Genomic DNA, 57671 nt, shown 5'->3' with positions numbered 1-57671 from the left:
GTTGTGAAATGTTTATTATCCATGCGCGTAAAGCATGGTTATCTGGACTAAGCCCGAAAGAAAACCGTGAAATCCCCCCATTAGATTACCCACGTGTTTATCAATTGAAGCACGATTTCCCGCATTTAACGATGGCGATTAACGGCGGTATTAAAACGTTAGAAGAAGCAAAAGAACACCTTCAACATATAGATGGCGTGATGGTGGGTCGCGAAGCATATCAAAACCCGTCTATTTTAACAGCGGTTGATAACCAATTGTTTGGTGAGCACTTTCCTGTGACGAATGGTGTTGATGCCGTGCGGGCGATGTACCCTTACATCGAAAAAGAGTTAACGAAAGGCGCTTATTTAGGTCATATGACTCGCCATATGTTAGGGATTTTCCAAGGTATCCCAGGTGCACGTCAGTGGCGTCGTCATTTAAGTGAGAATGCCCATAAAAAAGGGGCTGACTTAGCAGTGGTGGAGCAAGCGCTGGAGTTTGTGACTCGCGTCGAATAGTTATCATGTGGGGAAAAAAGCGCCAATTGGCGCTTTTTGCATATTGGGTCGCTTATTATGGAATCAGTAAACTCGAGCCTTGGGTTTTTCTTGATTCAATTGTGGCGTGGGCTTTTTGCGCATCTTTTAGAGCGAAAATTTGTGATTGCGGGACATCCACATTCACTTTTCCACTTAAAATCATATCAAACAACGCATTACTGGCTTGATCTAGCTCTGCACGGTTAGTGACGTAGACACCTAGAGAAGGGCGTGTCACATATAACCCGCCTTTTTGGTTGAGAATGCCCAAATTTACACCCGTGACAGGACCTGATGCATTACCAAAACTCACCATCAATCCGCGGCGTTTCAGTGAATCTAAAGAAGCAAGCCATGTGGATTGCCCAACAGAGTCATAAGCCACACTGACTTTTTCACCCTGAGTGATCGCTTTAACGCGTGCAGCGATGTCTTCGGTTTGGTAGTTAATCACCTCCCATGCACCCGCGTCTTTTGCACGCAGTGCTTTATCCGCAGAGCCCACGGTACCAATCATTTTGGCACCCAGTGCTTTTGCCCATTGGCAGGCAATTAGGCCTACGCCACCTGCTGCGGCATGGAATAAAAAGACTTCATCGCGTTTTAGCTGATAAGTTTGATGGAATAAATAATAAACGGTCATACCTTTTAATGAGCTGGCTGCTGCTTGTTCAAAGGTAATGCCATCAGGGAGATGGGCAACTGCACTTTCAGGAACATTGTGAACTTCACTATAAGCACCCAGAGGACCTTGAGCATAAACAACACGGTCACCTGGTTTGAAGCCTGTAACATGAGACCCCGTTTTCACAACAACACCCGCTGCTTCTGTGCCTAGGCCACAAGGAAGCTTGGCGACAGGATATAAACCGCTGCGAACATAGGTGTCGATAAAATTAATGCCGATTGCGCGGTTTTCAATTTGAATTTCGTTATCTGCTGGATTTGCTGGGGAATAATCTACCAATTTAAGTACGTCAGCGCCGCCATGTTGCGCGAACTCAATACGTTTTGCCATGACAATCTCCAATAAGAACCATTTAGTTTTGTTTACAATATCAATCGTTTTACTATAACGCCATGTTTCAATCAGAAGAATTATTGGTTTGTGCTTTTTGTTGAAAACGTTAGCAGGCAATTCTCTTGCCTGAGGGTGTAAAGAAAGCCACAACAAAAATCAGATTGGCGTATACTAGAAGCTGTTCGTTAATTATAGACTTGGATGCAAATGTATGGCTAAAAAACCCTCATCGAATTTTAAAACAGATGCCCCTCGGGATCACCAAATGGAAGGTTTGAAACTTCCACCGCACTCTCTTGAGGCGGAGCAATCTGTTTTAGGCGGTTTGATGTTGGATAACGAACGTTGGGATACTGTCTCTGAACGGGTCACACACGCTGATTTTTTTAGCCGCCCTCACCGCACGATTTTCTCGCAAATGCAATTATTGCTAGAGCGGGGCAAGCCTATCGACTTAATTACCCTGTCCGAATCCTTAGAGCAAGAAGGTGAGCTTGATAGCGTAGGGGGCTTTGCCTACTTAGCTGAATTATCCAAAAATACGCCAAGTGCGGCGAACATTAATGCTTATGCAGACATCGTTCGCGAACGTGCTGTTGTGCGTGACATGATTTCTGTCGCTAATGAAATTGCAGATGCGGGTTACGACCCACAAGGGCGTAGCAGTGAAGATTTGTTGGATTTAGCGGAAAGCAAAGTTTTCCAAATCGCAGAATCCCGAGCGAACAAAGATGAAGGGCCAAAAGGCATTGAAGCTATTTTGTCCGAAACTGTCGAAAAAATTGAGCAGCTTTACCAGCAACCTCATGATGGGGTAACGGGGGTTTCTACAGGTTATCAAGACCTTGATAAGAAAACTGCGGGGTTACAAGGTTCAGATTTAATTATCGTGGCAGCGCGTCCATCGATGGGTAAAACTACCTTTGCGATGAACTTGTGTGAAAATGCGGCGATGACAGAAGAAAAGCCAGTGCTTATTTTCAGCTTGGAGATGCCAGGTAACCAGATCATGATGCGTATGTTAGCGTCATTGTCCCGCGTCGACCAAACGCGTATCCGTACCGGACAACTCGATGATGAAGATTGGGCGAGAATTTCCAGTACCATGGGTATTTTGATGGAAAAACGCAACATGTACATTGATGACTCTTCAGGTCTAACCCCTACCGAAGTGCGTTCCCGTGCGAGGCGTATTTACCGTGAACATGGTGGTTTAAGCCTGATCATGATTGACTACCTTCAGTTAATGCGTGTTCCTTCGCTTTCTGATAACCGTACTCTTGAAATTGCCGAGATTTCTCGCTCGCTAAAAGCCTTAGCGAAAGAGCTTAATGTGCCTGTGGTGGCATTATCACAGTTGAACCGTAGCCTTGAGCAACGTGCGGATAAACGCCCCGTTAACTCCGACTTACGTGAGTCGGGGTCTATTGAGCAGGATGCGGACTTAATCATGTTCATCTACCGCGACGAGGTTTACCACGATAACAGCGAGCTTAAAGGGGTTGCGGAGATTATTTTAGGTAAGCAGCGTAACGGGCCAATTGGTACGGTACGGTTGACGTTTAATGGGCAGTGGTCGCGCTTTGATAACTATGCGGGGCCTGCTTATAACGACGAAGATTAAATACTCGTCAATACTCGTCATATTTTGCGCTGTCGCGGTGTTGGCTGCACTCAGCTACGCGAGTCACATACTTGTGTATGCTCCCCGCGATATCTTCGCTTGCCGCCTAGCGACAACCCAAACTATTTAGAGTATTGGGATTGGTGTATTGGAATGACTCGTCATACTTTGCGCTGTCGCGGTGTTGGCTGCACTCAGCTACGCGAGTCACATACTCGTGTATGCTCCCCGCGATATCTTCGCTTGCCGCCTAGCGACAACCCAAACTATTTAGAGTATTAGAGTATTAGAGTATTAGAGTATTAGAGTATTAGAGTATTAGAGTATTAGAGTATTAGAGTATTAGAGTATTCAAACTATTTAGAGTATTGGAATTAGAATATTAAAATTAAATGATTCATAAAAATAATATCGGATGGAAATTGATATTTTTTAGCGTATAACAAATAGAGAATAGACTAAGCTGCCAATGTGCAGCTTAATTTTTAGACAAATTAGAGAGAAGCAAACGAGGGGATCATGAAAGCGGCAACCGCATTAATAAACCGCCGCGCTCTGCGACACAACTTGCAACGGGTGAAAGAGATTGCACCCAATAGCCAACTGATTGCAGTTGTTAAAGCAAACGCTTATGGCCATGGGTTAGTTGGAGTGGGAAGTGCAGTGGAAGCGCTGGTGGACGGCTTTGGCGTGGCAAGGTTGAATGAGGCATTGCTACTGCGCCAACATGGCGTTACAAAGCCCGTCGTCTTACTGGAAGGGTTTTTTGAGCAGTCTGACTTAGTATTGATGGCAGAGCACAAAATTGACACCGTTATTCACTGCATCGAACAGCTTGAAATGCTTGAAGCGGCTAAGTTACCACATTCCCTCAAAGTTTGGATGAAATTAGATACAGGGATGCATCGCCTTGGTGTATTACCAAAAGACGCTGAGGCTTTTTATCAACGCTTGCAACGTTGCCAACATGTTGAACTGCCTATTAATATTGTCAGCCATTTCTGTCAAGCTGATGCGCCGCACTTGCCAACAACTCAACGTCAAATCGATTGCTTCAAACAGTTTATTGCAGGCAAAGAAGGCGAAAAATCTATCGCGGCATCCGCAGGTATCCTATTATGGCCTGAAGCTCACTATGACTGGGTTCGTCCAGGAATTATGATGTATGGCGCTTCTCCTCAAGAAGGAAAAAGCGCGGCAGATTTCGGCTTGCAGCCAGTCATGACTTTAAAATCCACCTTAATTGCTGTGAGAGAACATTCAGCAGGCCAATGTGTTGGCTACGGTGAAACGTGGTGCAGTGATCAAGATACTCGCCTTGGGGTTGTTGCCATTGGTTATGGCGATGGCTACCCGCGTAACGTGCCGTCTGGGACGCCAGTATTAATTAATGGGCGAAAAGTGCCGATTATTGGTCGTATTTCGATGGATATGACTGTCGTGGATTTGGGGTTAAATGCCACCGATAAAGTTGGTGATGACGTGGTTTTGTGGGGGAATGGACTGCCAGTTGAAGAAATTGCCGCACAAACGGGTATTATCAACTATGAGTTGCTCACTAAATTGACCTCACGAGTTGCGATGGAATATGTAGACGAATAGTCAACAAAGGGTTATTTTCAAGTAACAACGTAATAACCACGCTGAATAACGCAATGCGCGCTGACATTATCAGTGCCAAATAATGATTAGGAGATGTCCTGTGTTTGAACATGTTGATGCTTATCCGGGCGACCCAATTCTGTCGTTAATGGATGAATTTAATAAAGACACTCGTGATAACAAAATTAATCTGAGTATTGGTCTTTACTACGATGGTGAAGGTAAAACGCCTGAACTGGCAACGGTGGGTACCGCTAAAGCGTCACTAAACAAGTTACCTGCAAGTGCTTCCTTGTATTTACCAATGGAAGGCTTAAAAGATTACCGTCTTGAACTGCAAAAATTGGTATTTGGTGAAGATTGCCCGCTGATTGCACAAGAGCGTATTGCAACAGTGCAAACCATTGGTGGCTCTGGTGCATTAAAAATCGGTGCTGATTTCCTACATCAATACTATCCTGATTCAGAAGTTTGGTGCAGTGACCCAACATGGGAAAATCATGCCTCTATTTTCTCTGGTGCGGGCACAAAAGTTCATTATTACCCATACTTTGATGAAAAAACCAAAGGCGTTAAATTCGATGAAATGCTTGCAACCTTTAAGAAATTGCCAGCAAATAGCATCATTTTAATGCACCCATGTTGCCATAATCCAACGGGTTCTGATTTAACACCGGCGCAGTGGGATGAAGTCACGAAAGTGGCGATTGAACACAAACTGATCCCATTCTTAGATATCGCTTATCAAGGTTTTGCTGAAGGTATCAACGAAGATGCTTACGCGATTAGAGCGATGGTTAAAGCGGGTTTGACCTTGTTTGTCAGCAACTCATTCTCTAAAATCTTTGGTATCTATGGCGAACGTGCGGGTGGATTATCGGTGATTTGTGAAAATACCGATGAGCGCGATCGTGTATTAGGTCAGCTTAAAGCTGGTGTGCGCCGTTTATATTCAAGCCCACCCTCTAATGGGGCAAAAATTGTGGCTGCGGTACTGACCAACAGCGCAGAAAAAGCAAAATGGTTAGCAGAAGTGGAAGAAATGCGTTTACGTATTTTAGACATGCGCACCGTGTTGGTGGATGAGCTGAAAAAAGCGTTACCAACCAAAAACTTCGACCATTTATTGAAACAGCGCGGGATGTTCAGTTATACCGGTTTCACTAAAGAACAAGTGGCTCGTCTAAAAGACGAGTTTGCGGTGTATTTAGTGGGTACGGGCCGAGTATGTATGGCAGGTGTTAACCGCCACAATGTAAAACGTATCGTTGAGGCATTTGCTGCTGTTAGCCAATAGTTAAAGCTAACTCAATGATAAGTAAATAGACGCAGGCTAATCCCTGCGTTTTTTATTACTCGGTTATATTTATGAAACAATTAAGTCTATCTTCTCCTGTTTTATTCCTTGAATTTTTTGTCCGAAAATTTTCCTTTTTTGGTAAAGGTTCTACCCGAGCTCAATTACCTGAAGATGCGTTTTTCTATATGGGAACTTCAAAGGCTAGCCGATATCGTTATTTTGAACGTGTCCACGAAGAATTCATTCAGCGGGATAAATGTTTGCAAGAGTGGGGCTTCAATGCCTATCAACCTGTGATTTCATCACAAATGAGTCAAGAGCAACAACAAATTTGGCAATCACCATCAACGCGTGCAATCATGAAATTGACAGGGGAATACTTCCATGAAAATGAATGGGTTAGAGCGAAGAGTGAAACTAAAGTCGCAAAATATTCAGGTGATTGTGACGCGCTGATGTTTGAAAATATTCAGTCATTAGCCCCATACTATTTTGATGTTCATAGCGTGTCGGAACTAGGGGATATTACCACTCACTTCCCACGAAAAACGGTTCCATTGATGATAAAAGCGGGGGAAAGCGTCTGTTTTCTTTGCCGACGAGAAGAGTATGAGTTTATAGGGTGGGGAGGGAAACAACCTAATTTGAACCTAGTGATGTGGGTAAAAAATTACGGTTTTCATAGCCAATTACCTATTTGCGAACAAACTATTATTGATGGTTATGATGGTGCTCACCTCATTGAGCAAGAATACAAAATTCGAGACTTTAGAAAGAGCCATTTGCGTTTCGAATTGGGCTAATGAATACCCTTGCCAATAACACAAGGGTATTCATAGAATATTAGTAGCCGCGTTCTAAAATCGTCTTTAAGAACCTTGAAGTGTGGGACTTCTCACATTCGGCCACCTCTTCTGGTGTACCCGCGATGAGAATTTCACCGCCGCCGCTACCCCCTTCAGGGCCTAAATCAACAATCCAGTCTGCTGTTTTAATCACATCAAGGTTATGTTCAATGACGACAATGGTATTGCCTTGATCACGTAACTGATGCAGAACGACTAAAAGTTGTTGAATATCAGCAAAGTGTAAGCCTGTCGTTGGTTCATCCAAAATATAAATAGTTTGCCCTGTACCGCGTTTGGAGAGTTCCTTAGCCAGCTTAACACGCTGTGCTTCACCGCCTGATAACGTGGTCGCTGATTGGCCAAGACGAATATAGGATAACCCTACATCCATCAAGGTTTGCAGCTTACGAGCAAGGGCAGGAACCGCATCAAAAAACTCACGGGACTCTTCGATAGTCATATCGAGAACCTCATGAATGCTCTTACCTTTGTATTTGATTTCCAAGGTTTCGCGGTTATAGCGCTTACCTTTACACTGGTCACATGGCACGTAGACATCAGGCAAGAAGTGCATCTCAACCTTGATAACGCCATCACCCTGACAGGCCTCACAGCGCCCGCCTTTCACGTTAAAACTAAAGCGGCCTGGGTTATAACCGCGGGTACGGGACTCTGGCACCCCTGCAAATAACTCACGAACAGGAGTAAACACACCAGTATAGGTCGCAGGGTTAGAGCGCGGTGTTCGCCCTATTGGGCTTTGGTCAATATCAATGACTTTATCGAAATGTTCCAAGCCCTCAACATCCAAATAAGGTGCTGGGGTAATGGTGGTTGCCCCATTGAGTTGGCGCTGGGCAATTGGGAATAATGTGTCGTTAATCAGTGTGGATTTACCTGAGCCAGATACGCCCGTAATACAGGTAAATAACCCGACTGGCACTTTTAAAGTCACATTTTTCAGGTTGTTACCTTTTGCGCCAAACACAGTGAGCATTTTGTCTTTATTGACAGGAACTCGCTGTTTCGGAATTTCAATTCGTCGTTCACCGCTTAAGAACTTACCTGTTAAGGAGTCAGGATTCGCAACAATATCTTCTAATGTACCTTGGGCGACAATTTGACCACCATGTACCCCCGCACCTGGGCCAATATCAATCACATGATCAGCGGCGCGAATAGCATCTTCATCGTGCTCTACGACGATCACGGTATTGCCTAAATCACGCAGGTGGATCAAGGTTTCTAACAGGCGATCGTTATCCCGTTGATGCAGGCCAATTGACGGTTCATCAAGCACATACATCACACCCACTAAACCTGCACCAATTTGGCTAGCAAGGCGAATACGCTGTGCTTCACCACCTGATAAGGTATCTGCAGAGCGTGACAAACTTAAGTAGTTTAAGCCAACGTTAACTAGGAATTTAAGGCGATCACCAATTTCTTTCAGTACTTTTTCAGCAATTTGCGCGCGCTGGCCACTCAGCTTTAAGTTTTGGAAAAACTCCATCGCATGGCCAATACTGTAATCTGCGATTTCAGGTAACGTGGTGTTTTCAACAAATACAAAGCGCGCTTCTTTACGTAAACGCGTTCCATTACAAGAAACACAAGGGCGGTTACTGATATATTTCGCCAGTTCTTCACGAACGGCGGTGGATTCGGTTTCTTTATAACGGCGCTCCATATTATTGAGAACACCTTCGAATGGATGGCGGCGAACGGTAATATCCCCGCGATCATTACGATATTTAAACTCAATGGTTTCTTTGCCTGAACCGTACAAAATGATTTTTTGCACTGCAGGGCTGAGTGAATCATAAGGGGCTTCAACATCAAACTTATAGTGCTCAGCCAATGACATTAGCATCTGGAAATAATAAAAGTTACGACGATCCCAGCCGCGAATAGCGCCGCCTGCTAAAGAAATTTCTGTGTTTTGTAACACGCGTTCAGGGTCAAAAAATTGCTGAACGCCTAAACCATCACAGCTTGGGCAAGCCCCAGCTGGGTTATTGAAGGAAAACAGACGCGGTTCTAATTCCACCATGCTATAGCCACAAACGGAACACGCGAAGTTTGCAGAGAAGACCAGCTCTTCTGCTTGTGGATCGTCCATATCGGCAACAACAGCGGTACCACCAGAAAGCTCTAGCGCGGTTTCAAATGACTCAGCTAAACGTTGCGCGATGTCATCGCGGATTTTAAAGCGATCAACCACGACTTCAATGGTGTGCTTTTTCTGTAATTCGAGTTTAGGGGGATCAGAAAGATCGCAAACTTCCCCGTCAATGCGTGCGCGGATATAACCTTGGCTCGCTAAGTTATCGAGTAATTTAACGTGTTCCCCTTTACGATCTTTGACGACGGGAGCAAGTAACATCATACGGCGATCCATTGGCTGCGCTAAAACATTATCAACCATCTGGCTGACGGTTTGCGCTGCTAATGGAATATCATGATCAGGGCAGCGAGGCTCACCAACCCGCGCAAACAATAACCGCAAATAGTCATGAATTTCAGTGATGGTTCCCACGGTAGAACGTGGGTTATGTGAAGTGGACTTTTGTTCAATCGAAATCGCAGGAGAGAGCCCTTCAATATGGTCTACATCAGGCTTTTCCATTAAGGACAGGAACTGGCGCGCGTAGGCAGAAAGTGACTCAACATACCGGCGCTGGCCCTCTGCATACAGGGTATCAAAGGCTAAAGAGGATTTTCCAGAGCCTGACAAACCCGTGATAACAATCAGTTTATCACGAGGAATAACGAGATTGATGTTCTTCAGATTATGCGTGCGTGCGCCGCGGACTTCGATATTATCCATTTACCACTTCCCGGATGATTTGATATTGAACAATCGCAAGCGATCATTATCACATATTTTTCCCTGAATGGATATACAGTAGTCGTTATATTTTCCTACTCGTCATATTTCAACCCACAGCGGTGTTGGCTGCGCTCAGCTACGCAGGTCACATACTTATGTATGCTCCCTGCGATATCTTTGCTTGCCGCCTAGCTGTGAATTGAACTATTTAGAGTAGGACGTTTTAATGATGAAATTGGAAAACAAAAGCCAGAATTTATCGAAAAGATAGATGCGGTGTGTATTATTTTGTGTCTATACTGGCAAAAGCACTATGAAATTTAACTAAAAGCTGGAAAGCGTTCCGCAAGTTTAATAGCGCAATTTCAATTGTTGGTGCAAATCAGTTCGGTCATTGGTAAACTTCAAGGCTAATCCAGAGATTAAAATTCAATGCATCAGGAGCAATAAATGGCCAGCAGAGGCGTAAATAAAGTAATTCTTATCGGTAACCTAGGGCAAGATCCTGAAATCCGTTATATGCCTAACGGCGGAGCTGTGGCAAACCTGACTCTGGCAACTTCTGAAAGCTGGCGCGATAAGCAAACTGGCGAGATGCGTGAAAAAACTGAATGGCATCGCGTGGTGATTTTCGGCAAATTAGCTGAAGTTGCAGGTGAATACTTGAAAAAAGGTTCACAAGTCTATATCGAAGGGTCTTTGCAAACGCGCAAATGGCAAGACCAAAGCGGTCAAGATCGCTACACGACGGAAGTGGTTGTGAATATTGGCGGTTCTATGCAAATGTTAGGTGGTCGTGGCGGTGATGCGCCATCACAAGGCCAAGGTGGTCAAGGTGGTTGGGGTCAACCTCAACAGCCACAAGCTGCACAACAATTCAGTGGTGGCGGTGCTGCATCTGCACGCTCACAAGCGCCAGCACCACAAAATAATGAGCCACCAATGGATTTCGATGACGATATTCCGTTTTAATTTGTTATTTTAATAACTATAAATATATAAAAGGCTTCCTCGTGAAGCCTTTATTCTTTTATATTTTAAATATAACTATCAAATAAAAATTTTTTATTAAGATAATAAAATAAAAAATGGTTATAAACCTTAAGGGATTATTAATTTTTTTATCAAAAATAAATAATAAAAAAGCTCCAGTAATTAACTTACTTGGAGCTTTGTATTGAAGGTGGAATAAAAAGGGTAAGTACAAATTTTATTTTCATATTGCGTATCAGGCTACTTTAGGTTCCAGTAGTAAAGGGTCATTCTGACTTTCACCGGAAATTCGGTAGACTGATGGCGACGTACCTAAATAAGCGCGGAATCGCTTTGCAAATGATTGCTGGGAATCAAATTGGTATTTTAATGCAATATCAATTACTTGTAGTTCTGTGGTGCAGAGGTCTTTTGCTGCTTCACAAATCCGCCTTCGACGAATATATTCACCTAAAGGTATCCCGACAACCTTACGAAACACTCTTTGTAAATGCCATTTTGTATATCCAGATTTTAGTGCAATGTCATCCAGTAATAGACGACTGGTTAAGTTCATTTCAATCCAAACTATTATTTCATTAACAACTGTAGATTGAAATTCTGTGTATTTCCCATTATAGGGAACAGGGATTTCTTTATACATAATGTTTTTCCTACGAGTTACTTTTTAATCATATCCTTCATTAAGTAAACAGCCAATAAATAAATACTAAACAAATAGGAATACAGGCTGTTAATTTGTTAAATGACATTAATAGCAAATTTTAATTAATCTCTAACCAGTAGTGTTTGCCTTAAGATAATATATTTATCAGGAATCGAGTAAAACGAGTGATAACTGAACCTCGATCCTACAATAAGCATTACAATCACCAGGATCGAGACAGTTCATAATGATCAGTGTGTTGGAATATATTTTTTAAGTCTCCAAAAGCTGAGCAAAATAGCGATGGAAATTATAATGGATAGTATATTCATCGCTTGCCAGCCAATGGTGAAAAAGAGAATGCCAGCCCCGAGGCTGCCAATGCCGCCAAAAAAGTAGATCAGAAAATCAGTTGTTCCTTGCACTTTTGCTCTTTCATGAACTTCATAGCTGTGGGGCAGTAAATTGGTGGTGCTGATTAAAAGTAAATTCCAAGCTACCCCAACAAAAATACCAGAGAGCAAATAGTGATAAAAACCATTACCTAGTAAATTCATCACAGCAGATAAAATCAATAAAATGATGCCACATAAAATAATGCGTTTTGCCCCTAAGTGCTGAATTAATGTTCCTGTGAAAAATGAGGGAGCAAACATACCCAATACGTGAAACTGAAACACGATTGCGATTGATGAAAATGGAAAATCATGTTGCTTCATCGAGAGTGGAATAGAGGCAAAAGTAAAGACGACAATCGCATAACCAATGGCACTCACAATCGCGATTAATTTCAGTATTGGCTGTGAATACAATGCCTTATAGCTTCGTTTAATTAAATTTTCATCGAGTGGTACTTTCACCATTTTTTTCAATGGCACAATGAGCAATAAAATAAATGCGATAACATAAATACCCGCTAACGTAGCAAAAGGGCCTGCAAACGGATATTTTGCAAAAAATCCTTGGGTCATAATAGCCAGTGTTGGGCCAATTAAGGCAGCGGCAATACCACCACTCATCACAAGGCCAATCGCTTTAGCGCGCAGTGAAATAGGGGCTTCTTCGATAGCAGCGAAGCGAAATTGTTGTGCAGTGCCAATCGCAATTCCAGTGAAAAATAAACCTAGGGAGAAATAGATTAAATTACTTTCTAAAACCCCAAGAATCGATAATCCAGCACCAATTAGCCCGCCAATGTTTCCGATAATAAACCCAATTCTTCTTGAATATTTTTGCATCAAAAAGGCAATAGGGATTGTTGCGAGTATCAAACCAACATACTGACTTAACAGGGGAATTGTGGCATGTTTTGGGTCAGTTGCTAAGTTTTCGCCAATCACAACAGCAACTGAAAGAACAATGGCATTCCCTGTTATAAATAATGCAAGTGTGGTGGCTAACCACCAAACAGACCTTGGCATAGAGACCTCTTTCTTATAAAAATCAAATAAAATCAATTTATTGAATATGAATTTTGTTCATATCGTCATATTCTTTGGCTCTATGTTACAACTTCAAGTTAACTTTAAGTCAAGTGATAGATTGGGGATGTTTTAATAGTTAATTCTGCTTTATTTTGATTTAAATTAAGATGATGGCTCTGATATGGCTGAATGTGATGAGGCTCGCATTTAGGAGGGATGAGAACTGAAAAACGAAAAAATGATTGTCAGAGTAACAAAATTATGTTTTCTTAAAGGGAGTTAAGAAAACAACAAAAAATTAAACAAACAGACTAAAACAGGAAAACCCCGTGAACATGACTTTTAATCACTCAAGCCTACTACTAACCGCGCCACGTGCTGCGGTGGTCGTGCGTGTGGTGGTGGTCGTGGGCTTAGCGCCGTAACGGGTACAAATCAACGCAGATTTAGAAACCCCGCCGGCGCAAACCGAGCGGGGTTTTTTATTCTCTCTCGCTCAAATCCGCAGGCTAGCAAAGGATAATTATGATGAGCGAATCGGGCAACACATCACCACAGAAAACGCGTTTTACGGGCGCAGAATTAATTGTACATTTACTGGAAAAACATGGTATTACCATTGTTTCTGGCATTCCAGGTGGGGCAGCTTTGCCTTTTTATGATGCATTAGGAAAAAGCAAAAAAATTCGCCATATTCTTGCTCGTCATGAGCAAGGGGCGGGTTTTATTGCTCAGGGTATCGCTCGAACAACAGGCAAAGCCGCTGTGTGTATTTCGTCGAGTGGCCCTGGCGCAACCAACTTAGTGACTGCTATTGCTGATGCAAAACTAGATTCTATTCCTCTGGTTTGTATTACGGCACAGGTGCCTTCTTCAATGATAGGGACAGATGCATTCCAAGAAGTTGATACTTATGGTATTTCTATTCCAGTTACCAAGCATAACTATTTAGTTCGCAGCATAAATGATTTGCCACAGGTGATTTGCGATGCTTTTCGTATCGCTGAATCAGGCCGTCCAGGGCCAGTTTGGATTGATATACCGAAAGACGTTCAAACCGCGACTATTGAGTTAACCGAGATACCTGACATTTTACCGAAAGATAAAGCGCCAAATTTTGATATGGAAAAAGTACTCCAAGCGGCGCAAATGATCAACGAAGCTAAACGTCCAGTGCTGTATTTTGGCGGTGGTGTTATCAGCTCAGCTTCAACAGAAACGGCGATTGCATTTGCAGAAAAGGCTGCTTTGCCCACAACCATGACCTTGATGGCATTGGGTACTGTGCCTATGCGACATCCTTTGTATTTGGGAATGTTAGGTATGCACGCCGCGGCAAGTACCAATATGGTGATGGAAGAATCAGATTTACTGATTGTTATTGGAGCACGCTTTGATGATAGAGCCATCGGAAAAGCTGAAAAATTTTGCCCTAATGCCAAAATTATTCACGTTGATATTGATAAAGCGGAAATCAGTAAAATTAAGCGTCCAGACATTGCTATCCATGCTGATGCAGGGCAAATTTTGGAATTATTGTTGCCATTGGTTGAGCGAAATACGCGAAATGAATGGATCAAACGAGTCGATGAGTTAAAAGCAAAATACCCATTAAACTTAAGCGATGCAGATAACCCATTAAACCACTATGGTTTGGTGTTAGCTGCGGCTCGTGCCGCGGGTGAAGAGGCCATTGTCACAACCGATGTTGGTCAGCACCAAATGTGGGCTGCACAAGTATATCCGTTGTCTCGCCCTCGCCAATGGTTAACTTCAGGCGGTTTAGGCACGATGGGCTTTGGTTTACCTGCTGCGATTGGTGCTGCTTTGGCTGAACCTGAAAAAACCATCGTATGTTTTTCTGGTGATGGTAGCCTGATGATGAATATTCAAGAATTAGCGACAGCAGCTGAGCATCAATTAAATATCAAAATCGTTTTAATGAATAACCAAGCGTTAGGTATGGTTCATCAGCAACAAGATTTATTTTTTGAAAACCGTATATTTGCTGCAGCTTATCCGTACCAAACTGACTTTATTAAGATAGCGGCAGGCTTTGGTTTACAAACCTGTGATTTGAATAATGAGGCAGACCCTGCAATGGCACTGGAAGCGGTTATGAATACCAAAGGCCCTTGTTTAATACATGCCCTGATCGATGTGAATCAGAAGGTATATCCAATGGTTCCGCCAGGTGCCGCTAATATTGATATGATTGGAGCGTAATTATGGTACTTGAACACCACCCAATTGCTTTAGAGTTAATTGTGCGTAACCACCCTGGCGTTATGTCTCATATTTGTGGCCTATTTGCTCGTAGAGCATTTAACGTAGATGGCATTCTTTGTATGCCAATTAAAGATAAAGACGAAAGCCGCATTTGGTTATTAGTCCAAAAAGACGAACGCTTATCGCAAATGATTAATCAAGTCGAAAAACTTGAAGATGTTAGGGAAGTACGTTTTAGCGATAATTTACAGCTGTTTGAAACAATGCAAAATTATTTGCAGTAATTCTTAAACTTGGTTTTTCAAATAAGCTCATACTTTGGTATGGGCATGTTTTTTAGCCAAATAACGTTGAATCGGGGTTTCTTAAAACGAACGAAAGTGATATAACATCAAAAGATAAATAAATAGTTTCTCAGTTTATGATGAAGAATAAAGGGAACAAAAACGATGCAAAACAATATCTATCTTTCGAATACCTATCAATATGAAGTAGAGACAATGTTAGTTAATACAGGCCATGATGAGGAGGGTGAGTGGATTGCACTTGAAGATAATATTTTTCATCCTCAAGGCGGCGGTCAACCTGCGGACACAGCCTGGGTTAATGAATTTAGTGTTCGGATAAAGAAACACTTGAATGGGTTAATTGTTGCTTATTTACCTGAATGCGCTTCTCTCAATGCTGAGGAAAGGGTTATAGCAAAAGTTGATAGTGAGAAACGCCGACGCTATGCTGCGCTTCATACTGCAGGGCATTTGTTAAATTGGGAATTACGTCGTTTTGGCTGGATGGCACAAAAAGGGCATCATTTCCCAGATGAATCAAGAGTAGAGTTTACTATGATGGAAAATCAAGTAACCCCTTTTGAAGAACTTGATGGCGCTGAAATTGAAGGCATTATCAATCAAAGTTTACAAAGTGCCCGTAAGGTTGATATTAAGCAAAATGGTGAAATGCGGATAAGCTATATCGACCAAACAGAAGATATGCCATGCGGAGGGACGCATGTCGCCTCGTTAGATAATATTTGCCATTTTTCAATTAAGTCGATGAAATTTAAAAAGGGAACGTTACGTATTAGCTATGATGCACAGCATGTTACAGTTTAAACGCCATCACTAAGATGTGAATATGTCATCACTACAGTTGCTTGAAGTTCACCATCCATACATAAGTAGGAATGTGGAAAATCGCCGCTAAATGCATAAAAATCCCCTGCTTCTAAGACAATATTTTGATCGTTGTTTAAGCGTAACATGAGCGAACCTGAATTAACCATAATATGTTCGTGGGTTCCCGTCATGTGAGCAGGGCTATTAATGATTGCGCCTCGTTTCATGGTTAGCTGCCAGATTTCCGAGATATTTCCCATGCTGATACGAAATTTAAATTGCTGAGAGTACTCGCTTTCATCGCTCGGTGTAGATTTTACAAAATAAGGGTAGGCTTCATGTTGACGCGTAAATAAATCGCTTAGCGGAAATCGCAGTGCTATAGCAATGGACTCCAATGTATCGATACGTGGGTTTGAATCCCCAGATTCTAATTTTGAGAGAGCCGCTTTAGATATGCCTGAAAGGCGAGAAAGTTCGTTAAGTGAAAGATTTCTCGCTTGTCTAAGTAAACGAATTTTTTGGCCAATTTTTATATTAATTTTTTTATCCATGTTGTGTCTTTCCTTGAATATTGGTCTATTGTGCTAATTCTACATCACTCAGCGAATCAAATCACATACTCTTGGTTATCCATACTATTTCAATGCGTTATTTAATTTTTTGATAGAGATTTGAATTTTTAAAAATGAAAAAAATAAAGCTATTTAATAAATCTGATAATAACTATAGTGAGGGCGTTAAAAACTTTCGGAGTTAAGCGCTATGCCGTTTGAATTATTCTCACCAGAAATGGCGATTTGTTTTACGACGTTGTTGTTTGCCTATATTGTTTTTGGAATGGCGGGCTTTGGGTCTGCACTGATTGCTACACCTGTACTCGCGTTGTATTTACCTCTGAATATGATCGTTCCCATTTTAGCATTAATTGATTTAACGGCTGCTGTATTAAATTTACTTAAAGATGGAAAAAATGCGGATTATCAGGAAATAAAATGGATTATTCCCCTAATGATAGTGGGAAGTTTAATTGGCGCAGCGATTTTATTAAAAACACGACCAGATATATTAGTTTTGTTATTAGGGCTGTTTGTTATTGGTTATGTGTTAAATGCTTTCTTATCAAAAAAAAACAAAAAACCGTTTTCAAAAGCGCTCGTTGTCCCTTTTAGTTTGATTGGCGGGGTTTTTAGCGCGTTATTTGGGAGCGGTGGTTTTATTTATGCAATGTATTTATCCAGTCGGATTGAAGATAAACAGCGTTTTCGTATCACCCAAATGACACTAATTGGTTTTAGTACGCTAACACGTGTGGTCATTTTTTTGGTTATGGGAGTGTACCTTAACCTTGATACTTTATTGATTGCATTAGCATTCTGTCCAGCAATGTTGCTTGGAACTTGGTTGGGTAGGCACATTACATTAAAAATCACCCGTGAAGCTTTTTTGAAAATTATTAATCTAGTGATTTTAGTTTCAGGCATAGCCTTGTTATATCGATATTTCTTTGTTCTTTAATTATAAATACCCGTTAAAACACAAATTTATTTTATAAAGATAAATAGCAGAATATAGGTGGCATGCTACAATCACCGCTGGCATTATTAGGTTTATTGATAATGCGGCGGTTTTTTATATTATTAATAATTAATTTTATGGAGTTAAAATCTAATTCTTTGATTAAGTATTTAGATTAATACCAAAATGAGCTCTGATAATCAGTGTTTACACAATTTTCGACATTCCCCTTCATTTGCTATTTTTACGATTACGACCAGTATTGCCGTTATTGGCATCGTCATTGGGTTAAGTATTCCAATGGTAGCTTTGAGATTAAATAACTATGGTGTGAATGAACTCACCATCGGTATTATTTCCGCTGCGCCAGCTTTAGGGATGTTTTTAATCGCGCCTGTTGTACAGCGTATTGTGCAATGGTCAGGCAAGCGCAAAGCGATGTTAATTGCCACCATTATTTCAGGTATTAGCTTATTACCGCTATTAAGTACGCTACCTCTTTGGTTATTATTTCCTTTACGATTGATAACAGGGCTTGCCAGTGGTGTCATGATTTGCTTAGGCGAAACGTGGATTAACGAATTATCGCCTGAAAACAAACGTGGACGGATCCTCGCGATTTATACCACGGTATTTACTGTGAGCCAGCTACTTGGGCCTTCTTTTATTGCTTATTATGGTGTAGAAGATAAATCCCCTTTGCTTATTTGTACCCTTATCCATTTGATTTCGGTTGTGTTATTTATATTAATGGATCAAAAAGTAGGTGATCGATTGTCCGCTACAGCAGAAAAATCAAATTTTTCTATTATCCAGTTTGTGAAAGTTGCGCCTGGAATTTGTGAGGGAATATTATTTTTCGCCTTTTTTGATGGCACGATTTTATCCATGTTCCCTATCTATGGGATGGGGATGGGACACACAGAAGCGGTGGCTGCACTGATGATTAGCGCGATTTTAGCGGGTGATGCAATCATGCAGCTACCTTTTGGCTGGCTTGCTGACCACATGAATCGGGAGAAACTCTATCGGATCTGTGGTGTTGTAACATTGGCAGCTAGTTTCTTATTACCATTTACCATTACTCAGCCTTATTTAATTTGGGTATTGTTGTTTGTATTGGGAGCAACTGCGGGGGCAATTTATACCATTGCGTTGGTGCAGATTGGCCAATATTTTAAAGGGAATGAGCTGATTATTGCGAATGCGGCAGCAGCGATGTTGTGGGGGATTGGTAACTTATCTGGGCCTCTGCTCGCAGGAGTCGCGACATCAATTTCACCATCAGGCTTACCTATTTTATTGATTTTGTCTGCGGCTATTTTTTTGTGGTTTACCCGAGCGAAATACAGTGCGCAAGTTACTGAGCAAGCGACATATTAATTTTAGCGGGTGAATTAGCACCCGCTTCACTTTATTCTGTGACTTTATAAACGACTAAATTCTCACGGTATTCATCTGGTCGATGGTTGTGCCAAAAAAGTACCATACCTTGTGGGGCAGGCTTCACTTCTTTTGATAATACGATTAACCAGCGGCAGTGCTCTGGTTTTTGGAACTTATCCTGTCGTTGGTGTAGAACTTTTGTGTAGTAATACAACATTGGCGCTTCTGATTCTCCAATATTATCAGAGGCCATACAATCATCAGCTGTATATTGGCCTACTAAATGCTGTTTTAAATCGACAAAAACCCCTTCAAAACCTTTTGTGTAATCAACCCAACCCAAAAATAAGGTTAAGATCACTCCCCAAACAGTACAGAGCCCGAGTACCCAGTTTTTCATCATTTGAAAAGCGGGGGAAAGGTTTGGAATGATTCGGTTACGCAAGAACCAAACCAGTGTAATCAATACCCCGCAGATGAAAGTGATAGTGGAAAAGGGCATTTGATAACTCATGGGGAGCCAACGGCTAAATAATGTTAAGTATTCTTGATGGTGGCCCGTTAATACGATGAAATAGCTGACCCATAGAAATGCGACTAAGAATGACCAAAACACAGCAGAGAAACGTGAAATCCCATTGAGCACTTTTTCAGGAATAGCCAAAAGTGCAGGTGTACCAATAATCGCCATTGGTGCGATAAAAGGAAGAAGGTATAGTGCACGGCCAGAGGCAGAAATTTGCAAAAAGACTATGCCTAAGAGCGGGAATAATGTGAGTAAATAGGTGTTAGAAGTCATTAAGCGTTTGATTGGGTGGCGTAAGAAATAAGCGACTGCCAACAAACCCGATGGTAGAGCAAACAATGAAACGGCTGCAGGGATACGTGTTAAATTTGCTTTTGCACCGAGTTTTTCAACAGAAAAGCCAAAAAAGCGACCGATGTTATTTTCCCAAAACCAAACCATAAATAAATCAGGGTGTTGCTGGTAAAGCATGATTGGCCAAGGGAGGATAGCAATAAGCGCCGCTAATCCAGCCGCAAAACTATAGCACCAAAATTGTTTTGTACGGCATTGAGTTAAAAATACAGGGGCTAATAGCAGACAAATCCACAGGACTCCAGGAATAAAGACACCTTTTGAGAGCATCGTTACCACTGTTCCCACGCAGAGCCAAACCGCTGACATTCCCATTTTTTGTTGTTGGATCAACCCTAATAGCCCATAAAGCCCGATTGTTGCACCTGCTACCAGGGCGACATCAGTAAACATATCATGGCTATGGCGGAGGATCCCTGGCGCGCAAGCATACAGTGCAAATGCAATCCAAATACGGATATCAGTAAAGTCCTTTGCAGTAAAAAAGCGGCGAGCTAAGAACACAAAAAATGAAAAGTTAATGACTGAAAAAAATAAGCTGGCAGTTCGTGCCGCATCATAGAGTGGCATAAACCCTGAAAATAAGTGGGAGGTTAGGGTTGCAACCCAATAATAAAGCGGGGGTTTTTCCATAAAAGGCTCACCCGCATTGGTTGGAACTAACCATTTCCCTGTTTCATACATGGTTTGAATAATACCAAAGCTGTAGTTTTCATCTTGTTTCCATGGACTATGACTATAGATACCAGGGAGTAAATATAGGGCAAGGAAACTGATAAAAAGTAGTAAAACACCCCGTTGTAATGTGATGGATGGTGTATTTTTATTTGGCATATTTATTTAAGACTTTAGTTCACGGTGATAAAAATAAAATAATAACTACGGTTAATAGTTTTTTGGCTCATATATAAAAATAATATTTACTCATTGACGGATATTTATATTTTTTGAAAATATTATTCACTAACACATATTTAAACTATTTTACCATGAAATAATAATGAGTTAGCTAACCGTTTTGTAAGCAAATATTCAGTGATTATATCAAAAAAAATAATCTCGCTATATAAACAAAGTCTATATGAAATTGAATTAGCTATTTTTACCTAATGTTATCTTTAATAAATGGTGAAGAATAATAAATATTATTAATAAAGCCGTATTTATCATCGGGTATTTTATTCTATTTTTCGAGGTGGAAAATGAGTTTGATGCAGAGAAAAAACTAAAAACACTTGATCATTTGCCCGTTTTCGAACGATAATTGCTCTCCTCACAATACGCCCTATTCTTATTTTTAAGCCAAACGATTGCGCCATTGTTTTGATTGGGATTTTTCCTCTCGGTCAATAAGGTTTTTAGAAATACGTAATCGTTTACGTCAGCGGGAGTGTGATGAGCCAGTAAGATGGGCATATAAACTTATTGGCTTTTAGCGTGTTCGTTTACCATTAACAGCAGAGGTACACCATGTCAGGCCAACAGGCTTCATCCAACTGCAAATTGGATTCATTTTTTAAGATCACCGCTCGCGGCTCTTCCGTTCGCCGTGAAATCATTGCAGGGCTAACCACATTCTTAGCGATGGTTTATTCTGTTATTGTGGTGCCTGGTATGTTGGGGCAGGCTGGTTTCCCGCCTACTGCAGTGTTCATTGCTACCTGTTTAGTGGCGGGTTTCGGTTCATTATTAATGGGGCTATGGGCGAATTTGCCGATGGCAATAGGTTGTGCCATTTCACTTACCGCATTTACCGCTTTCAGCTTAGTTTTAGGCCAGCAAATTAGTATCCCTGTTGCGTTAGGCGCCGTATTTCTAATGGGGTGCTTGTTTACCATTATTTCTGTAACAGGCATTCGTAGTTGGATTTTACGTAATATGCCAATGGGCATTGCACATGGTACAGGGATTGGTATCGGCCTGTTTTTATTATTGATTGCTGCAAATGGCGTGGGTTTAGTGATTAAAAACCCAAATGCTGGCCTACCTGTGGCTTTAGGTGAATTTACCTCTTTCCCTGTTTTAATGTCATTAGCGGGTCTTGCAGTTATTTTCGGCTTAGAAAAGCGCCGTGTACCAGGTGGCGTGTTATTAGTCATTATTGCGATCTCAATTATTGGTTTAATTTTTGATCCTGCAGTGAAATACCAAGGTTTCTTTAAATTACCGTCATTAGGTGACGATGGTCTTTCTCTTGTTTTTAATATGGATATCATGGGTGCGTTGCAACCAATGGTACTGCCAAGTTTATTGGCGCTAGTCATGACTGCCGTATTTGATGCGACGGGTACAATCCGTGCCGTTGCAGGGCAAGCGAACTTATTAGATAAAGACGGGCAAATTATTGATGGTGGAAAAGCATTAACCGCTGACTCCGTAAGTAGCATTTTTGCGGGGGCGATAGGTGCTTCACCAGCGGCGGTTTACATTGAATCAGCCGCGGGAACAGCTGCTGGTGGGCGTACGGGGTTAACTGCTGTTGTTGTTGGAGTGCTATTCCTACTGATCCTCTTTTTATCGCCATTGTCATACTTAGTGCCTGCTTATGCGACAGCACCAGCACTGATGTACGTTGGTTTGTTAATGTTAAGTAACGTTTCAAAATTAGACTTTGATGACTTTGTTGATTCGATGTCTGGCCTGCTGTGTGCGGTGTTTATCGTCCTGACATGCAATATCGTAACGGGCATTATGCTTGGCTTTGCAGCATTAGTGATCGGTCGCATTTGTGCGGGTGAATGGCGTAAGTTGAATATTGGTACTGTTGTGATTGCTGTGCTTTTGGTGGCGTTTTATGCTGCTGATTTGGCCATTTAAAGGTAATTAAATTAAAAAGGCGGGGGTTGTTACCGCCTTGTAACGCATTATTTCGATTAATCGCAAAGTATAAATTTTTTTCCCATAGGACGGTAGCTAGGGATAGAATAGATATAAGGCGGTGAATCAAGTGGAAGTCCCATTTTTCCACTCGTGACCGCTTGATTGTCATAATCGAGGTCTGGACGGTGCTATCTCTTACTATGCGGCGGCAGGCAATTTTGAGTTCTGGTCGTCTGGTTAATCAGTAAGGGCAACATGGAAATTTTCTTTACTATTCTTATTTTGATTTTAGCTGTCTCTGTGTCAGGGGTTGCTGCTAAAATTCTTCCTATTCGTATTCCACTTCCCCTCATTCAAATAGCCATTGGTGCACTATTAGCTTGGCCACAATTTGGCTTGCATGTCACGTTTGACCCCGAATTGTTTATGGTTTTATTGATTCCGCCTTTACTGTTTGTTGATGGCTGGAAAACACCAACCCGTGAATTTTTCCAAAATGGCCGGGAAATTTTTATTCTCGTGTTGGTTTTGGTATTGGTTACAGTTATAGGTATCGGTTACTTAATTTACTGGTTAATGCCTGGTATTCCACTCATCGCCGCATTTGCCCTAGCTGCGGTACTTTCACCAACGGATGCGGTTGCGCTGTCTTCCATTGTGGGGAAAGGGCGTATTCCTAAACGTATGATGAGTGTCCTAGAAGGTGAGGCATTAATGAATGATGCTTCAGGTCTGGTGGCATTAAAATTCGCAGTTGCCATTGCGATGGGGACAATGGTATTTAGCACATCTGGCGTGACGATTGAATTCTTTAAAGTTGCTGTGGGTGGCTTACTTGCAGGGATTATTGTGACATGGTTGTACAGTAAATCTTTGCGTTTAATGAGCCGCTGGAGTGGTGATGACCCTGCAACACAGATTGTTTTCATGCTATTGCTGCCATTTGCTTCATACATGATTGCAGAACATATTGGGTTTTCTGGCATTTTAGCCGCTGTTGCCGCAGGGATGACTATCACCAAATCTGGCGTGATCCGTAATGCGCCACTCGCAATGCGTTTACGTGCGGATAGTGTTTGGTCGATGTTGGAATTTGTATTTAACGGCCTAGTTTTCATCATGTTAGGGCTACAGTTGCCTGGGATATGGGAAACTTCCGTCATTCAAGCAGATCTCGACCCAAGTGTTGAGACATGGATGTTGTTTGCAGCCGTTGCCATTATTTACTTTGCCTTGTTATTGCTGCGTTTTTGTTGGCTGTGGCTGATGAAAAGGTTTAGCCGTTTGTTCCTAAAGAAAAAACCACTGCAATTTGCTAATTATACCGTGCGTGAGCTGTGGCTGGCTTCTTTTGCGGGGGTGCGTGGGGCGATTACCTTAGCGGGTGTGCTCTCTATTCCGTTGTTTTTAACCGACGGTTCTCCTTTCCCTGCTCGTTACCAACTGGTGTTTATCGCCGCTGGGGTGATTTTGTTCTCCATTTTTGCAGGGGTGATCGCATTACCGTTATTGCTGCGCAATTTCAAAGTGGGTGACAAAGAAGCGGATGCCAACGAAATACGTATGGCGAAGGCTAAAATGGCAGAAGTAGCGATCGTTAGCTTGAATAAAATGGAAGAGCGTTTATCTGCGGACGTGGACGAAAAACTTGATTCAGAAGATATCAGTGAGGTTGCTTCTCGCGTGACAGGTTATCTCAGACGTCGTACGGCAGGGCAAGATGAAATTGAACATAACTTGCAAATTGAAGACCTTGAGCGCCGTTTCCGTTTGACCGCGTTGCGTGCAGAGCGTGGTGAGCTTTATCACTTGCGTGCTACGAAAAAAATCAGCAATGAGACACTACAATCTTTGTTGGTCGATTTAGATTTATTAGAAGCGGTACTGATCGAAAAAGAGCATTAAAACGAAAAACCGAGTATTCTACTCAGCATTCTTTAGTTTGAGACAGAATACAGCATTATGTGGTTACTTGTTATCACGACGCTGCTTTGGGCAGCGTCTTTTAGTTTGATTGGTGAATATTTAGCAGGCCAAGTCGACAGCTGGTTCTCAGTTTTGGTGCGTGTTGGCCTTGCTTCATTAGTATTCCTGCCTTTTCTTCGCTGGCGTCAATTTGGCGCTAAAGTGATTTCACTTTACATGTTAGTGGGTGCTTGCCAGCTTGGGATCATGTACCTGTTTGTTTTCCATGCCTATCAATATCTTACTGTTGCTGAGTTTTTACTTTTTACGGTATTAACGCCACTGTATGTCACATTAATTTATGACTTATTAGAACGGCAGCCACTGCGCAAAGGGTACTTGTTTAGTTCTTTGCTGGCGGTGATTGGTGCGGCAATTATTCGCTATGATCATTTGAGCGAATCATTCTGGTTGGGGTTATTGTTTGTGCAGTTAGCCAATATCTTTTTTGCTATCGGGCAAGTGGGGTATAAGCGTTTGATGGAGGTACATCCCATTCCTCAACATCAGGCTTTCTCGTGGTTCTATTTGGGGGCGACGTTAGTGGCACTGATTGGCTGGTTGCTCTTTGGTAATAAATCCATGATGCCAACCACAAACCTCCAATGGGGAGTACTGCTGTGGCTTGGTATTGCTGCATCAGGTATTGGTTATTTTATGTGGAACTATGGGGCAACAAAAGTTGATGCTGGAACCCTTGCTATTATGAATAACATGATGGTTCCAGCTGGCCTATTAGTGAATTTTGCCATTTGGCAGCAACATCCTAATTGGTTGAGTTTTACCATTGGATCGAGCCTAATAATTGCGTCTCTTTGGGTGCATAAACGTTGGATACTTTCGCGGGCTTCACATACGAAAGGCTCTCCACAGCGTGATCCGTCGCGTTCTCAGTAAATGCCTCGATAGCTGGCTGGCGCTGTTCTCCTTCACGGCACGCAGCGTACAGCCGGCTCCATAAGCCACTCCCCAATGTTTTAGTCTTAATCAACCCTTGCTTCTCGAAGGAATCTACGGCCCAATGGGGTAATGCGGCAATTCCCATTTTAGCTGCTACCATTTGAATTAAAATCAATGTGTTATCTACATTTTTTACATTTGGTGAAACGCCCGCAGGTTGCAGGAAGTGGCGCCAAACATCAAAACGTTCTCGTTGTACTGGGTAGAGCAGTAACGTTTCATTCGCCAAATCATGTGGTTCAATGTGTGGCTTCTTTGCAAGTGGATGGTCACAGGCGACGATCAATTTCACTTCATAATCGAACATTGGCGTGTAATGAATACCTTGGTCAGGCAGGATATCTGACGTCATCACAAGGTCGAGCTCTCTTGAAAGCAACTCAGGCTGTGGGTCGAATGTCACCCCCGATTTAAAATCCACACTCACTTGCGGCCAGGTCTGCCTAAACTGTTGCAATGCAGGTGTTAGCCATTGAATGCAACTGTGGCATTCGATAGCAATACGTAGCGCACAGACACCAGGTTCATTACAGACGCGAATGGCATCTTTGACCAAGGGTAGTACTTGTTGTGCCAGCTGCAATAAAACTTCCCCTTGTGGCGTAAATTGTAATGGCTGGCTTTTTCGTACAAATAAGCGAAAGCCTAACCGATGCTCTAAATCACTAAACTGGTGTGATAGAGCTGATTGTGTCTGGTGCAAGTGTGTTGCTGTAGCCGCTAATGAGCCGTACTGGCTGAGCGCTTGCAATGTTTTTAAATGTTTTAGTTCGATCATGAGAAACCTTCACGGTGACAATGAAATATTTGCGCTTGTGCTTTATACAGTACCTGTTGATTATGGATGTGTAAACATCTAGACGGCTAAATATTTTAAGGGGTCAATATGTCTGTTATAAATCATACACTTGGTTTTCCACGCGTCGGTCTGAAAAGAGAGCTAAAACGAGCACAAGAAGATTATTGGGCAGGCAAAATTAACCAATCGGCGCTTTTAGCGGTGGGGCATGAGTTGCGCGTTCGCCATTGGGAGCAGCAAAAAAATGCAGGTGTTGAATTATTACCCGTTGGTGATTTTGCTTGGTATGACCAAATTCTGACAACCAGTTTACTATTAGGTAACGTGCCGCCACGCCATCAAAATGAAGATGGTTCTATTGATTTAGATACCTTATTTAGAGTCGCTCGTGGCCGTGCACCAACAGGGACTCCCGCGCCAGCAGGTGAAATGACCAAATGGTTTAACACAAACTACCATTACATCGTGCCTGAGTTTCAAAAAGGGCAAAAATTTGCGCTATCTTGGAACCAATTGTTTGATGAAGTTGATGAAGCACTTGCGCTAGGCCACAAAGTTAAACCTGTGATTGTGGGGCCAATTACCTACCTGTGGTTAGGGAAAGTTAAAGGCGAACCATTTGATCGTTTATCGTTGCTGAATGAATTACTGCCAGTTTACCAACAAATATTGGCGCGCTTAGCTGAAAAAGGCATTGAATGGGTGCAAATTGACGAACCCGCACTGGTACTGGATTTACCTATTGAATGGCAACAAGCATACAAAGAGGCCTATCAAGCGTTATCAGGCCACATAAAATTATTGTTGACCACGTATTTTGATGGCGTTAGCCATCACTTAGATATCATCAAACAGTTAGCTGTCCAGGGGGTACATGTCGATGTTGTGGCGGGTTCAGATGATATTGAAGTACTGCACCAAGCGCTGCCTGCTGACTGGATTTTATCACTAGGTGTGATTAATGGCCGTAATGTTTGGAAAGCCGATTTAGGTGAAAAATTTACCCAAGTAAAACCACTGCTGGGTCAACGTTCAGTGTGGGTAGGAACCTCCTGTTCACTGCTGCACAGCCCCATTGATTTGAATGATGAAACGCGTTTAGATGCGGAAGTGAAAAGCTGGTTCGCGTTTGCATTACAAAAATGTGAAGAGCTTGCCTTGCTGAGTAAAGCACTCAATCAACCCACTGATGCAAACATTGCAACGTTAGAAACATACAGTGCGCCGATTCGAGTTCGTAAAACCTCAACTCGAGTGAATAATGCCACCGTCGCACAACGTTTAGCGGCAATTCGTGAGGGGGATGCAGAGCGTACCAGCCCATATTCACAACGTGCACAGCTTCAGCGTAAACGCTTTAACTTGCCATTATGGCCAACTACCACGATTGGTTCTTTTCCTCAAACCAGTGAAATCAGAACGCTACGGTTAGATTTCAAAAAAGGTCATGTAGATAAAACCTATTACCGTACAAATATTAGCGAGCACATCAAACAGGCGATTAAAGAGCAAGAAATTTTGGATATTGATGTGTTGGTACACGGTGAAGCTGAACGTAATGACATGGTTGAGTACTTTGGTGAACACTTTGATGGCTATGTATTTACGCAAAATGGTTGGGTACAAAGCTATGGTTCGCGTTGTGTGAAGCCACCAGTGATTATTGGGGATATTAGCCGCCCTGAGGCAATTACCGTTGAGTGGGCGAAATATGCGCAATCGCTAACGAAAAAACCTGTCAAAGGTATGTTAACAGGCCCAGTCACTATCCTGTGTTGGTCATTCCCGCGTGAAGATGTTAGCCGTGAAACCATCGCAAAACAAATCGCACTGGCACTACGCGATGAAGTGGATGACTTACAGAAAGCGGGTATTGGTATTATTCAAATTGATGAGCCTGCGTTGCGTGAAGGCTTACCACTGCGTCGAAATGAGTGGGCATCATACTTAAAATGGGCAGTCGATGCCTTTAAACTCAGCGCTGCCATCGCTGAGGATGACACACAAATTCATACCCATATGTGTTATTGCGAGTTCAATGACATCATGGATTCGATAGCGGCGCTAGATGCAGATGTGATTACTATCGAAACTTCGCGTTCAGATATGGATCTGTTGGATGCATTTGAACATTTCGATTATCCAAATGAAATTGGGCCAGGTGTCTATGATATTCACTCACCGAATGTACCAAATGTGGCGTGGATTGTTGAATTGCTCAGAAAAGCGGAAAAACGTGTCCCTGTTGAGCGTTTGTGGGTCAACCCAGACTGCGGACTGAAAACCCGCGGCTGGACGGAAACCCGTCAAGCGTTAGCCAACATGGTTGAAGCCGCGAAATTGCTAAGAAATGAGCACTCATCTTAAAGCGTAATAAAAGGCAGGGAAACCTGTCTTTAAGACTGCTGACAAACCGATTAGGTTTGACGGCAGGTTGGATGGGTTTTGAAAATAAATTAGGAAAATCAATTCATTGATTTTCGGCTGATAACACAAAGCAGGAAAAACGACGCTTTTATCCTGCTTTGTCAACAACCTCAAAGGCAGGGAAACCTGCCTTTTTGCGTATACAGGTTGGTTAACGGGTTAACCAAATAATTTAGATTTCAACAGATTCATACCAATAGAAGCCAAATCGAGGTTTTCAGGAAGCTCACCATTTGGTGTTGCACTATCAACCAGTTGGGGCAGATATTTAGCCACTAAATCTGATGTTGATTGTGTATCTAAGCCCACAGATTGAGCCAACTCTTGAAGATTAACATTGCCAAACACTTGCATTAATTGGCTTCCATCAATCGGTAAATTCGCCCCTTCGCTAATCCACGACGTAATAATGCCACCTAAGCCTTGTTCGTTAAATTTATCAACGACACCAGAAAGGCCACCTTGGTTTTCAATCCAATTAATAACGGATTGAAATTGTTGCATTTTATCACCTGCAACCATCCCTAACATTTGATCGAATAGCCCCATTTTTTGACTCCTAGGTAACATGTCACTTGATGCTCTCACTCATAGTATGGAGCATTATTTGAAAAATTGTAGTCGGCTATTTTGATTAATTTATTTTTCAGGTCAATGAAAATGATGCATTTAAGATAACCCGATATAACAAGGTGATGTGATTGAGCTTATGGAGGATGTAAATAAGCACAACCGATGTCACATTTTTTATCACACATTTGTGTGAATGATTTTCATGAGGTGTGAATTTATTTATTTGTTCTATATCAATGTGTTATATCGAAATTGATTGTTTTTTATATTATTGGCAATGTGATGTTGGTCATGTGTTTGTGAATTTTGTTGTGTGAGAATTCACAACAGTCACGAAGATTAACAACATCAGGGGTCATTATGGGAAATTTCGTTAATAATATTGGCGTTATTGGCCTTGGTTCCATGGGGATGGGCATTGCACAATCTCTAATAAAAAAGAATATTCCAACCTATGGATTTGATTTAAACCAAGAAGCTTGTCAAAACTTACTTCGTGTTGGGGCAAAAGCTGTAGGGCAAAATGCCGCTGAATTTGCTCAGGAAATAGAGGCGTTATTGCTCGTGGTTGTTAATGGCCGCCAAGTTGAAGCTATTTTATTTTCTGGGGATAAGCCACTTGTTGAACAACTACGCCCAGGGACAATCATTGTCTTACACAGCACTTTAGCTGCTGAGCAAACTAAACAAATTGCAAAACGCCTTGCAAGTTACCAATTATCATTGGTGGACGCACCTATTTCAGGTGGTGCGATTAAAGCGGCTGAAGGCAAACTCACCATAATGGCTTCTGGTGAACCCGTTTTATTTGAAAGGTTATCACCTGTCTTTGATGCCATTTCTGAGCGTCTCTATCGTGTTGGTGATGAGGTTGGCTTAGGGTCAACGGTAAAAACCATCCATCAATTACTCGCGGGTGTACATATCGCTGTAGCAGCAGAAAGTATGGCGCTAGCATCAAAAGCGGGTATCGACCTTGATGTGATGTATGACATTGTCACGCATGCGGCAGGGAATTCTTGGATGTTCGAAAACCGTATGCAGCACGTATTAGATGGGGATTACACACCAAAATCATCCGTTGATATTTTTGTGAAAGATTTAGGCTTAGTGATGGAAACGGGGAAAGCGTTAAACTTCCCGCTTCCTCTCGCCGCGACTGCCCATCAAATGTTTATTTCTGCGAGTAACGAAGGCTTTGGTCTGCAAGATGACAGCGCAGTGATTAAAACATTTAAAGGAATTACTTTACCGGAGAAAAAAGCATGACAGTGAAGTTAGGCGTAATCGCCGATGATTTTACCGGTGCGACCGATATTGCGGGCTTTATGGTACAAAACGGCTGGAAGGTCGTTCAACTATTGAACGAACCTGATGAAAATACCGTTGTACCTCATGATGTTGATGCGATTGTTGTCAGTTTAAAAAGTCGCTCGTGTCCTGTTGATGAAGCAGTGAGTGCTTCAATCAATGCGTGTAACTGGCTAAAACAAAAAGCGCAGTGCCAGCAAATATTCTTTAAATACTGTTCGACGTTTGACTCGACAGAAAAAGGCAACATCGGTCCTGTCACTGATGCATTAATGGCACAATTGGGGACGGATTTAGCCTTAGTTTGCCCTGCATTACCCATCAATGGCAGAACTGTTGTTCATGGCCATTTATTTGTTAATGGTCAGTTGCTTAACGAAAGTGGGATGCAACATCATCCTGTGACACCAATGACGGATGCAAATTTATTGCGCGTTATGGAGAAACAGTCGAAAGGGAAAGCGGGCTTAATTTCACTGGTAGAGGTACAGCAGGGTCACGACACGATAAGTGCACAGCTAGCTGCGTTTGCTGAACAAGGCACGAGTTATGCGGTTGTCGATGCGATCACCATGGATGATTTATTACCCATCGCGAGTGCAGTGAAAACAATGCCATTACTCACTGGCGGCTCTGGTTTAGGCGCTGCACTGGCAAACATTGATAGCCAATGTGTGTGGGGTGGTAACACCACCAGAGGGGAAAAACCGACTGGCTTAGCTCGGAAAACAGTCATTTTGTCAGGTAGTTGCTCTGTTATGACAAACAAGCAAGTACAAGCTTATCAGCAAATTGCGCCTGCAAAAGCGTTGGATGTTGGAGAGTGCTTAAATAACCCAGCGTATGCAAAATCATTGGCAGTTTGGGTTCAAGAGCAGCAATCGACAGGTTTAGCACCATTACTGTATGCGACTCAGCCACCTGAATTATTAAAGAAAACACAAGAAAAATATGGCGCTGTAGCGTCGAGCAGTGCAGTAGAAAACGTATTTGGTGAAGTGGTGAAGGAACTTCAATCGCAAGGGTTTAACACGTTTATTATCGCGGGTGGTGAAACGTCGGGCAAAGTCGTTCAAAGCCTTGGTATCGAGCAATTAAGTATTGGTTCACCGATCGCCCCAGGCGTTCCTTGGGTACAAGATTTAGCAAGCGGAAACTGGTTAGCATTGAAATCAGGCAACTTTGGCCAAGAAAATTTCTTCCAGTTCGCACAGGAGATGTTTAATGAGTGATGAAAAGGCGCTGCGTCAAGAGTTAGTCGATTGGGCTAAGTCAATGTTTAACCGTGGATATAGCAGCGGTGGAGCAGGAAATATAAGCGCTAGGCTACCTGATGGCTGCATTATTGTTACACCAACAAATTCCAGTTTTGGGGATTTAGATCCAAATAAACTGAGTAAGCTAGATGCCGATGGAAATTGGATTGATGGTGATAAGCCAACAAAAGAAGTGTCTATGCATATGGCAATGTATCAGCAACGTCCTGATTGCCAAGCTGTTGTTCACTTACACTCTCCGTGGCTTACTGCGCTCTCGTGCTTAGCTGGGTTAGATTCCGCAAATTGCTTGCCCCCGATTACGCCTTATTACGTCATGCGTGTGGGGAAACTGCCATTGATTGAGTATTTGCCACCAGGGGACGACCGAATTGGTGAGGAAATTGCGAAATTAGCACCGACGCATAATGCGGTTTTGCTATCTAACCATGGACCTGTGGTGGGTGGAAAAACACTAAGACAAGCATTTTTTAATGCAGAAGAGCTAGAAGATACAGCTCGCTTATATATCACATTGCGCCCACACGGTTTCACGACATTAACGCAAGAGCAAGTCGAGTTGCTCGAGAGTCGTTATCCACAAAAGTAAGGAGGCAAAAAATGGCTAAGTTTGCAGCAAATCTCAGCATGATGTTTAACGAAGTGCCTTTTATGCAACGTTTTGAAAGTGCAGCGAATGCAGGTTTTAAAGGCGTTGAATATCTTTTTCCTTATGAAGAAGATGCCAATTTAATTGCGAATGAACTGAAAAAACACAATTTAACGCAGGCATTGTTCAATATGCCTGCAGGTAACTGGGCTGCGGGCGAGCGTGGCATGGCATCTCTTCCAGGTCGTGAGGCTGAATTTGCCGAAGGTGTACAAACGGCTCTGACATACGCGAAAGCATTGGGTTGTAAACAAGTGCATGCAATGGCGGGGAAAGTGAATGAAAACGTCACATTAGAACAGCAAAAAGCGTGTTTCATCAAAAATATTCAACATGCTGCGGATGTGATGGCGGAGCATGGGATCCGTGTACTGATTGAGCCAATCAATACCCGTGATATGCCTGGGTATTTTTTAACGACTCAAAAGCAAGCTGAAGCATTATTACCTGAAATTAATCGTGAAAACGTATTTATCCAGTTGGATTTATATCACTGCCAAATTATGGAGGGTGATTTATTGAAAACAATCGAACGTTTATGGGGTAAATTTAGTCATATTCAGATAGCGTCAGTCCCTTACCGTCATGAACCCGATAGTGGCGAAGTGAATTACCCTTGGATTTTCAAACAATTGGATGAAATGGGTTATGACGGCTGGTTAGGATGTGAATATCATCCTGCAGGCCGTACCGAAGATGGGTTAGGCTGGCTTAAACAAGCAGATTCATAATTAGGAGAACCTATGCTCCCTTCTGAGCGTCGTGATTTTATTTACCGTTACGTACATGAGCGCCAAACTGTGTCGATCAGTGACTTAGTTGAGCTTATGAATGTCTCTCATATGACCGTACGACGTGATATTCGGATGCTAGAAGAAGAAGGGAAGGTGCTCAGTATCAGTGGTGGCGTTAAGTTAAATGATGTGTTGCGTCAAGAACTACCTTGGAGTGAAAAGGCGCGATTGCATCACCGTCATAAGCGTGAAATTGGCCAGTTTGCCAGTTCGTTAGTTGAGGATGGGCAAGTTGTGTACCTCGATGCGGGGACGACAACATTTGAAATCGCTCGTGTCCTTGGTGAACGCTTTAATTTAACGATTGTCACTAATGATTTTTCTATCATGCAGTATTTGATGGATAAATCGCAGCTCAACCTTTACCACACAGGTGGGCAAGTGGACAAACGCAATCATTCTTGCGTTGGGAATACCGCCGCGATGATGTTGCAAACCTTGAATGTGGATATTGCGTTTATCAGTACCAGCTCATGGGATTTGCAACATGGTGTTTCAACACCTCATGAGGAAAAAGTACAGATAAAACAAACGCTACTAGATGTAAGCCGACGCTGTGTGTTGGTTTCAGATAGTAGCAAATTTGGCAAGTATGGCATGTTCCGTGTTTGCCCTCTAAATCAGTTGCACGACATTGTTTGTGATGATCGATTACCCATCGATGTGGTGCAACGGATAACAGAACAAAACATAAAACTTCATTTAATAAAGACATAAAACATAAATAATCTTACCTAGAACTGCATAGCCAGAAAAAGGCTATAGCAAGGAGAATTACAATGAAAGTTATTATTACTGGTGGCGCAGGCTTTCTGGGCCAGCAGCTAGCCGCTGCTTTGCTTAAAAATAGCCAGGGTTTAAAATTTGACCACCTTGTTTTAGCCGATATTCAGTGCCCTACATCGCCAGTTGAAGATGCGAGAGTGACCTGTGTCGCGTTGGATTTAACCCAGACTGGCGCAGCTAATGAACTGATTGATGCGCAAACGGATGTGGTTTTCCACCTTGCAGCTATTGTGAGCAGCCATGCTGAAAGCGATTTTGACCTAGGCATGAAAGTCAACTTCGAAGCAACGCGCCAATTATTGGAAGCTGCTCGTGAGAAGAACCCTGCAATTAAATTTATGTTCACCAGCTCATTAGCTGTTTTTGGTGGGCAATTACCTGATGTGATCACTGATCTGTGTGTTGTGAACCCACAGTCGTCTTATGGCGCGCAAAAAGCGATGTGTGAGTTAATGGTGAATGACTACTCCCGTAAAGGCTATATAGATGGACGGGTTATGCGTTTGCCAACAATTAGTATTCGCCCTGGAGTACCAAACAAAGCCGCTTCTTCATTTGCCAGTGGCATCATTCGTGAGCCATTAAATGGTATGGAGAGCGTTTGTCCAGTTTCACCTGACTTAGCATTATGGTTATCAAGCCCAGAAACGGTGATTAACAATTTTATTCATGCGGTGAGTATTCCTGCGGAAAAATTTGGCCAGTCACGGACAGTGAATTTGCCAGGCATCACCGTCACGGTTCAGGGAATGATTGACGCATTGCGTGATGTTGCAGGTCAAGAAACGGTTGATCTTATCCGTTTTGAGCCCGATGAAGCCATTAATCGCATTGTGGCGAGTTGGCCAGGCAAATTTGATATTAGCCGTGCATTGGATTTAGGTTTCCGTGCAGATGGCTCGTTTGGTGATGCGATCCGTTCGTTTATCACCCACCACGGCTCGTCTAATTAGGAGATAGCCTATGTCCTATATTCCTGTTATTGGCCTCGCGGTGGCCATATTCGTTCTGATTTTTCTCGTATTACGAACGCGCGTTCATGCGTTATTGGCAATGCTCATTGCCGCGGCAATTGCGGGTGTTTCTGGTGGTTTAACAGCAGCGGAGACAGTGACAGTCATTACAAAAGGCTTTGGGTCAACACTTGGTAGCATCGGTATTGTTATCGGACTCGGGGTAATGATGGGAAGGGTGCTGGAAGTTTCAGGTGCTGCTGAACAAATCGCCTATAGCTTTATCAAATGGTTAGGGAAAAAACGTGAGGAGTGGGCACTGGCAATTACGGGCTATATTGTCAGTATCCCTATCTTCGTTGACTCCGCTTTCGTCATTTTATATCCATTGGCAAAAGCGCTGGCGAAAAATGGTAAGCGCAGCATATTAACCTTAGGTGTTGCACTGGCTGGTGGTTTAGTTGTTACGCACCATACAGTTCCTCCGACACCAGGCCCTTTAGGCGTTGCTGGTATTTTTGGTGTCGATGTTGGGGCGATGATCCTGGCTGGAATGAGCCTCGCTATTCCTTGTGTAATCGGAATTGTTTTTTATGCAAAATGGTTAGGAACTAAATATCCTGAGTTTATGCCAGATGAAACGGGCAGTGAAGATCTGAAAGAAGTTCATGCACGTTACATGGAAGAAAAAGCAAACAAACCATTACCAAGCTTATTTTTATCTTTACTACCGATTATCACGCCAATCTTATTGATTTTTATCAATGCAATTAATGGCTTGATTTTAAAAACTGAATCATTCCAAGGAATGGAAAGCAATTGGTATTTTCAGACATTTGAATTCTTAGGCGCGCCAATTATTGCTTTATCAATTAGTGTGTTGATATCGGTATACACATTAATGCCAAAAGCAACAAAAGAAGAAGTCATCGACCGTATGGAAGAAGGCTTACAAGCCGCTGGGATTATCTTGTTAGTGACAGGTGCTGGTGGTGCGTTAGGCGCAGTATTACGTGATAGTGGGACAGGTAATATTCTTGCTGAGCACGTTGCAAACTTACCAATTACACCTGTACTAATTCCTTTTATTATCGCGACATTAGTGCGCTTAATTCAAGGGTCTGGCACGGTAGCGATGATCACAGCAGCATCCATATCTGCACCAATCATCAGCCAAATACCCGATATTAACTTATTGGTTGCGGCGCAAGCGGCAACAATGGGGTCTCTGTTCTTCGGTTATTTCAACGACAGCCTATATTGGGTTGTGAACAGAATGATGGGGATTAAAGACGTAAAACAACAAATGATCGTTTGGTCTATACCTACAACAATAGCGTGGGCGATTGGTTTAGTTGGCGTCCTTGTCCTTGATGTAATTCTCTAAAATTGTACTTTAAGCTTTACCTGCCAATCCAAAGCGCCTTTACAGGCGCTTTTTTTCGATAATCAGGTACATTCATCTATACTGATTGCATCTTAAACATATTCTCAATATGGCACCTTTATTTTGTGATTAAAATCACGTTTTATTGAAAATAAAATGATGATGTTTTCATTAAAAGAGATACTCGTCACTAAATTAACTTGTGCTTATCGCTATATTAATAGTAGCTAATTAATTCAATGATGCCATTGTGTAAAGGAGTTTGATATGTCTGACGTTTTCCACTTAGGTTTAAAGAAAAGTGACTTACAGGGTGCAACCGTAGCGATTGTTCCTGGGGATCCTAACCGTGTTGAAAAAATTGCACGTCTGATGGATAACCCTGTACACCTTGCGTCATTACGTGAGTATACTTCGTGGCGTGGTGAGCTCGATGGTAAAGCTGTTATTGTTTGCTCAACAGGTATTGGTGGCCCATCTACCTCTATTGCAGTTGAAGAACTCGCGCAATTAGGTATCCGTACTTTCCTACGTATTGGTACAACTGGTGCAATCCAAGAAGATATTAATGTGGGTGATGTATTAGTCACCACAGGTGCAGTACGCTTAGATGGTGCGAGCCAGCACTTTGCGCCACTTGAATACCCAGCAGTGGCGGATTTTGATTGTACTAATGCATTATTTGCAGCGGCAAAAGATGCGGGTGCAACGGTTCATGTTGGTGTAACAGCCTCTTCAGATACTTTCTACCCAGGCCAAGAGCGTTATGATACCTATACTGGTCGTGTAATGCGCCATTTCAGAGGCTCAATGAAAGAGTGGCAAGACATGGGCGTTATGAATTATGAAATGGAATCAGCAACGTTACTGACCATGTGCTCAAGCAGCAAAGGCTTACGTGCAGGTATGGTTGCAGGGGTGATTGTTAATCGTACACAACAAGAAATCCCAAATGAAGCATTACTGAAGAAAACAGAAGGTAATGTGCTGAGTATTGTTGTTGAAGCGGCACGTCGTTTACTGTAATCAATGATTTACTGGCTCGCCTATTTAAAATTCACTCGGTTGTGGAAAGGCAATAGGCGGGCTTAGTTTGCCCTTCAAATTATTTATTTGAATCATAATCCTGCCAAGTTTTTAACAGTTTGTAATGAATTTCCAGAAAATAACGTGATCCTCTTATTCATTAGATCTGTTATTGTCATAAAAACAATTATCAATATTATGTGCCCTTTAATCGTTTGGGTTGCATCTTCTTTATTTGCAACTTAGACGTGTGCTGTGGGCAAAAAGGAATCATTATGTCAACAACACCTTACCTTCACCCTTCCGTCCTTCCACTGAAAGGGGGGATTAATTTCCGCGATTTAGGTGGGAAAAAACTATCAAATGGCAATAAAATCAAACCTGGCGTGCTGTTCCGTTCAGGGGCATTAGATCGCTTAACTCAGGATGATGAGTCGGTTTTACAATCACAAAATCTTTTCCAAATTATTGATTATCGGGACGAAGTTGAAATCATTGCTAAGCCTGATGTTGTTTGGCAAGGTGCACATTATGTCCATGCTCCAGCAAACCCGCTCGCCAAAGAAGTGACAGCAAACTTAGATAAGCTCACGCCAGAAATATTGGAACAGTTTGATCCACAAGCCTTTATGTTTCGTTTGTATGAATTATTACCGTTGAATAACCCCGCATATCATCAATTGGTGAACATGCTACAGCAACCCGAAAAAGGGGGGATTGTTCAGCACTGTGCCGTCGGGAAAGACCGCACTGGTGTCGGCTCGGCGTTGGTTTTATTTGCTTTAGGTGCTGATCTTGAAACGGTAATGGAAGACTATTTACTCACTAACGAAACATTAGCGCCATATCGTAAGCACTTACTGGAAGAACACGCAAAAACCATGAGTGATAGCATCGTGAAAAAGTTCGAGTATGTGTATTCTGTCCGTGAAGAGTTCCTACAAACAGCCTTAAAAAGTATTGAAAAACAGTATGGTAATGTGAATAAGTGGTTGGAAACCGATTTTGGCTTAGGGCTGAAACAACGTGAAGACTTACAGCAACACTTCCTCGAATAATAGATGTTACTTTGGCTGATGTTGTGTGAATAAAGATATGAGCACATAACTCAGCTGAATTTATTGTCCTGTTTAATCTTGATTTATACGTTTTTCGCTACTGTAATACATCTAACCATTGATGGAAGGAATATACCGTGACGCTCAATGAAATCGTGACCGTTGTGACGGATTTTACTCGTGAACATGAAGTATGGGCGCTACCCATTATTTTCTTTCTCGCCTTTGGTGAATCTCTCGCTTTCTTATCACTTCTTTTACCTGCAACAGTGATACTGCTTGCGCTTGGCGCTTTGATTGGTGAAAGCAATATTGTTTTTTGGCCTATTTGGTTGGCTGCTGCGTTAGGGGCCTTTTTTGGCGATTGGCTTTCTTACTGGTTTGGTTTCCATTACAAAGAAAACGTACGCAAGATGTGGCCGATTTCCCGTAATCCGCAAATGATTGATAAAGGGCAAGTTTTTTTTGATCGATGGGGGATTTGGGGGATCTTTTTTGGCCGTTTCTTCGGGCCATTGAGGGCCGTCGTCCCTTTGGTTGCAGGGATCTGTGCGATGCCTCAACGCCATTTCCAACTTGCCAATATTGCCTCTGCGATGATCTGGGCGTTTGGCATACTCGCCCCAGGAGCCCTTGGTCTTAAATGGTTTGCGAGTTGGATAGGCTAGGCTTGCGAAGCGGCTCGCAAATAAACGGCGGCAAATGAAATTACCTCTGGACACTTATACAGTATCCCATTACCTTACACTAGATTTTGTAAAGTAAGGATTTAATCGTGGATACCTCTCTTTTATATGCCGTTATTGGTGCGTTGAGTGGCATTTTAGTCGGTGGTTTAGCGACGTGGTTTTCTATTGCCCAAAAAATCGCGCACAAAGATCAAGAGCTACAACAGGCTTACCGTCAACTTGCAGCCAGCGATGAAAAAAATGTGCATCTTGCTCAGTGGAAAGAGGAGTATGACAGGCTTGATCAAGAGCTTCGTACACAACGTGACATTAACCGGGAACAAGAGGCCGAATTACGCGAAGTCATCACACGGTTAGAGCAAAATCAGCTTGCTAACGAAGAAAAACAACGCATTTTACAGAACAGTGAGCAACGCTTAACGACTCAGTTCGAAAATTTAGCGAATCGTATTTTTGAACAAAATGAGCGTCGTGCTTCAGAACTGCAGCAAAAAAGCTTACTCGCAATGCTATCGCCTTTTCGTGAGCAATTAGATGGTTTTCGCCAACAAGTTCAACAAAGTTTTGGTGAAGAAGCGAAAGAAAGGCATACATTGGCCTATGAAATTAGGCAGTTGCAGCAGCTCAACAATCAGATGACCAAAGAGGCCGTTAATCTAACGCGTGCGCTGAAAGGGGATAACAAGATACAGGGTAATTGGGGAGAAACTATTCTAACCCGTATCTTAGAAGTTTCCGGTTTGCGCGAAGGCAGCGAATTTGAAACCCAAGTCAGTATTAATACGGGTTATAATAGCCGCTATCAACCTGATGTCATTATCCACCTTCCTGAAGGTAAAGATGTGGTTGTCGATGCCAAAATGTCATTAGTGTCTTACGAGCACTATTTCAATAGTGAAGACCCTCATGAGCAGCAACAAGCATTAAAAAACCACGTTGCTTCCATTCGTAATCATATGCGAATGCTGAGCCGAAAGGATTATCATCAGTTACCAGGAATTCGTTCACTGGATTACGTTTTAATGTTTATTCCTATTGAGCCAGCCTATTTGCTGGCTTTGAAAGAAGCCCCTGAGCTACTCGATGAAGGAATAAAGCAAAATATTATGTTAGTTTGTCCATCCACCTTGCTAGTGGCGGTTCGAACAATTAATAATATATGGCGTTATGAGCGACAAGGGCAAAATGCCCAAGAAATTGCAGATAAGGCAGCAAAAATGTACGACAAGCTGCGTTTATTTGTGGATGATATGCAGGTTTTAGGCACCAGCCTTGATAAAGCGAATAATACTTACCATTCGGCGATGAAACGTCTTGCTCAAGGGCGGGGTAATTTGATTAGCCAAGCGGAAAGTTTTAAGGAGCTTGGGGTAGAGATAAAACAACCTATTGAGCCTCAACTTGTAGAGCGGTCAGATTCACCTAATTGTGCTGAATCGTAGACTTCTAATAGGGTTTTACCTCAAAGGCTGTTACACTTCCTACAAAGTTTGAATGATAAGCAGGCATAAGAGAAATGACTGAACCAACGAAAGAAACCATTGATTTTGGTTTCCGCACTGTCGGCAAAGAGGATAAAGCTGGCTTAGTAGCGAATGTTTTTCACTCTGTAGCATCAAAATATGACTTAATGAATGACCTGATGTCATTCGGTATTCATCGTATCTGGAAACGTTTCACGATTGAAGCAAGCGGTGTGCGCCGTAATCAGCGTGTACTGGATCTTGCGGGTGGAACAGGGGACTTAACCGCAAAATTTTCACGCTTGGTGGGTGAAAAAGGGGAAGTCATTCTGGCAGATATTAACGATTCCATGCTGAAAATGGGGCGTGAAAAATTACGTGACCTCGGCATTGTGGGAAATGTTAATTATGTTCAAGCTAACGCAGAAGAACTACCATTCCCAGATAACTATTTTGATTGTATTACCATTTCTTTTGGCTTGCGGAACGTTACCGATAAAGACAAAGCACTGCGTTCAATGTTTCGTGTGCTAAAACCAGGCGGTCGCTTGCTGGTCTTAGAATTTTCAAAACCCGTTATTGAGCCACTGAATAAAGCTTATGACGCATATTCATTCCATATTTTACCGCGTATTGGGCAGGCTATTGTCAACGATCCAGATAGTTATCGTTACTTAGCAGAATCAATCCGTATGCACCCAAATCAAGAAACTTTGAAAGGGATGATGGAAAATGCCGGTTTTGAACAAGTGTCTTATACAAATATGACCGGTGGTATTGTTGCATTGCACAAAGGGTTTAAATTCTAAGATGGAAGCGCCATCAGCACATACCGAAATCCAACATACGGTTTTGTATTCTTTAATAACAGCAATGATGGAAACCTCTCTTAATCATATGCTGTTTAAAGAGAAAGTTCTGCAGCCTGCTAGGATGCGTTTGGCGGGTAAGGTGATGTCCATTGAGTTAAAAGAGCTTAATAAAACACTGACCCTGATTTTTGCGGAAAATCATGTTGATGTACTGAGCGAATGGACTGAAGCGGCAGATTGTACAATTAAAACGTCGCTGTTCACTTTAGTGAAGTTGAAAGACAAACAACAATTATCTCAATTGATTAATCACGGTGATATCGTGATTGAAGGGGATATGCAGATTGTCCAACATTGGTCTTCTTTGCTCGATTTAGCGATTTGGAATCCAGCTCACTATTTATCACCGTATATCGGCGATGTAGCAGCGGAAGGGTTGAGCAAGCTGCTAAATAAAGGTGTTTGCCTTGTAACTCATTTGGTTAAACGCCAAAAGACCTATGTTAAAGATGCCCTGATTGAAGAGTGGAAAATGGCGCCAAGCCAACTTGAACTCGTGCATTTTAGTGATGAGGTTGAGCAAATTGAGAGCTCAATGAGTACGCTGGAACAACGGCTAAGCCAACTGGAGGAGAAGAATGACACCCGGTGAATTAAAACGACTTTACTTCATTATTCGGGTTTTTCTCTCTTACGGATTAGATGAGTTAATCCCCAAAATTAAACTTACGTTGCCACTTCGTATTGGTCGCTTGGGTTTTTTTTGGATTAGGAATCAGCACAAAGATAAAGAACTTGGTGAAAGATTACGTCTTGCATTACAAGAATTAGGCCCCGTTTGGATTAAATTTGGCCAGATGTTATCGACTCGCCGAGATCTCTTTCCACCTGCAATCGCAGATCAACTCTCTTTACTACAAGACAAAGTTGCCAGCTTCGATGGTAAATTAGCACGTGGTTATATTGAGGCTTCTTTAGGTGGGCCTCTGGAGCAATGGTTTGATCATTTTGATGAGCAAGCACTCGCATCTGCGTCTATCGCTCAAGTTCATACGGCTATTTTAAAAGAAAACGGCAAAGATGTTGTTATCAAGGTTATTCGCCCAGATATTTTACCTATTATCAAAGCGGATATTAAGCTCATGTACCGTATCGCAAATTGGGTGCCGTTATTACCTGATGGGCGCCGTTTGCGTCCAAAAGAAGTGGTTCGTGAATATGAAAAAACATTAATTGATGAGCTGAACCTTTTACGCGAGTCGGCGAATGCTATTCAACTGCGACGTAACTTTGAAAACAGCTCTATGCTGTATATCCCTGAAGTTTATCCAGACTATTGCCGTGAAAATGTCATGGTAATGGAACGTATCTATGGGATCCCTGTATCAGATATTGCGACACTCAAAGCGCAGGGAACCAATATGAAGCTGTTGGCTGAGCGCGGTGTAAAGGTCTTTTTCACTCAAGTGTTTCGCGATAGCTTTTTCCATGCGGATATGCATCCTGGGAATATTTTTGTCAGTTATGAGCACCCAGAAGACCCTCTGTATATTGGTATTGACTGTGGTATCGTCGGCTCATTAAATAAAGAAGATAAGCGCTATTTAGCTGAAAACTTTATTGCATTTTTTAATCGTGATTACCGTAAAGTTGCGGAGCTTCACGTCGATTCTGGTTGGGTTCCCCAAGATACTAATGTGGAGGATTTTGAATTCGCCATTCGTACAGTATGCGAACCTATCTTTGAAAAGCCATTAGCCGAAATCTCTTTCGGGCATGTACTACTGAATTTATTTAATACGGCGCGCCGTTTTAATATGGAAGTGCAACCTCAGTTAGTACTATTGCAAAAAACATTATTGTATGTGGAAGGTCTTGGTCGGCAGCTATACCCTCAGTTGGATTTATGGAAAACAGCAAAACCATTTTTAGAGGATTGGGTGCATAGCCAAGTTGGCTTACCTGCAATTACACAAGCATTGAAAGAAAAAGCACCTTATTGGGCTGAAAAAATGCCTGAGCTACCAGATTTAATTTATGGTGCCCTGAAACAACACAAGTACTTGCAGTCAAACATTGAACAACTTGCACAGCAGTTGAAACGTCAGCGAAATAAACAGCGAAAATCGCAATACCTATTAGGAATAGGGGCTACATTTATCCTCTGTGGCAGTTTATTCTTTATTTCCGATTTAACGCGTCTTTCCGCAGTGTTTATGGCTGCTGGTGCTTTATCGTGGTTGTTTGGTTGGTGTAAAACAGGCGAAAATTAAGTAAACTTTGTTTTGCGACAAGTTTATAAGGCTGTGAACATTTCCGTATTTTGTGTTGGTTGTATATAATAGACCTAATAACAATTGATCCCAAAACTATAGAGGTATTAACAATGGAATCAACTATTGCAATGGCTGCTTTTGGTAGTCCTTGGCAACTCATTATTATTGCTTTGCTTATTATTTTAATTTTCGGCACCAAAAAATTACGTTCTTTAGGTTCTGATTTAGGTGAATCACTCAAAGGCTTTAAAAAAGCGATGAGTGATGATGAAAAAGCGAAAGTAGAACAAGAAAAGCAAGATGCTGATTTTGCGACTAAAAATATTACGGAACAACAGGCTGCAGAGAAAAAAGAAAGCCCAGTTGAGAGCAAAAATAAAGAGCAGGGTTAAACCGTGTTTGACATAGGTTTTAGTGAACTGTTGCTTGTTGCTGTCATCGGTCTTGTTGTATTAGGGCCTGAGCGCTTACCTGTGGCGGTGAGAACCGTTGCTGGGTGGATTCGTACCATGCGCTCAATGGCTGCTAATGTACAAAATGAGCTATCGCAAGAGCTGAAATTACAGGAATTGCAAGAAACGCTGAAAAAAGTTGAGGAGAAAGCTAATCTAGAAGCGCTGTCTCCTGAACTGAAGCAGTCTATGGAAGAACTGCGGACAGCAGCTCAGTCACTAAAAAGTGGCTATCAAGCAACAACTAATGATATTGAAACAGAGTTAAATAAAGCTAAAGAAATCACTGATAGCTATGATACAGCTGTCAAAGATGCGAAAAACAGCGCTGAACAGACGCAAGAATCGGATCCAGATCCTGAGTATGCGGCTAAAATGGCTGCTGTTGTTGAGGAAGTTGAAACTGAGGAACCAGCAAAAACTGATGAGCCAGTCGCTTTAGCAACAACAGACTCGCAAGATACTAAAGCTAAAAACTCGAATCAAACCGAAAGTGAAAAATAACACATGGCTGTAAATGATACACAACCACTTATTAGCCACCTCATTGAACTTCGCAAACGGCTATTAAACTGTTTAATAACAGTTTTAATTGTCTTCGCTGCACTTGCTTATTTTTCAAATGATATCTACCGTCTCGTTGCGGCCCCTTTGATTGATAAGCTGCCAGTGGGTTCGCAAATGAGTGCGACTGATGTGGCATCAACATTTTTTACCCCGATTAAATTGACAATGATGGTCTCGGTTTTTGTATCGATACCTGTTATTCTTTATCAAATCTGGGCATTTATTGCACCAGCACTCTATAAGCATGAGCGTAAATTGATGTTACCTCTGCTGGTTTCAAGTAGCTTTTTATTTTATCTTGGAATGGCATTTGCTTATTTTGTTGTCTTCCCACTAGCATTTGGCTTCTTTGTTAAAACAACGCCAGATAGCGTTAACTTCATTCCTGATATCAGTAAGTACCTTAGTTTCGTTATGACTTTGTTTATGGCGTTTGGTGCGGCTTTTGAGGTGCCTATTGCCATTATCTTACTGTGTTGGACTGGGGTCACTACCCCTGAGGCACTTAAGCGTAAACGTCCATACATTCTTGTAGGGGCATTTATCGTCGGGATGTTCTTAACGCCTCCAGATGTATTATCTCAAACGCTACTTGCAGTGCCCATGTACTTGCTCTTTGAGCTTGGTGTTTTACTTTCTAATTTCTACGTAGGTAAAGGAAGGAAGCGTCAAGAAGAAGAGGAAGATGAAAAAGAAGAATCTTAACCTTAATAGATGCATCGAGCTCCTGATTTTACTGACAATAAAACGCCCATTAATGATGGGCTTTTTATTGTCTTGAATTACAGCTCAGGTGATTTTTTGAATTGCGTATTTTCGAGCACTTTTGGGACATTTTTGTTTAAAATATTCAATAGAAGAATTGAACGATACTCTCCATTAGGCTCATCAAAGATAGCTTGAATTCCTGCAAAAATACCCTCTGTAATTGTCACTTTATCGCCTGATTTTGGAAGGTCTGGTGCAACCATATGGGTAATTGGAGTCAGCTGTAATAACTCAATCACTTCTTCTGGTACTTCAGTCGGTAATTGGCCAAAACGAATAAAATGGCTAACACCCCGAGTGGATTGAATCGTCGTAGTATGAATTTCGTTATGATCAAACTTTACAAATAAGTAATTCGGAAATAATGCTTCTTGCACCGTTGTCCTTTTACCCCTAACAATTTTTTCCATCTCAGTCATGGGAGTCATACAGAGCACGTTCTGTCTATTTAGATGCTCAATAGCACGTTCAATTTGGCCTCGTTTGCAATAAAGCAGGTACCATTTTTCCATTTTTTGAATCTCGTATGACAATAATATGTTTATGATAACAAATTACGACAGAACAATGTGACTAATGAACCTCTGCACAATATTATTCATATCCGTAAGTTAAAATCATCAAGCTGCGGCTTATGAACACTGTAATATAGAACCTAAGTTTGTAGGAGACACAATGGATATCTTTTTGTTGAGTAATGGTAAATTACCAGGAAACTCAGTTTGGTTAAGCTATGCTTTACCTCGAATTAAAGAAACACTTACCCGTAAAAATATCAAATCAGCTGTTCTCGTTCCATATGCTGTTCTCCGTGGATCCCATGATGAGCGTGCAGAACAACTTTCAGAAGCACTAGGCATTAAAGTAACGACTATAGAGCATTTTTCTAGCCCAGTTGAAGCCATTGAACAAGCAGAGTGTATTCTGGTTAGCGGTGGTAATACTTGGTGGTTAAACAAGTGCCTACATGAAAATGGTTTGATTGTGGCGATTCAACGTGCGGTCAGAGAGCGTGGTGTTCCATACATTGGTTGGAGTGCAGGTTGTAATGTAGCAACGCCAAGTATTCGCACAACCAATGATATGCCTGTGAGTAATGCAGCTATTATGCCATCTTTGGGGCTCTTTCCATTACAAATTAACCCACATTACATTGATGCACATATTTCTGGGCATATGGGGGAAACACGTGATGAAAGACTACAAGAGTTTTGCGTAATTAACCCACATGAAGTGGTTGTTGCGCTTCGAGAAGGTAGCGGTTTGCAAATTAAAGGGAATGAACTCCATTATTTTAGTGGTAAGAATGAAGGTTTTAAATTATTTCAGCACAACAAAACATTCCCAGAGCAGTTCGATACTTTATTATTAGAAAAATTAGTCCCTTTTGATTGCCAGTAAAATGGTATACTTAACCGGAAAAATATTGATTTTTAAATGATTTAGACAGTAACTTGTAACCTTGGCCGGACGTCTTATAATGAGACTCCCTCTGTAATAGTAAAAGAAGATAATGAAATATCGTGACCTTAGAGATTTTATCGCGCAGCTGGAAAAGCAAGGCGAGTTAAAACGCATTACAATGGAAGTCGATCCCTATTTGGAGATGACTGAAATTGCAGATCGCACCCTAAGAGCAGGGGGACCGGCCTTATTATTTGAAAATCCAAAAGGTTACAATATGCCTGTTCTATGTAATTTGTTTGGGACAACCAAGCGGGTTGCAATGGGAATGGGGCAAGAAGACATTAAAGCCTTGCATGATGTTGGCAAGCTACTCGCATTCTTAAAAGAGCCTGATCCTCCGAAGGGTTTCCGTGACTTATTCGATAAGTTACCTAAATTCAAACAAGTTTTGAATATGCCTGCTAAGCGCTTAAGCTCAGCTCCGTGTCAGGAACAAATTTGGGCGGGTGAAGATGTTGATCTAACTAAAATTCCAGTTATGCATTGTTGGCCAGAAGATGCCGCACCACTTATTACGTGGGGGTTGACTGTCACTAAAGGGCCACACAAAGAGCGTCAAAACCTCGGTATTTATCGTCAGCAAGTCCTTGGTAAAAATAAAGTGATCATGCGCTGGTTGTCTCATCGTGGTGGTGCATTAGACTTCCAAGAATGGTGCCAAGCACATCCAGGGGAAAAGTTTCCTGTAGCTGTTGCATTGGGTGCTGATCCAGCAACGATTTTAGGCGCAGTTACTCCTGTGCCAGACACGCTATCTGAATACGCTTTTGCGGGTTTATTACGCGGTAATAAAACGGAAGTGGTTAAGTGTATTTCCAATGATCTTGAAGTACCTGCTGGTGCTGAAATTATCCTTGAAGGCTATATTGAACCTGGTGAGATGGCGCCAGAAGGACCTTATGGCGATCATACGGGTTATTACAATGAAATAGATAACTTCCCTGTGTTCACAGTCACTCATGTTACTCAACGCCGTGATGCTATCTATCACTCAACATATACTGGCCGCCCACCTGATGAGCCAGCGGTACTTGGTGAAGCACTAAACGAGGTTTTAGTGCCAATTTTACAAAAACAATTTCCTGAAATTGTCGACTTTTATCTCCCCCCCGAAGGGTGTTCATACCGTTTAGCGGTTGTAACAATGAAAAAGCAATATGCAGGGCATGCAAAAAGAGTCATGATGGGGGTCTGGTCATACCTGCGTCAGTTCATGTACACTAAATTTGTTATTGTTTGCGATGATGATATCAATGCACGTGACTGGAAGGATGTTATTTGGGCTATTACAACGCGTATGGACCCTGCTAGAGATACGGTTATGATGGAAAATACCCCAATAGATTATCTTGATTTTGCTTCCCCTGTGTCTGGTTTAGGTTCAAAAATGGGGCTTGATGCGACAAACAAATGGCCAGGTGAAACAGACCGTGAATGGGGCCGCCCAATTGTCATGACGGAAAGCGTTAAATCTCGCATTGATGATATCTGGGAACAATTGAAAATTTTTGAAAAATAAGAGGGAAAGCATGGCAACTTTAAGCTGTAAAGTCACATCTGTCGAATCAATCACGGATACGGTTTATCGGGTTATTTTGTTGCCAGATGGTCCCTTTCATTTTAAAGCTGGTCAATATTTGATGGTTGTGATGGATGAGCGAGATAAACGACCATTTTCAATGGCATCCACACTCAGCACCAAAGGCACAATCGAGCTGCATATTGGTGCCTCTGAAATTAATTTATATGCCATGGCGGTGATGGATAGGATTTTAGATCAACAACGCATCGATATCGATATTCCCCATGGCAAAGCCTGGTTTCGTGAAGACAGTCAAAGCCCAATGATTTTAATTGCGGGGGGAACGGGGTTCTCTTATACCCATTCAATATTACTTGCCGCTTTAGCTGAAAACCCTCAACGGGATATCACCTTCTATTGGGGTGGGCGTCAATTAGAGCATTTGTATGATCTTGGTGAACTTCAGGCGCTGAGTGAAAAATACACTAGTCTAAAAGTCGTTCCTGTTGTTGAACAACCCGATGAATTATGGCGAGGCCGTACAGGGACAGTTCTTAGCGCAGTATTAGAGGATTTTGGCGACCTTTCAGAACATGACATTTATATTGCAGGTCGTTTTGAGATGGCGAAAAGCGCGAGGGATCGTTTTTGTAATGAGCGTGGAGCTAAAGTTGAACGCTTGTTTGGTGATGCCTACGAATTTATTTAACCAGCCATATTTCAAATTGTAGGGGGGCTTCACTTAGCTCCCCTAGTCATGTAGTTATCTACGCTCCTAGGAATATCTTTGCTTGCTATCTATCTATAATCTGAACTATGAGGGGTAAACCTGCATTGGTATATTATTTAATATGGCAGTGTTGCAGATTGCAGGGGGACTTCACTTAGTTCTTACAGTCATTTCAAGGTTAAAACGCTTTGAAATAATTTTTTGTCGCCAACTATTAGTCGAAATTATGGCAGACGACTCACGGGTATTTGGCAAAAAAGCAAAAAAACCCGCCCCTGACTAGGCGGGAACATCGACAAAATGCAATGTTTGACGAAAGGGGTATTAAACTCGTTCAATAATTGTGGCGATACCCTGACCAAAACCAATACACATTGTGGCTAAACCAAATTGCTTATCTTTTTGCTCTAACTGATTCAGTAATGCTGTAGTGATCCTTGCTCCAGAGCAACCTAATGGGTGACCCAGCGCAATAGCCCCTCCGCTTAGGTTTACCTTCTCATCGATGAGGCTTTCAGCAATATTCAGTCCTTTTAAACATGCGATGGATTGAGCCGCGAATGCTTCATTTAACTCAATAATATCAATATCATTTAAAGATAAGCCTGCTCGTTTTAGCGCCATTTCAGTCGCAGGAACAGGGCCAAATCCCATAATAGATGGATCACAGCCAACAACGGCCATTGCCCTGACTCTAGCTCTCGGTTTTATGCCATGTTGCTTCGCATAGCTTTCGCTACTAAGTAACATGGCGGATGCGCCATCTGATAAAGCAGATGAGTTCCCCGCAGTTACTGTACCATTTACAGGATCAAAGGCAGGGCGAAGGGCGGCTAACCCTTGAAGACTCGCGTCTAAGCGGATGACTTCGTCATAATTTACGGAAATAAGATTCCCATCAGCATCATGCCCTTCAATAGCTACGATTTCATTGGCGAACTTTCCATTTTTTGTGGCAGTAGCGGCAAGTTGGTGAGACCTAAGTGCAAAGGCGTCTTGTTCTTCTCGACTAATCTTGTACATTTTGGCTAGCATTTCTGCGGTTAACCCCATTGCTCCTGCGGCTTTTGCTACTCGCAATGTGAGTCTAGGGTTAAAGTCGATGCCATGTGTCATAGGCACATGCCCCATATGTTCCACACCACCAATTAAGACTGAATTTGCATCACCCGTCATAATTAACCGGCTCGCATCATGTACCGCCTGCATTGATGAACCGCAAAGGCGGTTAACCGTGACAGCAGGCACTGTATGGGGAATATCCGTTAATAAAGCGGCATTTTTTGCAATATTAAAACCTTGTTCTAAAGTTTGTTGTACACATCCCCAGATAATGTCATTTAATTCTTTTTTACTTGCATTAGGATTGCGTTCAAAAATTGCGTTCATAAGGTGCGCAGAAAGGTCTTCAGCTCTAACATGGCGAAATACTCCACCCTTTGAACGGCCCATTGGTGTGCGTATTCCATCAATAATGACGACGTTTTCCATAAAATTAACCCCTCGCAACTTTTTTGAGATCAATAGCCACAACAGGCGGTTGTGGGTAATAGGTAGCATTAGTCATCGCTTTTGCTTTTAGGCCCTCAGGTGCCTGATAAAGCGGGCTTAATGATGCTAATACTTCCGTAGTTTTTAAGTATGATTGGCTACCGAGTGTGTCTAAATAACAGAACACGCCACCTCTAAATGGAGGGAAGCCTAAGCCATAAACTAGTGCAATATCTGCATCTGCAGGGCTTTGGATTATGCCTTCTTCTAAGCAACGAACGACTTCGTTTATCATTGGTGCCATCATTCGAGCGATAATTTCTTCTTTCGTAAATGAACGCTTAACTTTGCAGATAGAATTCAGTAGTTCATCAGTTTGTGGGTCATTGACTTTTTTAGGTTTCCCTTTTTTATCTTTTTCGTATTGATAAAAGCCTTTCCCGTTCTTTTGGCCAAAGCGCTGTTGTTCATACATCACATCAATTGCATTTTTACCCGTTTTACTCATTCGCTCAGGGAAACCTTGCGCCATCACTTGTTCAGCGTGGAAGGCGGTGTCGATACCAACGACATCAAGTAAATAAGCAGGGCCCATCGGCCAGCCAAATTCTTTTTCCATGATTTTGTCGATCTCTTTGAAATCCGCGCCATCTTGGAGTAATAAGTTGAAACCTGCAAAATAAGGGAATAGAACACGATTCACAAAGAAACCTGGGCAATCGTTCACCACAATTGGTGTTTTGCCCATTTTATTCGCATAGGCAACGACTTTTGCGACAGTATCGTCAGACGTTTGTGTACCGCGGATAACTTCCACTAAAGGCATTCGGTGTACAGGGTTGAAGAAGTGCATTCCACAAAAGTTTTCAGGGCGTTTTAAGGATTGAGCCAATGTGGAAATTGGAATTGTTGAAGTATTAGATGCCAGTATCGTTTCTGGTGAAACAAGTGATTCCACTTCAGATAGCACGGCGGCTTTTACTTTGGGATTTTCAACCACAGCTTCGACAATAATTTGGCTATTTTCAATACCATTATAAGATAATGAAGGGTGGATTGCGGCTAAAGTTGTTGCCATTTTAGCTGCACTAATGCGCCCCCGCTCAAACTGGTTATTTAACAGTTTTTGGGCTTCTTCAATACCAAGATCTAAAGACTTCTCATTGATGTCTTTCATTAGAACTGGCACACCTTTACTGGCGGATTGGTAAGCTATCCCTCCACCCATAATACCTGCACCCAAAACAGCGGCTTGAGTTGGCGCTTTAACATTTTGAGCCAGTTTTTTACTATTGGATTTAATTTGTTGATCATTAAGAAAAATACTGACCAATGAACGGGCAACATCACTGTGAGCGAGAGGGACAAAAGCTGCTGTTTCATGTTTTAGCGCTTCATCGCGAGTGCAATTCGCTGCTTTCTCGATGGTATTGACTGCCGCCATTGGTGCTGGGTAGTGTTTTCCTGCAACTTGATACACCATGCCTTTCGCAACATTAAAGCTCATGGTCTGCTCAAGTGGGCTTAATTGAAGAGGGGCTAGTTTAGGTTGACGCTTCTTCTGCCAATTCATGTTACCCGCAATGGCTGATTCAATAATGGCTAAAGCAGATTGTGGCAATTTTTCGGTTTCAACTACGGCATCAACTAACCCTAATTTGAGTGCTTGAGGCCCGCTTACATCCTTGCCTGCAGTAATAATTTCTAGCGCGCTATCTAAACCAATTAACCTTGGCAAACGAACAGAGCCACCAAACCCTGGCATGATACCAAGTTTCGTTTCAGGTAAACCAATACGAGCATCAGGGGATGCGATACGAAAATCTGTTGATAAAACACACTCACAGCCGCCACCAAGTGCATAACCATTGATTGCACAAATTGTAGGAACAGGGAGATCTTCAATGCGATTAAAGATGCTATTAGCGTATTTCAGCCATTCACTGAGGGTTTCTTTCGGTGCTTCAAATAATGAGAGAAATTCTTTGATATCAGCTCCGACAATAAAAGCAGATTTGTCAGAGCGGAAAATAACACCTTGCAGATCAGGTTGACGCTCAAGAACAGACACGGCTTCATCCAGTGAAGCAACGGTGTGGGTATCCAACTTATTGATTGGCCCTGGTGAATTAAAAACCAGTTCTGCAATACCTTTTTTCAACCATTGAATATAGATTGTTTCACTTTGATAAAGCATTCTGTTCTCCTTTACATGAAAAAGTTATCTGGTACGACCAGATGATTTTAGTGTGACTAGAATGTTAATTAATTGCAAACGGTTAATAACAAATTTGGAATCTTGGTCACAGCAATTAAGTGAAATACTGTTGTTTTAAAATGATATTTTTATTATTTATCAATTAATTAGTTTGGATTTGCAACGGAGTGCATATCCGTTAAGAACAGAACGTGATAAGCTTGAATTTTCTAATTAATGCTGAAAGGTTGAAGGAAATGGAAAAACTGACTGCACTCTACGCTGATCATATTAAAACGTTACAAAACAGAACTCAGCAAGTCTTACAGCGCAGCAAATTAGATGCCATATTGATTCATTCGGGTGAACCACTTCGCATCTTTCTTGATGATAGTGACTACCCATTTAAGGTTAATCCGCACTTTAAGGCTTGGGTTCCTGTTACGGATGTCCCCCACTCTTGGTTATTAGTTGACGGCGTTAATAAACCTAAATTATGGTTTTACTCACCCGTTGATTATTGGCACAGTGTTGAGCCACTTCCAAATGGCTTTTGGACGAAAGATGTCGAACTGATTCATCTAAAAAATGCAGATGATATCAAAGGGTTCCTGGCCAGTTTACCAAAAGAGAATGTTGCTTATATTGGTTCAGCGGCAGCAAGAGCCGAATCTTTAGGCATCTCTTTAGATAATATTAATCCGAAGCCAGTCTTAGATTATTACCATTTTCATCGTGCCTATAAAACAGACTACGAACTGTATTGCATGCGTGAAGCGCAAAAAATGGCGGTAAATGGCCATCTTGCTGCATTGGAAGCCTTCCGTGCTGGAATGAGTGAGTTTGATATTAATGTCAGCTACTTACAATCAACAGGCCACCGTGATACTAACGTGCCGTATGGCAATATTGTTGCATTGAATGAAAATGCAGCAGTGCTCCATTACACTAAATTACAGCAATCCGTTCCTGCTGAATTACGGAGTTTCTTGATTGATGCAGGCGCCGAATATAACGGTTATGCGGCTGATATCACGAGAACGTATGCAGCAAAAGGCAAGGATGAATTTGCTGAATTAGTCGCGGACGTTAATAAAGAGCAGCTTTCTCTTATCGACACAATTAAAGCGGGCGTTCGTTACACTGATTACCATGTGGATATGCATCACCGTATAGCAAAAATCCTTGTGAAACATGATATTGTTAATGGTATTAGTGAAGAATCAATGGTTGAGAATGGTTTAACTACACCATTTTTACCTCATGGTTTAGGGCATCCATTAGGTCTGCAGGTCCATGATGCAGCTGGATTTATGCAAGACGACAATGGGACACATCTTGCAGCACCAAAAATGTATCCTTTCTTGCGTTGTACTCGTGTTCTAGAACCCAAAATGGTGTTAACTATCGAACCAGGTCTTTACTTCATTGAATCTCTGCTTTTATCGTGGAGAGCGGGTGAGTTTAGTCAGCATTTTAATTGGGATAGAATTGAGTTCTTTAAGCCATACGGTGGTATTCGTATTGAAGATAATATCGTGATCCATGCTAACCGTATCGAAAATATGACTCGAGACCTGCATTTACGTTAATGAAACCTTATTTAATACCGGCAGAAACGATTTCTTTTACAGAAGAAATTAAAAAAAGCCGATTTATTACTTACTTAGCTCATACCGAGGGTATTGAAGCGGCGAAAGATTACATTCAATCGATTAAAGCACAATACCCCGATGCTCGGCACCATTGCTGGGCATTCGTTGCTGGCCGCCCTGACGATTCTCAACAATTGGGCTTTTCCGATGATGGGGAACCTACAGGGACGGCTGGTAAACCTATTATGGCTCAGCTCTTAGGTAGTCAACTAGGGGAAATCACTTGTGTGGTTGTGCGTTATTTTGGTGGGATCAAATTAGGTACTGGTGGGCTAGTTAAAGCTTATGGTAATGGCGCACAACAAGCGCTGAAAATACTATCGACACAAACCAAAGTCCCACAAAAAGTGTTTAATTTAGTGTGTGATTATTCGCTAATTAATGCAATAGAACAGCTGCTTGCTCAGGTCAATGGCGTGATCTTGCACAGTGATTATAATGAAGTTGTTGCTTTGCAAATTACAATTCCTGCTGCCCTTGAGCAGGAGGTCAATGATAAATTACGCGATATAAGCCGTGGTGCCTTAGCGCTCACGCCAGAATCGGAATAGTCAATCGCTTTAGCAAGGAACCTGCCGAATGCATTTTCGTGCAATAACCCGTATTGTCGGGCTGCTTGTCATCATTTTTTCTTTTACCATGGTTATTCCTGGTATTGTCGCGTTAATTTATCGCGATGGTGCAGGGCGAGCCTTCAGCCAGACTTTCGTTACGGCATTATTAATTGGTCTATTTTTATGGTTACCTACGCGTAATAGCAAACATGAATTAAAAGCGAAAGAAGGCTTTCTTATTGTTGTCTTATTTTGGACCGTATTGGGCAGTGTGGGAGCATTACCGTTTATTTTCTCTGAAAGGCCAAACCTTTCAGTGACGGATGCCTTTTTTGAATCCTTTTCTGGCTTAACGACGACTGGAGCAACAACATTAACAGGACTTGATTCTTTACCTAAAGCAATTTTATTTTATCGACAAATGTTGCAGTGGCTTGGGGGGATGGGGATCATCGTGCTTGCAGTTGCTATTCTTCCCCTGTTAGGTGTTGGGGGAATGCAGCTCTATCGTGCAGAAATGCCAGGGCCATTGAAAGACAATAAAATGCGTCCTCGAATTGCGGAAACAGCCAAAACACTCTGGCTTATCTATGTCTTATTGACGATAGCCTGTGCAATTGCGTTATGGATAGCTGGGATGGATGTGTTTGATGCGATTTCCCATAGCTTTTCAACAATTGCTATTGGTGGGTTTTCTACCCACGATGCCAGCATCGGTTACTTTAATAGCCCCGCAATTAATACCATTATTGGTGTTTTCCTTATTATCTCGGGGTGTAACTTTGGTTTGCACTTTGCAGTTTTAACTGGGCGAAGCCTCGGTATTTATTGGCGCGATCCTGAATTTAAGATGTTTATCAGCTTCCAGTTTGTCCTCGTGGTGGTTTGTACTGCGATATTGATGTATCACTCTGTCTACGGCGGTTTTGGTCAAACACTTGATCAGGCTTTTTTCCAAGTTGTCTCGATGGCCACAACGGCGGGCTTCACGACAGATAGCTTCTCTGGTTGGCCGCTATTTTTGCCAATGCTTTTATTGTGTGCAGCATTTGTTGGTGGATGTGCAGGCTCAACGGGGGGCGGTTTAAAAGTTATCCGTATCTTATTATTGTTCTTACAAGGTTCCCGCGAACTAAAACGACTAGTACATCCAAATGCAGTCTATACCATCAAGCTTGGGCAAAGAGCACTTCCTGAACGTATAATAGAGGCTGTTTGGGGCTTTTTTTCAGCGTATGCATTGGTTTTTGTTGTCAGCCTCTTATTGCTTATCGCAACAGGTGTCGATGAATTTTCAGCGTTTTCTGCGATTGCGACTACATTGAATAACTTAGGACCAGGGTTAGGTACAGTAGCGGATAACTTCACAAGTATGAATCCAGCGGGTAAATGGATTTTGGTCGTTACTATGTTATTTGGTCGTTTAGAAGTGTTTACCTTATTAGTGTTACTGACTCCAACGTTTTGGCGTGAGTAATTCAGTACAATATTGCTATATAGAAATGATAAAAATCTAGGAACGATAATGAGTTATTTACTTCTACATTCCAGTACGGATGGGCAGACAAAAAAAATTGTTTTAAAAATAGCAGAGCAATTACGTAGCTTAGGCCGAGAATGTGATATTCGCGATTTGAATACAGAGCAAAATTTTAATTTATCTGCTTATGATAAGGTGCTGGTAGGGGCTTCTATCCGTTATGGGCATTTCAATAAAAAACTTCAGCGTTTCGCGACTTCTCATCAAAGCCAGCTGAATTCAATGAAGACCGCTTTCTTTGCAGTGAACCTAACAGCAAGGAAAGAAGGTAAGAACACAGTAGAGACAAATGCTTATACGCGTAAGTTTCTGGAGGTTTGTCCTTGGAAGCCAGCATTGAAGTCTGTTTTTGCGGGGGCGTTGTTTTACCCACGCTATAAATGGTTCGATAAAGTAATGATCCGTCTCATTATGAAAATGACAGATGGGCCAACAGACCCTAATACTGAAATTGAGTACACCAATTGGGAGAAGGTTTCATACTTTGCGATTGAGTTTGATAATCTATAGTGTGATTTATCAACAAATCATATTTTTTTTATACGAATTGTTTAATTATTAAGCTGTCAGTGGGAAATATCAAAAAAACACTTGCGAGATTTTTTCGTCTCCCTATAATGCGCATCCGTTGTCACGGCAAACCGCTTCGGTGGTGAGGTTAGAAAATAAAAGCCTTAAGCCAAACTTGAGAAAGTAAGTGATAACACGGTGTGAAGAAAGAAAAAGTTGAAAATAAACACTTGACTTTCTAAAAGAAAAG

52 protein-coding genes (1 of these 52 running past the window's edge) are annotated in these 57671 nt (G+C 42.0%); 41 read left to right on the top strand and 11 right to left on the bottom strand.

Annotated features, from left to right (window positions below; genetic code table 11):
* Window positions 1-503, top strand: the 3' portion of a protein-coding gene (gene dusA, locus PSF27_RS13140; protein ID WP_272681622.1) for a tRNA dihydrouridine(20/20a) synthase DusA. It extends 481 nt beyond the left edge of the window; only the last 503 of its 984 coding nucleotides appear in the window; its start codon lies off the left edge, out of view; the stop codon is at window positions 501-503.
* A gap of 55 nt (window positions 504-558) precedes the next feature.
* On the opposite strand, the gene PSF27_RS13135 is transcribed toward dusA, so the two are convergent.
* Complete coding sequence (locus tag PSF27_RS13135; protein WP_272681621.1) at window positions 559-1542, bottom strand: quinone oxidoreductase; 984 nt, start codon at window positions 1540-1542, stop codon at window positions 559-561.
* A 214-nt stretch (window positions 1543-1756) separates the two neighbouring features.
* On the opposite strand from PSF27_RS13135, the gene dnaB reads away from it, so the two are divergent.
* From dnaB to PSF27_RS13115, 4 genes are all read left to right on the top strand, one after another.
* Window positions 1757-3169, top strand: coding sequence for a replicative DNA helicase (dnaB, locus tag PSF27_RS13130; RefSeq protein WP_206086317.1), 1413 nt, complete (start codon window positions 1757-1759; stop codon window positions 3167-3169).
* Window positions 3170-3688: 519 nt separating this feature from the next.
* The gene (gene alr / locus PSF27_RS13125; protein WP_206086318.1) at window positions 3689-4771 is read left to right on the top strand and encodes an alanine racemase; all 1083 of its coding nucleotides are present in this window, start codon (window positions 3689-3691) and stop codon (window positions 4769-4771) included.
* 100 nt (window positions 4772-4871) lie between these two features.
* On the top strand, window positions 4872-6068 hold the full coding sequence (locus PSF27_RS13120) for an amino acid aminotransferase (protein WP_272681620.1): 1197 nt from the start codon (window positions 4872-4874) through the stop codon (window positions 6066-6068).
* A gap of 71 nt (window positions 6069-6139) precedes the next feature.
* Window positions 6140-6874: a hypothetical protein gene (locus PSF27_RS13115; RefSeq protein WP_272574191.1), complete on the top strand. Its 735-nt coding sequence runs from the start codon at window positions 6140-6142 to the stop codon at window positions 6872-6874.
* A gap of 40 nt (window positions 6875-6914) precedes the next feature.
* Here the strand turns inward: PSF27_RS13115 and uvrA are convergent, their stop codons facing one another.
* Window positions 6915-9749: an excinuclease ABC subunit UvrA gene (uvrA, locus tag PSF27_RS13110; RefSeq protein ID WP_272516346.1), complete on the bottom strand. Its 2835-nt coding sequence runs from the start codon at window positions 9747-9749 to the stop codon at window positions 6915-6917.
* A gap of 453 nt (window positions 9750-10202) precedes the next feature.
* Between uvrA and PSF27_RS13105 the strand changes: the two genes are divergently transcribed.
* Window positions 10203-10724 carry a single-stranded DNA-binding protein gene (locus PSF27_RS13105; protein WP_272681619.1) on the top strand — a complete coding sequence of 174 codons (522 nt, stop codon included), beginning with the start codon at window positions 10203-10205 and terminating at the stop codon, window positions 10722-10724.
* Between the two features lie 256 nt (window positions 10725-10980).
* Here the strand turns inward: PSF27_RS13105 and PSF27_RS13100 are convergent, their stop codons facing one another.
* Together PSF27_RS13100 and PSF27_RS13095 are read right to left on the bottom strand one after the other, a co-directional pair.
* Entirely contained in the window at window positions 10981-11388 is a 408-nt protein-coding gene (locus PSF27_RS13100; RefSeq protein WP_206086323.1) for a helix-turn-helix domain-containing protein, read from the bottom strand.
* Window positions 11389-11642: 254 nt separating this feature from the next.
* Window positions 11643-12812, bottom strand: coding sequence for an MFS transporter (locus PSF27_RS13095; RefSeq protein WP_272539571.1), 1170 nt, complete (start codon window positions 12810-12812; stop codon window positions 11643-11645).
* Window positions 12813-13150: 338 nt separating this feature from the next.
* Here PSF27_RS13095 and ivbL point away from each other — a divergent pair, with 338 nt between their 5' ends.
* The 4 genes from ivbL (at window position 13151) to PSF27_RS13075 (ending at window position 16156) form a co-directional block, all read left to right on the top strand.
* Window positions 13151-13240 (top strand): ilvB operon leader peptide IvbL, encoded by a 90-nt coding sequence (gene ivbL, locus PSF27_RS13090; RefSeq protein ID WP_272681679.1) that lies wholly within the window; start codon window positions 13151-13153, stop codon window positions 13238-13240.
* Between the two features lie 103 nt (window positions 13241-13343).
* Window positions 13344-15041: an acetolactate synthase large subunit gene (gene ilvB, locus PSF27_RS13085; protein WP_206086369.1), complete on the top strand. Its 1698-nt coding sequence runs from the start codon at window positions 13344-13346 to the stop codon at window positions 15039-15041.
* Between the two features lie 2 nt (window positions 15042-15043).
* Window positions 15044-15328 (top strand): acetolactate synthase small subunit, encoded by a 285-nt coding sequence (ilvN, locus tag PSF27_RS13080; RefSeq protein ID WP_047756595.1) that lies wholly within the window; start codon window positions 15044-15046, stop codon window positions 15326-15328.
* 165 nt (window positions 15329-15493) lie between these two features.
* The gene (locus PSF27_RS13075) at window positions 15494-16156 is read left to right on the top strand and encodes a hypothetical protein (RefSeq protein ID WP_272681618.1); all 663 of its coding nucleotides are present in this window, start codon (window positions 15494-15496) and stop codon (window positions 16154-16156) included.
* Here PSF27_RS13075 and PSF27_RS13070 read toward each other — a convergent pair.
* A complete protein-coding gene (locus PSF27_RS13070) occupies window positions 16153-16713 on the bottom strand; it encodes a helix-turn-helix domain-containing protein (RefSeq protein WP_206086326.1) in 561 nt (186 codons plus the stop codon). The two genes, PSF27_RS13075 and PSF27_RS13070, sit on opposite strands and share 4 nt — an antisense overlap.
* 211 nt (window positions 16714-16924) lie before the next feature.
* On the opposite strand from PSF27_RS13070, the gene PSF27_RS13065 reads away from it, so the two are divergent.
* Together PSF27_RS13065 and PSF27_RS13060 are read left to right on the top strand one after the other, a co-directional pair.
* Complete coding sequence (locus PSF27_RS13065; RefSeq protein ID WP_206086327.1) at window positions 16925-17677, top strand: sulfite exporter TauE/SafE family protein; 753 nt, start codon at window positions 16925-16927, stop codon at window positions 17675-17677.
* A gap of 186 nt (window positions 17678-17863) precedes the next feature.
* Window positions 17864-19060 (top strand): MFS transporter, encoded by a 1197-nt coding sequence (locus PSF27_RS13060; RefSeq protein WP_272681617.1) that lies wholly within the window; start codon window positions 17864-17866, stop codon window positions 19058-19060.
* Window positions 19061-19091: 31 nt separating this feature from the next.
* On the opposite strand, the gene PSF27_RS13055 is transcribed toward PSF27_RS13060, so the two are convergent.
* Window positions 19092-20777: an ArnT family glycosyltransferase gene (locus PSF27_RS13055; protein ID WP_272681616.1), complete on the bottom strand. Its 1686-nt coding sequence runs from the start codon at window positions 20775-20777 to the stop codon at window positions 19092-19094.
* A 636-nt stretch (window positions 20778-21413) separates the two neighbouring features.
* Between PSF27_RS13055 and PSF27_RS13050 the strand changes: the two genes are divergently transcribed.
* From PSF27_RS13050 to PSF27_RS13040, 3 genes are all read left to right on the top strand, one after another.
* Window positions 21414-22760, top strand: coding sequence for an NCS2 family permease (locus tag PSF27_RS13050; protein ID WP_225820737.1), 1347 nt, complete (start codon window positions 21414-21416; stop codon window positions 22758-22760).
* A 258-nt stretch (window positions 22761-23018) separates the two neighbouring features.
* Window positions 23019-24668 (top strand): Na+/H+ antiporter, encoded by a 1650-nt coding sequence (locus PSF27_RS13045; RefSeq protein WP_206086330.1) that lies wholly within the window; start codon window positions 23019-23021, stop codon window positions 24666-24668.
* 57 nt (window positions 24669-24725) lie between these two features.
* Window positions 24726-25625, top strand: coding sequence for a carboxylate/amino acid/amine transporter (locus tag PSF27_RS13040; RefSeq protein WP_206086331.1), 900 nt, complete (start codon window positions 24726-24728; stop codon window positions 25623-25625).
* Here the strand turns inward: PSF27_RS13040 and metR are convergent.
* Complete coding sequence (metR, locus tag PSF27_RS13035) at window positions 25510-26466, bottom strand: HTH-type transcriptional regulator MetR (protein WP_206086332.1); 957 nt, start codon at window positions 26464-26466, stop codon at window positions 25510-25512. The two genes, PSF27_RS13040 and metR, sit on opposite strands and share 116 nt — an antisense overlap.
* A gap of 108 nt (window positions 26467-26574) precedes the next feature.
* On the opposite strand from metR, the gene metE reads away from it, so the two are divergent.
* Entirely contained in the window at window positions 26575-28854 is a 2280-nt protein-coding gene (metE, locus tag PSF27_RS13030; protein WP_272681615.1) for a 5-methyltetrahydropteroyltriglutamate--homocysteine S-methyltransferase, read from the top strand.
* 219 nt (window positions 28855-29073) lie between these two features.
* Here metE and PSF27_RS13025 read toward each other — a convergent pair whose 3' ends face one another.
* A complete protein-coding gene (locus tag PSF27_RS13025) occupies window positions 29074-29463 on the bottom strand; it encodes a YidB family protein (protein WP_206086334.1) in 390 nt (129 codons plus the stop codon).
* Between the two features lie 384 nt (window positions 29464-29847).
* Here PSF27_RS13025 and ltnD point away from each other — a divergent pair, with 384 nt between their 5' ends.
* From ltnD to tatC, 17 genes are all read left to right on the top strand, one after another.
* Window positions 29848-30756 carry an L-threonate dehydrogenase gene (gene ltnD / locus PSF27_RS13020; protein WP_272681614.1) on the top strand — a complete coding sequence of 303 codons (909 nt, stop codon included), beginning with the start codon at window positions 29848-29850 and terminating at the stop codon, window positions 30754-30756.
* Complete coding sequence (otnK, locus tag PSF27_RS13015; RefSeq protein WP_272681613.1) at window positions 30753-32030, top strand: 3-oxo-tetronate kinase; 1278 nt, start codon at window positions 30753-30755, stop codon at window positions 32028-32030. Before ltnD ends, otnK begins: the two co-directional genes overlap by 4 nt.
* The gene (gene otnC / locus PSF27_RS13010; protein ID WP_272681612.1) at window positions 32023-32664 is read left to right on the top strand and encodes a 3-oxo-tetronate 4-phosphate decarboxylase; all 642 of its coding nucleotides are present in this window, start codon (window positions 32023-32025) and stop codon (window positions 32662-32664) included. Before otnK ends, otnC begins: the two co-directional genes overlap by 8 nt.
* An 11-nt stretch (window positions 32665-32675) precedes the next feature.
* Complete coding sequence (gene otnI / locus PSF27_RS13005) at window positions 32676-33455, top strand: 2-oxo-tetronate isomerase (protein ID WP_206086338.1); 780 nt, start codon at window positions 32676-32678, stop codon at window positions 33453-33455.
* A gap of 12 nt (window positions 33456-33467) precedes the next feature.
* A complete protein-coding gene (locus PSF27_RS13000; protein WP_206086339.1) occupies window positions 33468-34235 on the top strand; it encodes a DeoR/GlpR family DNA-binding transcription regulator in 768 nt (255 codons plus the stop codon).
* Between the two features lie 62 nt (window positions 34236-34297).
* Window positions 34298-35257: a D-erythronate dehydrogenase gene (gene denD / locus PSF27_RS12995; RefSeq protein ID WP_272681611.1), complete on the top strand. Its 960-nt coding sequence runs from the start codon at window positions 34298-34300 to the stop codon at window positions 35255-35257.
* A 10-nt stretch (window positions 35258-35267) separates the two neighbouring features.
* A complete protein-coding gene (locus PSF27_RS12990; protein WP_004914902.1) occupies window positions 35268-36644 on the top strand; it encodes a GntP family permease in 1377 nt (458 codons plus the stop codon).
* A 267-nt stretch (window positions 36645-36911) separates the two neighbouring features.
* Window positions 36912-37670, top strand: a complete 759-nt coding sequence (udp, locus tag PSF27_RS12985) for a uridine phosphorylase (protein WP_206086341.1) — start codon at window positions 36912-36914, stop codon at window positions 37668-37670.
* Between the two features lie 275 nt (window positions 37671-37945).
* Complete coding sequence (locus PSF27_RS12980; RefSeq protein WP_206086342.1) at window positions 37946-38728, top strand: tyrosine-protein phosphatase; 783 nt, start codon at window positions 37946-37948, stop codon at window positions 38726-38728.
* 137 nt (window positions 38729-38865) lie between these two features.
* Complete coding sequence (locus tag PSF27_RS12975) at window positions 38866-39396, top strand: DedA family protein (RefSeq protein ID WP_206086343.1); 531 nt, start codon at window positions 38866-38868, stop codon at window positions 39394-39396.
* 107 nt (window positions 39397-39503) lie between these two features.
* Window positions 39504-40859, top strand: a complete 1356-nt coding sequence (rmuC, locus tag PSF27_RS12970; RefSeq protein WP_272681610.1) for a DNA recombination protein RmuC — start codon at window positions 39504-39506, stop codon at window positions 40857-40859.
* A gap of 74 nt (window positions 40860-40933) precedes the next feature.
* Window positions 40934-41689 carry a bifunctional demethylmenaquinone methyltransferase/2-methoxy-6-polyprenyl-1,4-benzoquinol methylase UbiE gene (gene ubiE, locus PSF27_RS12965; RefSeq protein WP_047756010.1) on the top strand — a complete coding sequence of 252 codons (756 nt, stop codon included), beginning with the start codon at window positions 40934-40936 and terminating at the stop codon, window positions 41687-41689.
* A 1-nt stretch (window position 41690) separates the two neighbouring features.
* Window positions 41691-42344, top strand: coding sequence for a ubiquinone biosynthesis accessory factor UbiJ (locus PSF27_RS12960; protein WP_272574199.1), 654 nt, complete (start codon window positions 41691-41693; stop codon window positions 42342-42344).
* Entirely contained in the window at window positions 42331-43965 is a 1635-nt protein-coding gene (ubiB, locus tag PSF27_RS12955) for a ubiquinone biosynthesis regulatory protein kinase UbiB (protein WP_272681609.1), read from the top strand. Before PSF27_RS12960 ends, ubiB begins: the two co-directional genes overlap by 14 nt.
* 113 nt (window positions 43966-44078) lie before the next feature.
* The gene (tatA, locus tag PSF27_RS12950; RefSeq protein ID WP_206086347.1) at window positions 44079-44360 is read left to right on the top strand and encodes a twin-arginine translocase TatA/TatE family subunit; all 282 of its coding nucleotides are present in this window, start codon (window positions 44079-44081) and stop codon (window positions 44358-44360) included.
* A 3-nt stretch (window positions 44361-44363) separates the two neighbouring features.
* On the top strand, window positions 44364-44924 hold the full coding sequence (gene tatB, locus PSF27_RS12945) for a Sec-independent protein translocase protein TatB (RefSeq protein WP_206086348.1): 561 nt from the start codon (window positions 44364-44366) through the stop codon (window positions 44922-44924).
* Window positions 44925-44927: 3 nt separating this feature from the next.
* A complete protein-coding gene (tatC, locus tag PSF27_RS12940) occupies window positions 44928-45692 on the top strand; it encodes a Sec-independent protein translocase subunit TatC (protein WP_206086349.1) in 765 nt (254 codons plus the stop codon).
* A 77-nt stretch (window positions 45693-45769) separates the two neighbouring features.
* Here the strand turns inward: tatC and rfaH are convergent, their stop codons facing one another.
* Window positions 45770-46267: a transcription/translation regulatory transformer protein RfaH gene (gene rfaH, locus PSF27_RS12935; protein ID WP_206086350.1), complete on the bottom strand. Its 498-nt coding sequence runs from the start codon at window positions 46265-46267 to the stop codon at window positions 45770-45772.
* A gap of 163 nt (window positions 46268-46430) precedes the next feature.
* On the opposite strand from rfaH, the gene pepE reads away from it, so the two are divergent.
* The 4 genes from pepE to PSF27_RS12915 all read left to right on the top strand — a co-directional run bounded on the left by pepE (window position 46431) and on the right by PSF27_RS12915 (window position 49757).
* Window positions 46431-47156 (top strand): dipeptidase PepE, encoded by a 726-nt coding sequence (gene pepE / locus PSF27_RS12930; RefSeq protein ID WP_206086351.1) that lies wholly within the window; start codon window positions 46431-46433, stop codon window positions 47154-47156.
* A 112-nt stretch (window positions 47157-47268) separates the two neighbouring features.
* A complete protein-coding gene (ubiD, locus tag PSF27_RS12925; protein ID WP_206086352.1) occupies window positions 47269-48741 on the top strand; it encodes a 4-hydroxy-3-polyprenylbenzoate decarboxylase in 1473 nt (490 codons plus the stop codon).
* Window positions 48742-48751: 10 nt separating this feature from the next.
* A complete protein-coding gene (gene fre / locus PSF27_RS12920) occupies window positions 48752-49453 on the top strand; it encodes an NAD(P)H-flavin reductase (RefSeq protein WP_272681608.1) in 702 nt (233 codons plus the stop codon).
* A 142-nt stretch (window positions 49454-49595) separates the two neighbouring features.
* Window positions 49596-49757 carry a hypothetical protein gene (locus tag PSF27_RS12915; RefSeq protein ID WP_272681607.1) on the top strand — a complete coding sequence of 54 codons (162 nt, stop codon included), beginning with the start codon at window positions 49596-49598 and terminating at the stop codon, window positions 49755-49757.
* A gap of 41 nt (window positions 49758-49798) precedes the next feature.
* On the opposite strand, the gene fadA is transcribed toward PSF27_RS12915, so the two are convergent.
* Window positions 49799-50965, bottom strand: a complete 1167-nt coding sequence (gene fadA / locus PSF27_RS12910; protein WP_272681606.1) for an acetyl-CoA C-acyltransferase FadA — start codon at window positions 50963-50965, stop codon at window positions 49799-49801.
* Between the two features lie 4 nt (window positions 50966-50969).
* Window positions 50970-53162 carry a fatty acid oxidation complex subunit alpha FadB gene (fadB, locus tag PSF27_RS12905; RefSeq protein WP_272539565.1) on the bottom strand — a complete coding sequence of 731 codons (2193 nt, stop codon included), beginning with the start codon at window positions 53160-53162 and terminating at the stop codon, window positions 50970-50972.
* 257 nt (window positions 53163-53419) lie between these two features.
* Here fadB and pepQ point away from each other — a divergent pair, with 257 nt between their 5' ends.
* Genes pepQ through hemG form a run of 4 tightly spaced genes read left to right on the top strand, consistent with a single transcriptional unit; the run spans window position 53420 to window position 57421 of the window.
* Window positions 53420-54754 carry a Xaa-Pro dipeptidase gene (gene pepQ, locus PSF27_RS12900; RefSeq protein ID WP_206086356.1) on the top strand — a complete coding sequence of 445 codons (1335 nt, stop codon included), beginning with the start codon at window positions 53420-53422 and terminating at the stop codon, window positions 54752-54754.
* On the top strand, window positions 54754-55368 hold the full coding sequence (locus tag PSF27_RS12895; protein WP_272681605.1) for an IMPACT family protein: 615 nt from the start codon (window positions 54754-54756) through the stop codon (window positions 55366-55368). Before pepQ ends, PSF27_RS12895 begins: the two co-directional genes overlap by 1 nt.
* Before the next feature lie 28 nt (window positions 55369-55396).
* Window positions 55397-56848 carry a Trk system potassium transporter TrkH gene (gene trkH / locus PSF27_RS12890; protein ID WP_206086358.1) on the top strand — a complete coding sequence of 484 codons (1452 nt, stop codon included), beginning with the start codon at window positions 55397-55399 and terminating at the stop codon, window positions 56846-56848.
* Between the two features lie 48 nt (window positions 56849-56896).
* A complete protein-coding gene (hemG, locus tag PSF27_RS12885; protein WP_206086359.1) occupies window positions 56897-57421 on the top strand; it encodes a menaquinone-dependent protoporphyrinogen IX dehydrogenase in 525 nt (174 codons plus the stop codon).
* The last annotated feature ends 250 nt before the right edge of the window (window positions 57422-57671 follow it).

The sequence above is a fragment of the Providencia sp. PROV129 genome (assembly GCF_028482245.1).
Lineage (GTDB): Bacteria > Pseudomonadota > Gammaproteobacteria > Enterobacterales > Enterobacteriaceae > Providencia > Providencia vermicola.
This window is presented reverse-complemented; position numbering and strand designations above follow the sequence as displayed.

Bases quoted from the DNA above. Each gene is read 5' to 3' on its own strand.
- PSF27_RS13135 (WP_272681621.1), bottom strand. From the start codon at position 1,542: ATGGCAAAACGTATTGAGTTCGCGCAACATGGCGGCGCTGACGTACTT.
- dnaB (WP_206086317.1), top strand. From the start codon at position 1,757: ATGGCTAAAAAACCCTCATCGAATTTTAAAACAGATGCCCCTCGGGAT.
- alr (WP_206086318.1), top strand. From the start codon at position 3,689: ATGAAAGCGGCAACCGCATTAATAAACCGCCGCGCTCTGCGACACAAC.
- PSF27_RS13115 (WP_272574191.1), top strand. From the start codon at position 6,140: ATGAAACAATTAAGTCTATCTTCTCCTGTTTTATTCCTTGAATTTTTT.
- uvrA (WP_272516346.1), bottom strand. From the start codon at position 9,749: ATGGATAATATCGAAGTCCGCGGCGCACGCACGCATAATCTGAAGAAC.
- PSF27_RS13105 (WP_272681619.1), top strand. From the start codon at position 10,203: ATGGCCAGCAGAGGCGTAAATAAAGTAATTCTTATCGGTAACCTAGGG.
- PSF27_RS13100 (WP_206086323.1), bottom strand. From the start codon at position 11,388: ATGTATAAAGAAATCCCTGTTCCCTATAATGGGAAATACACAGAATTT.
- PSF27_RS13095 (WP_272539571.1), bottom strand. From the start codon at position 12,812: ATGCCAAGGTCTGTTTGGTGGTTAGCCACCACACTTGCATTATTTATA.
- ivbL (WP_272681679.1), top strand. From the start codon at position 13,151: ATGACTTTTAATCACTCAAGCCTACTACTAACCGCGCCACGTGCTGCG.
- ilvB (WP_206086369.1), top strand. From the start codon at position 13,344: ATGAGCGAATCGGGCAACACATCACCACAGAAAACGCGTTTTACGGGC.
- ilvN (WP_047756595.1), top strand. From the start codon at position 15,044: ATGGTACTTGAACACCACCCAATTGCTTTAGAGTTAATTGTGCGTAAC.
- PSF27_RS13075 (WP_272681618.1), top strand. From the start codon at position 15,494: ATGCAAAACAATATCTATCTTTCGAATACCTATCAATATGAAGTAGAG.
- PSF27_RS13070 (WP_206086326.1), bottom strand. From the start codon at position 16,713: ATGGATAAAAAAATTAATATAAAAATTGGCCAAAAAATTCGTTTACTT.
- PSF27_RS13065 (WP_206086327.1), top strand. From the start codon at position 16,925: ATGCCGTTTGAATTATTCTCACCAGAAATGGCGATTTGTTTTACGACG.
- PSF27_RS13060 (WP_272681617.1), top strand. From the start codon at position 17,864: ATGAGCTCTGATAATCAGTGTTTACACAATTTTCGACATTCCCCTTCA.
- PSF27_RS13055 (WP_272681616.1), bottom strand. From the start codon at position 20,777: ATGCCAAATAAAAATACACCATCCATCACATTACAACGGGGTGTTTTA.
- PSF27_RS13050 (WP_225820737.1), top strand. From the start codon at position 21,414: ATGTCAGGCCAACAGGCTTCATCCAACTGCAAATTGGATTCATTTTTT.
- PSF27_RS13045 (WP_206086330.1), top strand. From the start codon at position 23,019: ATGGAAATTTTCTTTACTATTCTTATTTTGATTTTAGCTGTCTCTGTG.
- PSF27_RS13040 (WP_206086331.1), top strand. From the start codon at position 24,726: ATGTGGTTACTTGTTATCACGACGCTGCTTTGGGCAGCGTCTTTTAGT.
- metR (WP_206086332.1), bottom strand. From the start codon at position 26,466: ATGATCGAACTAAAACATTTAAAAACATTGCAAGCGCTCAGCCAGTAC.
- metE (WP_272681615.1), top strand. From the start codon at position 26,575: ATGTCTGTTATAAATCATACACTTGGTTTTCCACGCGTCGGTCTGAAA.
- PSF27_RS13025 (WP_206086334.1), bottom strand. From the start codon at position 29,463: ATGGGGCTATTCGATCAAATGTTAGGGATGGTTGCAGGTGATAAAATG.
- ltnD (WP_272681614.1), top strand. From the start codon at position 29,848: ATGGGAAATTTCGTTAATAATATTGGCGTTATTGGCCTTGGTTCCATG.
- otnK (WP_272681613.1), top strand. From the start codon at position 30,753: ATGACAGTGAAGTTAGGCGTAATCGCCGATGATTTTACCGGTGCGACC.
- otnC (WP_272681612.1), top strand. From the start codon at position 32,023: ATGAGTGATGAAAAGGCGCTGCGTCAAGAGTTAGTCGATTGGGCTAAG.
- otnI (WP_206086338.1), top strand. From the start codon at position 32,676: ATGGCTAAGTTTGCAGCAAATCTCAGCATGATGTTTAACGAAGTGCCT.
- PSF27_RS13000 (WP_206086339.1), top strand. From the start codon at position 33,468: ATGCTCCCTTCTGAGCGTCGTGATTTTATTTACCGTTACGTACATGAG.
- denD (WP_272681611.1), top strand. From the start codon at position 34,298: ATGAAAGTTATTATTACTGGTGGCGCAGGCTTTCTGGGCCAGCAGCTA.
- PSF27_RS12990 (WP_004914902.1), top strand. From the start codon at position 35,268: ATGTCCTATATTCCTGTTATTGGCCTCGCGGTGGCCATATTCGTTCTG.
- udp (WP_206086341.1), top strand. From the start codon at position 36,912: ATGTCTGACGTTTTCCACTTAGGTTTAAAGAAAAGTGACTTACAGGGT.
- PSF27_RS12980 (WP_206086342.1), top strand. From the start codon at position 37,946: ATGTCAACAACACCTTACCTTCACCCTTCCGTCCTTCCACTGAAAGGG.
- ubiE (WP_047756010.1), top strand. From the start codon at position 40,934: ATGACTGAACCAACGAAAGAAACCATTGATTTTGGTTTCCGCACTGTC.
- PSF27_RS12960 (WP_272574199.1), top strand. From the start codon at position 41,691: ATGGAAGCGCCATCAGCACATACCGAAATCCAACATACGGTTTTGTAT.
- ubiB (WP_272681609.1), top strand. From the start codon at position 42,331: ATGACACCCGGTGAATTAAAACGACTTTACTTCATTATTCGGGTTTTT.
- tatA (WP_206086347.1), top strand. From the start codon at position 44,079: ATGGAATCAACTATTGCAATGGCTGCTTTTGGTAGTCCTTGGCAACTC.
- tatC (WP_206086349.1), top strand. From the start codon at position 44,928: ATGGCTGTAAATGATACACAACCACTTATTAGCCACCTCATTGAACTT.
- rfaH (WP_206086350.1), bottom strand. From the start codon at position 46,267: ATGGAAAAATGGTACCTGCTTTATTGCAAACGAGGCCAAATTGAACGT.
- pepE (WP_206086351.1), top strand. From the start codon at position 46,431: ATGGATATCTTTTTGTTGAGTAATGGTAAATTACCAGGAAACTCAGTT.
- ubiD (WP_206086352.1), top strand. From the start codon at position 47,269: ATGAAATATCGTGACCTTAGAGATTTTATCGCGCAGCTGGAAAAGCAA.
- fre (WP_272681608.1), top strand. From the start codon at position 48,752: ATGGCAACTTTAAGCTGTAAAGTCACATCTGTCGAATCAATCACGGAT.
- PSF27_RS12915 (WP_272681607.1), top strand. From the start codon at position 49,596: ATGGCAGTGTTGCAGATTGCAGGGGGACTTCACTTAGTTCTTACAGTC.
- fadA (WP_272681606.1), bottom strand. From the start codon at position 50,965: ATGGAAAACGTCGTCATTATTGATGGAATACGCACACCAATGGGCCGT.
- fadB (WP_272539565.1), bottom strand. From the start codon at position 53,162: ATGCTTTATCAAAGTGAAACAATCTATATTCAATGGTTGAAAAAAGGT.
- pepQ (WP_206086356.1), top strand. From the start codon at position 53,420: ATGGAAAAACTGACTGCACTCTACGCTGATCATATTAAAACGTTACAA.
- PSF27_RS12895 (WP_272681605.1), top strand. From the start codon at position 54,754: ATGAAACCTTATTTAATACCGGCAGAAACGATTTCTTTTACAGAAGAA.
- trkH (WP_206086358.1), top strand. From the start codon at position 55,397: ATGCATTTTCGTGCAATAACCCGTATTGTCGGGCTGCTTGTCATCATT.
- hemG (WP_206086359.1), top strand. From the start codon at position 56,897: ATGAGTTATTTACTTCTACATTCCAGTACGGATGGGCAGACAAAAAAA.